Origin of the sequence: Clostridium sp. MCC328, assembly GCF_018785465.1 — a bacterium.
In the GTDB taxonomy this organism is placed as follows: Bacteria; Bacillota; Clostridia; order Lachnospirales; family Lachnospiraceae; genus Pilosibacter; species Pilosibacter fragilis.
This window is the reverse complement of the sequence record NZ_WQPW01000009.1, coordinates 1-50,961: the sequence shown is the minus strand read 5'-3', so window position 1 is coordinate 50,961 and position 50,961 is coordinate 1. Positions and strand designations below refer to the sequence as shown.

Here is a 50,961-nt window from a genome sequence, read left to right as displayed (position 1 = left end):
TACTACCAATCTCTGGGCCTGGCTGCATAGGAAATGATATCTTTGAGATAAATGTGTCAACCAATATTGACAATATCATATCAATACAACGGAAGTGATTTGCTGTTTCAATCACATCGTCCACATTCAGCACTTCTTTTTCTACACCAATGGTATTGGTTTCAAAGATGTATCTGGTCTGATCATGGGTCAAACGGCTGCCCTCGATATGATTGGAGTTATATGTTAAATCAATCTGTGTCTTATGGTAAATGCCTCCGGAATACTTACTTACCTTCTGCTCCTGCAAAATATCCAGCAAGGTAATCGGCTGTTCTTTCTTTTTATTGGAACGCTCCGGCTTCTCTGCATTTTCGGGAATATTCCAAGTCTTGCCGTTAAGAAACACACCGTCTACTCGTCCTTGAGCGCAGTAATTTCGAACGCTTCGTTCCGACACATTCCATTTTTTCGCTATTTCATTAACTGAACGATATTGCATCCATATCCCTCCACTTTTCTAACGCTAAATCAAGTTAATCCTTTGTGTCCGTCAAATTTTCCATCTTAAACACATAATAACCTTCATAGTAATAACTGTGATCAATACCCTTCATATAAATTTCTCGATCATTTACATGATCCGTAAGTGCATTTTTCAGAAGAAACTTTATTTCGATATCTTTGATAGGACTTCGCTCCATGGCAAGCAGATAATCTTCTTTATCCACCTTGCTCCAGTCAACCACATAGCCGATTTCTTTTTTCAACATCAAGTCAAGCCATATTCTTGTACTTCTCCCATTTCCCTCTCGGAACGGATGAGCCACGTTCATTTCAACATATTTTTCGACAATTTCATCAAAAGTTGACTGTGGCATTTTGTCTATATTCTGTAACGCTGTTTCCAAATACATCAGCGGAGCAAATCTAAAATTTCCTTTTGAAATATTAACCTTTCGTAATTTACCGGCAAAATCATAAATCTCATCAAAAAGACATTGATGGATCATCGCAAGACTTTTATAAGTTCCTGGTTCTAATGTCTCAAAAAAGCCACTTTCAAACATTTCAAGCGCTTTTTGCTTACTGATTCTTTCTTCCATTCTTGCTAATTCTGTAGAATCTGTAATACCTAATTTATTTTCAAGCATAGTTTCCCTCACATTCTTCATGCGATCACTTTTCCAGTCACAAATCTATTTTTATAAGTATACCATAATATCGGCAATAAATCTATTTTATTATGAAATATTCAACTTTTATTTTGCCGTATTTAATAGTTCTTCCTTCCTATTAACATAAAAAATGGCAAAGTGCTTATCGACAACATTTCACCGTTGGATGTTGGTAAATAAAATATCCTATAAATACGATTGGTGTGAAAATTCCCCTCATCCTGTTTTTATTTCTCACAAACTATGATACAATCATTAGAAATAGCCGACAAAATCCAAGGAGGAAATCAACGTGGAGAAAAAACGGATTCGGGACTTTGGAATCGTACCCGGAAGAGTGAAAACAGGAAAAAGAAATACGATTACGGATGTACCTGGTGTACTGGTAGGACACTGTACTGTGAACACAGAAGAAAATCATACCGGTGTGACCGTGATCATCCCTGGACCGGACAATGCATTTGCAAATCACTATACGGCGGCAGCCTATGTCCACAATGGATTTGGGAAAAGTGCCGGTCTGGTACAGGTAGAAGAGCTTGGGACCCTTGAAACGCCGATCGCCCTTACAAATACGTTAAATGTCGGAAAGGTTTGGGATGCACTTGCCGGTATCGTGATCGAGCAGTGCCAGAATGATGGGCTGGAACCCATGAGCATCAATCCGGTCGTTGGCGAGTGCAATGACTGCCGGATCAACCAGATCCAGAAACGTGCAGTTGGTGAAAAAGAAGTGCGGCAGGCTTTTGCGGTCGCTGCCGAGGAGTTCGAAGAAGGGGATGTCGGCGCCGGCGCCGGTACCATCTGCTACGGCATGAAGGGCGGAATCGGATCTGCGTCCCGCGTGATCTGTATTGGTGAAAAGGAATACACCATCGGCGTTCTGGTTCAGTCAAACTTTGGTGCAACCGAAGACTTTGTGCTGAACGGAGAAGCTGTTGGTCCAAAAATTCTGGAATGGAAGCAGGAAAAGAATGATATGGCTGCATCCGAAGAAGACAAAGGTTCGATCATGAGCATTCTGGCTACCGATCTCCCATTGACAAGCCGTCAGCTCAAACGGATTCTGAAAAGAACAGGGGTCGGCATCGCACGAACCGGCGGTTATACAGGACATGGAAGCGGAGAAGTCATGATCGGCTTTACAACCGCAAATCGGATCCCATCCGGTCGCGAGGAGGAGCTTCTCCAGTTATCAGCAATTCCGGAGCATGTGATCAACCGGGCTTTTCTCGCTGCGGCGGAAGCCGAACAGGAAGCGATCTTAAATTCCATGACGGCAGCAAAACAGACACGCGGAAGAGAGGGAGAGCTGTATTACAGTCTTGCAGAATATCTTAACGACAGGGAAGCCTGAACCTCAAAATAGACTTGAAGCACCATTTCCGGCAATATCACCGGTTCTGGTGCTTCTTTCATTCTAAATGCCCAGCGATAACCTCTGTTCAGAATCAGTCCATTGGGCGATATCTACACTCTTTCACAAGCAATCATACTTCGCCGACTTCCCCTTCGCCTTCTCCACCGGATACTTTCTCTCGTTCATCCCCATCTTCATATTCACGATCTCATCCGCGTCAAGTCCCAGCTTGTCCAAAAGGTTCTGGGAGTATACGATCACATCCGCCAGCTCCTCTTTTACATGCTGCAGGTCATACTCCTCATCGTTCCACTGGAAGCACTCCAGGAGTTCTGCTGCCTCGATGACGATGGATTTCGCAAGGTTCGCGGCAGAATGGAACTGCTCCCAGTCGCGGTCATCGGTGAATTTGCGGATTCTGTCTATGGTTTCCTGTTTCATAAAAATTTCCTCTTTTCCAGTAAATGATCTCATTTCAGTTGTGTTCTGAGCATGAGCAGATAAGCCACTCCCATCCTGCTCCTATCTGCCGCTTATTACTTCCATTCCTTCCACACCTCCGGCTGATACCCCAGTGTGGACTGTTTCCCGTTTCTTACAACCGGCGTCCTGATCACGGACGGATTTTCCAGAATCTTCTCTAACTTATCCTCATCCGCGATATACTTGATCAGTGCAAGCGTATCCTTATCTTTTCCATCCCAGTTGACCATATTTTCGATTCCGCCGTTGACCTCTGCAACTGAACGAAACTCGCCTTTGCTCATTCCCTTCTCTTTCATGTCAATAAACTGGTATTTGATACCGCGCTCTTTAAAAAAACGCTCCGCCTTCTTTGTATCATTGCACTTTTTTGTGCCAAAAATCTGTATGTTCAAAACATTCTTACTCCTTTTCTGTCCTGGAAATATGCCCTGGCTATTACTCCTCCATCATCTCAAACAAACTCATCTGCTCCATCTTAAACTCCGACAATACCATCCGTTTCGTCTCCTCACCCTTCATATGGGTCACATCCACTCTCTGTACCCCATTCCGAATACTGGATTCGACAAGCTTTAATACGTAGATATTGTCAAACCGGTTGTAAATGGAATCGCCGCCTAAGCCGGAAAGACAGATCAGCTGCGTGTTTGTCTTTTTTGCCATCTCGATCAGGGGTTTTAAGAGATGCTCCGCATTTGTCTGGGCAAACGGGTTGTCCATGATCAGGACTTTCCCTTCCTCACCGGAGGTAAAGAGATCCGTCTCATCGCGCCGCATGTAGCTTAAAAGGCAGGTCAATATAACAAAGGCAGACAAAAATCCTTCGCCGCCGGAGTTGGCGGATACCTCGGACCAGGAGATCGGCACTTCGCGCTCCGCCTCGATCTTGTACAGCCGGATCTTCACGTTCTGGATTCCTGCAACATCATCGTACAGCTTTCTGGTGGTGATCACTCTTCCCAGAAACTCTGTCAGGTTTCCATTTTTTTCGATCGTCTCGATTCCAAGCTTCACGATATTTTCAAAATAGTCATGCAGCTTCAGCCGGAAGTGCTCTTTCTCCGTCTCCCAGTCAGGCACCTGGATCCGAAGCATTTTCAGACTTCTTCCTCTCACAGAGATCGTAGAGTTCTTATCGATCATGCCGATATTCGCATTGATCTGCTCAACGTATTCCAGAAACATCATTTCCAGATTTTTCTGTTCGTCATCGATATGAGCGAGATCGATCTTCAGTTTTTCCAGCTGATTTTCATACGCCTGCCGGTTCATTTCAAACTGCCTGAACAGATTCCGCGGGCTGGCTGTCTGGGAGAGCAGGCTGTCGAAAGTCTTTTTAAAGTAATCATCCGCATACGTTTTTCCGGACGCGATCACGCGGATCAGCTCAGACACGTCACCCCTGCACCGGTCCAGTGCCTTGGAACTCTCCGTGATCTTCCTGCGGATCTCCTTCTGGTATCCTTTTATGACATCCATTTCCTCATTCCGCACATCCGGGACCCGCTCCTGAATGGACAAAAGAATTTTATTCTCTCCGGTTTCCGAATGCGCGTCAGCCCCACTCTCTGGAATCAGACTATCTGACGCGATCGAACTCTCCACAGACATCCGTTCATCTGCAGAACTCAGACCATCTCCAGAAATCAACTCTGCAGGAATCGGCTCATCCACATATTCCTCCACGCCTGCCTCCTGCGAAGCTATCTGTATATTTCTCTCCCGAAGCTGACTCAATTTCTTCTGATGTGCCGCAAGCTCATATTCCTTGAGATTCAGACGTTTTTCGAATTCCGTATCTGTGATCGTCTTTCTCTCTGCCGGCTGCTCATATCCGGTTTCCTTTTTCAGATTCTTCATATAGAGCGTGATCGTTGTTGTCAGCGCGCCTTCTTTTCTTCCAAGAGCAGTATTTTCTTCGTTCGCTTTATTAAGTTCCCTCTCCGTCTGCTTTTTCTGCCGCTTCCATGCGTCATACTGTTCTTCCGTACACACGAGACTCTGGTATTCTTTCTCCGGGATCTGACTGTCCTCATTTTTCTTTTTGAGCTCTGTCCTCTTCCCGCTGATTCTTCCGATCCAGTCCGTCTGTGACTTTCGAAGCTCTTCCACACTGTCCGATATCACCTTCGTCAGCGCATAGTATCTCGCTTCCAGCTCTTCCGAGGTCATCTGCGTCAAAGAAGACAGATCCCTGTTCTCCGCTGTTCTCGCGATCTCTTCAAATTCCGCCTGTTTCTTCTCCTCGCGGTCGATCTTCTCCGCAAATTCCTTCACCAGTGCCCTAAGTCCCATCTCCTGTTCCCGGAGTTCACCCAGACGCACGGAAAGCGCTGTCTGCTTCTCCGTAAGTTCACGATTCTCCTTTTTCAGACGTTCCAGACTTGTCCGGTCCGTCTCATACTGATCATATTTTTTGAGGAGGATCTCAAACTGTACGTCCATTCTCTTTAAGCCATCGATCTGTTCCTTTACCGTATCCGCAAGCGTTTCGATCTCTTTTTTCTCCTCTTCCAGCCTGCTCTGCTCCCGATAGATCTCTTCCAGACGTCCTTTTACGGCTGTCCTCTCATCCTTCAGACGATTGATCTCTTTTTCTGTCTGCTGACAGAGAGCCGTGCTGAACGTCTGATTTTCAACCACACTCCGGTAGCTTCTGTAGGTCTCAAGATCGGCGTCCTTGTCCTCCACCGCCTTTTTCAGATCTTCGATCTCCCGGCGGATCTTCCCCAGAATCTTTTCCAGCTCCTCCCGGTCAAGAAGATGTGTGTTGAACATGACATAAAAATGTACATTCCCATAAGCCGCAAATCTGGAATCTACATGTTCCTGCTCCTGTTCCAGCTCTTCCTTCACAATGATCGGAATCGGGAAGCTTGTATATAATTCCTCCCCGTTCTTTTGAAATCGCTCAAGGAACGACCGTTCCATCAGGATCGAGTAGGGAATAAACGGATTCTTCTTCACAAGTTCGGCATTTTCTTCGGCTGTCCTGCCATTTTTTGAGAGCCATTCCATTCCGTATACAAGGTCGATCCCGTTCTGCTCCATATAAGTCCTGATGTTTTCCGGAAGCTCCGTGATCTTTCCCTCTTTTAACTGTCTGAAATGTTTTTCCTGATCCCCCTTTTTCCGAATCAGTCTGCTTCTCGCGACATCTAATTCCCTGATCTTTCCGTCAAGCTGATCCAGGATCAGATCTCTTCTGTCAAGATGTTCTTCGTCCACATTGGCATATTTCATGATCCGCAGACGTTCCGTTTTTTGTCTTTCCAGATCTGCAAGTTTCTCAGAAACATGGTCGAACTTATGGGCAATGTCATTTAACGTCACAGTTCCGTCCGAAGCTTCCTGCGAAAGCTTTTTCCGGGTCTGTTCCTGTTCCATAAGTTTCCGGGCGTATTTCACCGACTTATTTTTCTTCTCCTGCAGTCCCGCATCGATCTCCTTCCGGAAAATCTCCAGCGCTCCATCTTCATAAAGCCCAAGGAGATTTCTCCTGAGGTCGGCGCCAAACTCCCTGTTAAAGGAGTCTTCCACCTCATCATAGCTCCTGACTCTGCTCTCTTTCGCTCCAATATCTCCGCTTAATTTCCGGATCTCCCGCTCCTTCTCGTCCCGCTCCCGTTGTGCATTTTCCCGGGCTCTTTCCGTTTCCGCAAGTGTTTCCTCCTCCGACTGTCTCTGATCCTTCAGCTTTTTGGCATTTTCCGAGTACAGTGCATATAACCGGCATCCGATCTTCTCGATCTCATCCTTCGATTCTTCCGTCTTCTGCAAGAGCACCTGAAGCTTCGCATCCACCTCCGCCTTCTGGCGTTCAAAGTCCTTTAATTCCAGATAGATCTTATGAAGATCATATGTATCGATCTTCCGCAGCAGATGATTTTTCAGAGAAGTGAGTCTTGTGATCTCGATCTCCTGCTGCGCTCTCTGTGAAAGGATCTCCGTTTTCTGGTCCTCACTGAGATAGATCTGGTAGGAGAGCTGTTCATAAACGATCTGTCTCTGCTCTCTCTCGATCTGTTCGAACTTCTCCTGACCGGCAGCAATCTCTGTCTGCAGCCGATCCAGTTCTTTCCGGAGCGATTTCGCATAGAGGATTATCTCTGTTCTTAGGTTCACAGCGTCCCGGTCTTTCTGCGCATAATCATCAATCATATTTTTCAGCGGTTTCGTGTCCTCAAAATACTGTTCAATGATCCCCTTGCGGCGGATCTTCGACTGATTGCTCCGGTACTGTTCAATAAACTGGAATGCCAGCTTCCGGAACTCGTCGATCTTATTCTTTTCCTGATTTAATTTATCCTCGATGGGACGCAGAAACCAGTTTTCCACCAGATCCTTTTCATCCTTTGCGTTCTGGAACAGTTCCGAAAGCCCGGACTCCTTCTGGTTTACCTTCCGGATAATGCTCTCCCATTCCTTATTGTTGATCTGATACTGGCGGAGTGTGGAAAAATACTGGCGTCTCCCGTACTGGCTCGCCATATCATACAGGCGGAAATTCCCCGGCTCACTCCTGCTGATCTCTTCCAGAAGATTTTTGCATTCTCCGAAGCCCTTCAGGATCTTTTTATTTCCATCCTGTCGAATGATCGGAAGATTGTCAAGGTCATATTTACAGCCATTCGAATAGCTCCCGGTAAATGTGTACATTTCCAACTCTTCCGTGTCATTATCTTCCTTCTGGTTTTTCCGCACCATCATCCCCGCCAGAAAACGATCGATTCCATTGTCAAGGATCCATTCCGTCATGAGGAACGTCGGACGGTTCGTCGTAAAATAACTCTTAAACGGCCGATCTCCGAAATCCCGATATGTCCGGTTCACAAAAAGACTCACGATCATCTGCACCAGTACGCTTTTCCCACCGCCGTTGCGCAGGGAGATCAGCGTATTCTGACCACCGAGATCAAAGGTTTCGTCGTCGATCTTTATGGTATTATTATTGTAATTCAGGTTTAAAATCCGGATCCGCGATATCTTACTCATGTGTCTCCCCCAATGTCTCCATGATCCTTGCGTAATTTTCCTTGTTCAGGATCTTGTATTCCATAATGTTGTCGAGTTTTGCTGTGGTCTTGATCATCTCATCTTCCGGGATAAAGATGATCAGCCCCTGCCGGTCCAAAAAATTACAGATAATGCTCACATATCCTTCCTTCGTATACTTTGACCGGCTGCCTGCCTCCACACTCTTTAACGATTCATAAGCTTCACTCATGCTCTTATAATCCAGAACAGTTTCGTACATCTCGGTGTAAAGATTTGTTCCATCCTGCTCTCTCTCCTGTTCAAGCGCGAGTCCCGCCTTCAACCGCTCCGACACGATATTCTGCAGCTCTCCGAGTTTCAGGAATTCTCTGGATTTGCTGGTGCTTCCCTGCCCGTCATAGAATTCTGCAAGCAGCGTCAGGATCACAAACTGAGCCAGATAGTAATCCCGGTCCGTGGCATTGGGTTTACATAATTCTTTTTTCAGATCTGCCTTCGTAAATCCAAGGTATTTATTGTCGATATCCGGCATCAGATAGATCGTGGTTCCATATCTCTCGATCTTACAATCCGCAATCTCCGCCTGATTTTTCACTAAATTCATGACCTCCTCGTGCTCCACATAGGCGCGGTACAGATCATTGACTCCCGCGTCCAGATCGCTTAACGCACCATGGCACAAAAGGTAGTAAAATATTTTCTGGCTGTATGTGATCATCTCTGCTTCGTATGCCATCTCTTATCTCTCCTCATAGCAAAATCCCACGTTGGAACATTTGAAATTTCTCCGGTTCCCGGCTTCGTCCATCACGTTTTTAAAATGTATATGTTTCCCGTCTTCCATTGGGAATATATGGATCTTCCCGATTTTCCGGTATCTCCGGTCTTCCAGAATAGCCAGAAGCATCTCATTCAGTACAAAGCCCTCTGAGGCATCCATGAGATAGTCGGTCTGTTCTTTCTGAAGTGTCCCGATATCGATCGTTCCGGCTGTCAGGAACTCGATGATGACTTCCCTGAATATTTCCGCAGTTGGAAGCAGCCGTTCCCGTTCTTCCTCTTTACAGCTGATATTTAATGTTTCCAGTGTCGTTTCCTTATGGATTACCAGCTGTTCCAGGATCACATTGACGCAGCCCTCATATTTTTTCATCCGTTCCTGCCTGCGCTGCTCCTTTTCCCGGTTGTATTTTTCCTCATCAAAATCCAGTTCCATAGACTCATCTTCCACATCTGATTTCTTTAGCTTTTTCTGATATTCCATCATTTTTTCCGGGTTGAAAATCTTATTGATCCGGCTGCTAAACAGGGGCGCAAATATTTTATCCGCGTTTTTCAGAAGTGACGCATCCTTCAAAATCTTGTCATAGACATCACTCCGGAACGGAAACCGCTGCACCAATGTCATATTGGAATAATTTTCCAACTCCTCATCGTACAGTTTCTTCAGGTCAAAGTGCTGTCCCAGAATCCGCTGATGCTCGTCCAGCGTCTGCGTCAGATACCGTCCGATCGTTCTGAGATTTCCCAGATTCGCTTTTTCTTTTTCCGTGAACTCTTCCGCATTCATCTGCTTTTCTTCGAATTCTTCAATTTTTTCTTCAATAAAATCGCGGTGGAGCCGGAACTTTTCCCTGGTCTCCACCACGGTGCTGATATTGTCCTCCACTAATTTTCCATACTCTTCCACGGAATAGGATAAAGCGTTTCTCCGGACGGCTAACATTGCCTCCTCGATCTTCTGGCTCTGTTTGCGCAGCTGACCGAAAATATTTTTGATGTCATCGACAGCCCGGTTATAATCTGCCTTTTCCAAATGCATTTTAAAAAGCATTTCGTGAACAGAAAGCTTCATATTATTTTCCATTTCCATTGTTGCCAGCAGCATGTTATATCCCTCGTCCGTCAGATAATAGGAGGTTCTCCTGACTCCATTCTCCAGATACACGACCTTATTATCAATATAGCGGATATTGATGTCCTGATAGGTCCGTTTTTCATAATCAAAGGCCTTAAAATACATGGAAGAACCGCTGTTCCCAAGGATATCTTCCACCATAAACCTTGCAAATTCCTGACTTTTCTCAAAGTTTAATTTCCGCCCGTAATATCCGTAGCTGATGTCCTCCACAAATGACGCGATCTCGTCCATCGTGCAGTTTTCTTCCCGCAGAGAATACTCCATAATGAAAAGGAGCAATGTAAACAGCATATTCATCTGCTCATCCCGTGTCTCGATCCCATATTCTTTCCAGAGCTTTTTATCAAAGCTGTTGCTGCAAAGCACCGAATATCGGCCGACGCACTTCATTCTCTGATCAAAATTTTTCAAAAAATCTTTATCGATCATCATTTATCACCAATCATGTTCATTTAAAATTTCCTGTGGAATGTATTTTCCCATATCAAGCAGCTCCCGGATCTGATGCCTCCGCTCCGCATCAAATGCCGACAAAAAGCTGGTTCCGATGTTGGCGTTCTGCTTTTCCTTCATATCCGGCAATCTGGAAAACCCAAGCTGCCATGCCTTATCTAACATCTTTTCATACGCCTCTTTAAAAATATGGATTCCGCTCTCCCGGTACTGCTTCTGCTCGATCAAATGTTCAAAGATCAGAATGCCCTCAAAATCAAGATCACCGAAATAAAACAATGCATTCTTTCCCAGGAAGTATCGTTCCGCACCATTGACATAATCCTCAAAGGTCTTCCAGATTCCTTTTCCGGCTCCGTAGATCACTGTACCGAACTCCCTTCCCATGATCCTGTCATTTCCGGAATTCATATATCTCCGAATATCAAAAAAGGGGTCCTTATTTTCTATGATCAGAATATTCTGCGGTGTCTGCTTGGAACAGGAATAATAAGAAAGCGGCTCTGATGTTTCATAAAAAGCCAGCGTTTCCGGAGTGATCGCAACTCTCTTACAAAGCTCAAGACCGCCCTCTCTCTGGAAATACTTCTCCCTGTGGAAAATCTCAAAACTGCGCTCATTCATTGTTTCCTGAACCAACAAAAGCTCCGAATGATCCTTTAGATAATCGCTCAAAAGCTGCAGCTTCTCCCTGTCCCTCTCGTAGCATTCCGGATGTTCTCGGTAATAGAACGTATTGATCCTGGGATGATACCGATATTTCAGTTCCTCATAAAGCTCCGTATAATCCGCTTCTTTTTCGTATTCCCAAAAGCATAGCGGCAGTGCCGGCTTCCTCCCGTTATTCTTTGCACTTTTCATCGGAACAAGCTCTCCGTTCTCGATCCGCCGCATGACAACTTCATAAAACTTTGAATAATCTGCCTCCGAAAACTCTGCTGACAGCTCCTGTAAGTAGACCTTGTGTTTCTTCATCTCCCTGACTCCGCTCCTTTTTCCGCGCTCGCTTTATATGTATCTTAGCATCAGGAGCCGGAAATGCCAAGGTGATTTCGCGATTCTCTCTGATTCAGAAAGAATATTTCCTGTTACACAAAAAGAACCAGAAAGAGTCATTCTCCCTCTGGTTCTTATCTTCATTCATGTTATGTTCCGGAATCAGAAATTTAATCTTCCAGTCTCGGTCCAACCTCTTTCGGGATCGGGCAATCGTACTCGCCGTTTGTCTCCGCCATCCACTCGTCATGAGCTTTTTTCAGGATCTCCGGGCTTTCCATGGTCTTTAATGCTGCTAACGCCATCGCCTCGCCGGCATTTAACATCGCCTTATGTGCGATCCCGGTATTTCCGTGAGCGGTCATCTGCCATGTATGTGCTGCAGTCCCAAGAGTTGCAGTCGCAGTCGTACACATCGCAGTCGGGATCACATAGCTTGCATCACCGACGTCTGTAGATCCGGCCTGGACCTTACCGTTCCAGACAAGCGGTGCGATTCCGGTATGAAGCGGATGCGCCTCGATCTCCTCGATATGATTTGCGCCAAACATTCTGCGCATATTGGCACGTTTTGCCTCCATCTCATCCGGAGTTGCTGTTTCATGGTAAAATTTAGAAGCAAGTGCAAAGTCCGCCTCGTCGTATTTCGGGGCACCGATCTCCTCCATGGACTCGTGGAGAACTTCTGAGAGGACATGGTTCGGGATATAGTCGGAAAGTCCGGCGTAAAGCTCGTATGTCATCTCGGTTCCCGTCATCTTTGCGGCGCCTTCCGCCACATCAACGACGCGCTTGTAGATCTCCTTCACCTGCCATGACTTTGGTGCGCGGATAAAGTAATGGACTCTGCTGTGTCCCTGTACCACGTTCGGAGCAATGCCGCCGACATCACGATATGCGTAATGAACTCTTGCTTCAGAAATAATATGCTCCCGCAGGTAGTTGACTCCGACGCTCATGAGCTCCGCAGCGTCCAGTGCGGAACGTCCAAGCTCCGGGGCTGCCGCCGCGTGGGAAGTCACACCCTTAAAGTTGAAGAACACGCTGACATTCGCCAGTGTAGACTCGGACCAGATCGCATTCTTATCGCCCGGATGCCATGTAAAAGCAGCATCCACACCGTCAAATACACCTTCTCGTGCCATGATTGCCTTTCCGTCTCCCTTTTCCTCACTCGGGCATCCAAAAAGGATCACAGTTCCCGCTTCCGGGTGCTCCTCGATATAAGCTTTTACAGCAAGCGCTGCCGCCATGGCACCCGCACCGAGGAGGTTATGTCCGCATCCATGTCCATCCGGGTTGTCCCCTGCGGCTTCCTTTCGCATCGTGCAGCCGCCTTCCTGGGACAGCTCCGGCAGGGCGTCATACTCGGCGAGGAAACCGATCACCGGCTTTCCGCTTCCGTATACAGCCTTGAACGCCGTCGGCATACCGCCGACTCCCATCTCCACCTGGAATCCCTCTTTTTTCAGGACTTCCTCGTAGAGCTTCGCGGTCTTGAATTCATGGAATCCGACCTCTGCGTAGTCGAAAATTTTGTCGCTGACATCAACGATCAGAGCTTTTTTATCTGAAACTGCTTTTAAGACAAATTCTTTTTTATCCATATTATTTGTCCGAATTTCCGGATCTTCCTTTCTTAAATTTATCAGGAAATTACGCCTGTGCCGCATGTTTTCATATTTTCCACCGACCAGGACGCTTATTTTCCCTTTACGCGCTGATCTTTCCCTTTTTATAAAGTGCTAGGGAGTAAATCACCGACAAAATAATCACACCGACCATAATATAGCTCTGGTTTGAAGAGAACACCTTGCGGCCGATCACTAAGATTGCGATGATCGGAAGCGCGATCGGAATGATGGCCTGCTTCGGGGCCTTTAAGATGAACGGGAACAACAGGGCACCCATAAGTGCCGGAACCATGTTCTGGAATGCCGGCTGTAAGAACGCGTTGTTGTAGATCGGTTCAAAGAGCGGGGCTAAGAACAGCATTCCCAGGAATACAATGGCTGTTGTCACGAATGTGGATGCCGCAACAGCGATGATCGCAACGACATCGGCGCGGTCGCTTCCGGCTGTGTAGCCTGCAACTTCCATAGCGTTGACCGCCGCCGGGACTTTCATATTGCTGACATTACCGGTAACGCAGGACATGTAGAGCGCGCCGCTTCCGATGATCGGCATGAAGGACAGGTTCTCACAGATACCGCTGATGCTGAATGTCAGGAGAAGTGGGATCGCATTTTTCAGAATTTCCGGAATATTCATGGAAATTCCATTTACTGCGGCAAGTCCGAAAGGAACCGCCATGAAACTGATCAGGGCACAGACGACGGTGATTCTTCCAAGTCTGTGGATCTTATTATAAAAGCTGTTATCTTTCATATCGTTTTTCCTCCTAAATAAGCAGATTCGCTACACATGCACCGAGCATTCCAACGATCATGCTGAGCGGGAATGCGAACTCTTTCAGCTTCTTGTGGTTCGCCGCAAACTTGTTTACGAAGATCGATGTGATACCGGCAACCAGGATCGCTGCAACCGCCGGGATGTTCGCGATATTTGTGAAATGCGGAGCTGCCATGGTTCCATAGAGACCGAGGAACATTGCTGTCGTGATGATCGGAACGAGCTTCGCGTTGCTGTTCTTGATGGACTCGACTTTCTTATCGTATGCCTTTAAGAAGAAAACATTGAAGATATTTCCGCCAAGAATTCCAATTGTTACAACAAACAGAATAAACACAAAAGTATCAGCCGGGATGTCCGGGACGGTGATGGATTCCAGGCCCAGCGCTTCTGCCGCCATGTTCGCGACCATGGTCTCATATGCCGCGGACCCTACAACGCTTAAGCGGAGCCACGGGAAATAGCGGCCCAGGGACGGAACTAAGAGCAGGTAACTCACAATGATCGGGAGTGACGGGATAATAGAGAAGATCGCGCTGCTTCGTGCGGCTTCCTTCATCTCCTGGTCTGTCATGTTCAGTTCTTTTCCGCGTTTGAATGCCACGATCATAAAGATCACCGGCTGGAGAAGAACGATCAGAATGGTGATTCCACAAAGAATTGCCATCGTCGTACTGTTTGCTAACTGCAGATGCGTACTCATAGTGATTCCTCCTTATGTATAGCCCGGAATGCAATAGTTACAGATCACTCGCCAGTTTCTATATCTGTTTGGTTTGACATATCCGGTTGATTGGTATACACTTGATTATACCATTTCTACAGAGTTTTACAAATTTCCCGTTTTCATCACGTTATAACTGAAACGTTATAAGTCAGTATTCATCCGGGCTGTGATATATCCGTGATATTATAGATCATGTTCCCGGATTACATCCACAGGGCGGCTGGCTTTTATTTCAGAAAGGAGACCATCCCTATGAATCTTCAGAACATGGAATACCTCATCGAGATCTCAAACTGCGGTTCCATCTCCGCCGCCGCGAAGCACCTCTTCGTGACCCAGCCCTATCTCAGCAAGGTCCTCAGGGAGACGGAAAAAGAGTACGGGCTCACAATCTTTACCCGCGGAAAAAACGGAATTATCCCGACGGAATCCGGACGGCTCTTTCTCGACATGAGTCGGGATCTCATCGAGCACGCGAAACATTTTAAGACCACCTTTAAGGAACACTCGGAAGCTTACCGCCTGCGGGTCTCCTCCAGCAGCTGTTCCCACGCCAGCGATGCCTTTATCCGCATGGTGAACTCTCTTGCGGACACGCCGTTCCGTTTTTTCTACCGGGAAATGACCGGAAATGAAGTCATCGAAGATGTCTACACGAACCGCGCCGACATCGGATTTATCATGTATCCGGCCCATAAAGCAGACAAGATCCAGGAAATTCTCACCTTCCGCCATCTGGAAGCGCGCCCGCTGTTCCAGTCCCCGACACAGTTTTTCTGCCGGGTAGGACATCCGATTCTAAAGGAACTGGATAACCTGACACCGGAAAAGCTGTACCAGTACAACTTCGTCCTCTATCCAAGCGAGAGCACAAAGACCCGGGCCGCGGAGAGCGTTTACAATGACAAGACGCTGCAGCTCATCAACTGGAACAGGATCTCCCAGGTCATCTATGTCAACAGCCGCGCCCTTCTCCACAACGTGATCCAGCGCTCCGACTATCTCGGAATCGGATTGATCCCGATGCGGGAGCAGGTGGAAAACTATAATATCGTCTCATTCCCGCTTCCGGACTGGATGCAGCCGGAAGCCGACCGGTACGGCGATTATATCAGTGCCTATATTTTCCAGAAAGGTATCCAGCTGCCGAAGGCCGCCAGGGCGTATATCACGTTTCTGGAGCAGTTTTATGGTCCGGATTCGGGGTATGAGGAAGAATGCTCTGAGAACAAAAACCTGTAGAATTGTTTCGTTGAAATCTGCGGGATCGCCGTTACTGCACACGGGTAGGAATTTTCTGAACTGAAAATTCCGTACAGTACAGTGGTGGAAGTGGATTTTGCCGATTTGGAATGCAAAGCATCGGCAAAATCAGTTACTGTTTGCGCAAGGCGTGAACAGTAACTGATCGCCCTTTAGGCGAGTTTCTAAAAAATACCCGGAAGCTAAAAAGCTCTCAGAAAAACTGCTTTTGATCTGCAGTCTCTCCGGGAGCTTTTCTATGTCCGCCCAGACGGCTGTTTTTACACAGCCAGTCCAGACAATGATTCATTTCATATCTTTCACAGCGTTCTGATATCCGCTGCCTTTATCCCCACATCCGGGAATCTCACATCATCTTATCCACCATGCCCATCAGCTCATCACCGACGGCTTTGGACTTCGCCTCAGCATCATCAAGGGAGGTTCCCTTAACGCCATAGTAGAATTTGATCTTCGGCTCAGTTCCGGACGGACGGATGCAGAGCCATGCGCCGTCATTCATATCATAGTAGAGAACATTGGACTCCGGAAGACCTGTCTCTTTTACTTCGCCCGTCGCAACCTCTGTGATCGTGTTCTTCTTGTAATCACGGATAGAAGTTACCTCGTAGCCGCCAAGCGCCTTCGGCGGATTCTTGCGGAAGTTCTCCATGATCTCCTGGATCTTCGCAAGTCCCTCAATTCCCTTTAAGCCGATGGATTTTACGGTATCTTTGTAGTAGCCGTACTTCTCATACATGGCAACCATCGCATCCCATAAGGTCATTCCTTTTTCCTTATAGTAAGCGGCAGCCTCACAGAGGGCAGCAGTCGCAGAGATCGCATCCTTATCACGGGCATATGTACCGATCAGGCAGCCGTAACTCTCCTCCATACCGAACATGTAGGTTCCCTTGCCGGTTGTCTCTTCTTTTAAGATCTGCTGACCGATATATTTGAATCCTGTCAGGACCTCGACAAGCTTGCAGCCATAGTGTTTCGCAACGGCGTCAACCAGATTTGTGGTAACGATGGACTTTACGACCTCGCCGTCAGCCGGGATCTTTCCTGCTGCCTGCTTCTGGCTCAGTACATAGTCACATAACAGGGAGCCGGACATGTTTCCGGTCAGCGGGATATATTCGCCGGACTTTGTATCTTTTACATAGACGCCGAGACGGTCTGCATCCGGATCCGTTGCAAGAACAAGGTCCGCGTTCTTCTCCTTCGCAAGCTTTAAGCCAAGCTCAAACGCCTCGGCGGCTTCCGGGTTCGGGTAGCTTACGGTCGGGAAATCGCCGTTCGGGAGTTCCTGCTCCGGAACCACATAGACATTCTCAAAACCGATCTCCTTCATCACGCGGTGAGCCGGGATATTTCCGGTTCCGTGAAGCGGGGTGTAGACGATCGTGATGTCCTTCTGCATACGATTGATCGCTTCCTGATTTACGACCTGGGCTTTTACCTGGGCAATATATTTGTCATCGATCTCTTTTCCGATGACCTGGAATTTTCCGCTCTTTAATGCCTCTTCCTCCGTCGTTGTCTTAACGGTAGAAAGATCTTCGATTGCAAGAACTTCGGCTGTCACACCTTTGTCGTGCGGCGGTGTGAACTGCGCGCCGTCCTCCCAGTATACTTTGTATCCGTTATATTCCGGCGGGTTATGGCTCGCGGTGATGTTGATACCGGCGATACAGCCTAATTCACGGACTGCGAAGGACAGCTCCGGTGTCGGGCGAAGGGATTCAAATTTATACGCCTTAATGCCGTTTGCAGCCAGAGTCATTGCCGCCTCCATGGCAAATTCCGGGGACATATGGCGGGAATCGAAAGCGATCGCAACGCCCTTGTCGGCTCCACCCTGTTTGATAATATAGTTCGCAAGTCCCTGAGTCGCGCGGCGGACTGTATAGATATTCATACGGTTGATTCCGGCACCGATGATCCCGCGGAGTCCCGCAGTACCAAATTCCAGATCCATATAGAAACGTTCCTTGATTTCGTTTTCATCGTTCGCAATTGCCCGAAGCTCTTCTTTCGTCTTATCGTCAAAGTACGGATTGGCAAGCCATTCCTGGTAGATCTTCATGTAATCCTTCATGTTTTGACTCCCCTCATGCATTATTTTCCGGGGCGGAAAATATAATTCCAGCCACCTGTAAGATAGGTTCATTATATTACATTTCTAATGAAAAATAAAGTTATTTCCTCTTGAACACCTATTTTGTTCCCTCACATGCATATTGACAATTTTGACTAAATAGAATATGATGTAATCAGCTAAGGAATGTGAGAAGATTCCATGCGACAAAACGAAAACCCCAGAGGCCGTTATCCTCTGGGGTTTTCTCGCTCTTTACGGTGAGCTAGTCCGTTTAGGCTGTTGCTGCCTAATTATCCCTGTCCAGCCATTTGCATATGTAGCAGCTAACTACACCTGCTAAAACAGAGACAAGAAATGTGAGAAGAAGATCTGCCATGCAACTCACCTCCTTTCTGCTGGAGGTTCGGCAGCAATTTCAGTATAACATATACTAATTTCTGATACAATCTATATCGATTCCATATCTCAACTCCTGATAATCTTCTTGTTTTAACCCCAAAAACCTTTTATAATAAGCATGTGTGGTGCAATCGAAAAATTTTCGCGTAAAAAATATTATATTGAGTGAGGATTACATATGGAAAATTACAAGAGCAAGATCGTAACTGCGGAGGCTGCCGTTGCGGCAGCCGTAAAAGACGGCGACTGGGTCGATTATGGATTCGGCGGCGGATTCCCGGAACTTCTTGATAAGGCACTTGCTGCAAGAAAAGGTCATTTAAAGGACGTCAAGATCCGCGGCGGTCTCGTGATCCGTCCGCGCATCGAGGTTGTTGAGGCTGACCCGGAACAGGAAAGCTTCTCCTACTACAGCTGGCATATCGGTGACTACGAACGGAAACTCCAAACCCGCGGCCTTGTAAAATTCATGCCGGTGGTCCTTCGTCTTCTCCCGACACTCTACCGCCAGCGCTATATCCGGACAGACGTTGCTTTCGTCCCGGTATCCGCTCCGGATGAGAACGGCTACTGCGGTCTCGGTATCTCAAACTTCGCATGGAGAACCATGTTTGAGAGCGCAGGAACTGTGATCTTTGAGATCAATGAGCATTACCCGAAGCTTCAGGGTGTGGACGGCTCCCACCGTGTCCATCTCTCCGAAGCCGATTATATCGTAGAGGGCGAACATGAACCGCTTCCGGTAAGAACCTACAAAGCTCCGTCTGAGACAGATATCCAGATTGCGAAGCTCGTCGTAAACGAGATTCCGGACGGCGCTGTCCTTTCTCTCGGTGTCGGCGGCGTTCCGTTCACCGTTGCAAATATGTTGGCAGAGTCTGACCTAAAAGACCTTGGCTGTCATACCGGAACCATCAGTGACGCTTACTTAAACCTCTGGAAAGCCGGAAAGCTCACAAATGCGAAGAAAGAATTCGATACCGGTCTCTCCACATGGAACCTCGCGATGGGCTCCCAGGAGTTCTATGACTGGATCGCGGAAAATCCGAAACTTTTCCACCCGGCTGATCTCGATTATGTCCATGATCCGCAGCGCATCGGAACCATGAAGAATGTCATCAGCATCAATGGCGGCGTGCAGCTTGACCTGATGGGTCAGGAGAATGCTGAGTCCGCGGGAACCCGCCAGCTCTCCGGCATCGGTGGACAAATGGATTTCCTTGAGGGCGCTTACCGTTCCGTCGGAGGAAAGGGATACATCTGCATCAACTCTGCGAGAAAAACAAAGGACGGAACCTTAAAGTCCAACATCATCCCGTTCATCCCGGGCGGCTCCACCGTATCCGCTCCGCGTACCTTGATCCAGAGCGTTGCGACCGAGTACGGCATCGCGAACCTCTCCGGAAAAACCTTAAGAGAGCGCGCTGAGTCCATGATCGCGATTGCGCACCCGGATTTCAGGGATGAGCTGGAGCAGTATGCGAAAGAGGCGTTCCACTAATAAATTAAACGTTCCATATTGAAAAAATCTGCGGCAGAATCCGATGATATTCCACTCACCGGATTTCTGCCGCAGATTTTATCTCATCCATATAAGACTCCTGCCTCATTGACAAGGATCTGCCTGATCCATTACAGACGTTTTTTCTGTGTATCCTAAAACTTCTCATCCCTGCACAAGATGTCAAAATTCTGCATGAGTTGTACTTTCCGGACAGTAAAACTTTGTTATAATGGACCATATAGAAACGAGAGGAGAATGTTGAGTATGAACAGCCCATTCTGGTCCCTTGTCATGCGGTATTTTCTGGAGTTTTTTTCCATGGTGCCCTGCGCGGTTCTCTGCTTTCTTCCGGTCCAGGACCGGCTTCGTAGAAAACCACTGAACCTTTTTCTCACCGGTATCCCGCTCTCGCTCCTCTGGGCTTTCGCCGGAGGCCTCGTCTGCGCAGATTTCGGGATTCCGAGAGACTTCTGGATCCTGCCGTCCTTTATCCTGTTTGCAGTATTCTTCCATCGGGTCTGTGATCTTGCCCTCTGGAAGCCGTTCAGTATCCTGCTCTCCGTCTGCGCGGTCTTCTCCTGCATCACAAACCTGACGCTCTTCGCGGATGCCCTCATTGACCGGACGAACACCTCCGGTCTGTTCACGCTTCCGGGCTCGGGGATTCACCTGCTGCTCTCCGTTCTCATCGTGGCCATCGTATGGTATCCGGCAACCCATGCCGCAAAATGGCTGGTGGACGATATCGAAATGGCGAAGACCTGGTATATATTCTGGGTATTCCCGGCGGCATTCTTTCTGCTGAACCGCCTGATTCGTCCGCGCTACTATGAGACGCTCTACACGAACCGGGTCATGAAGTTTTACCCGATTTTAATTCTGGCGCTCCTGACATTCCTCCTGCTCTTCTATTTTATGTTCTACCTGATGGCATCGGAGATGAATCAGAATACGAGACTTTTGAGGGAAAATGAGCTCCTGCAGCTCCAGAGCGCCCAGTACCGCAATCTCCAGCGCTCCATCGACGAGACACGGATCGCCCGCCATGACCTCCGGCAGCATCTCACGGTGCTCTCGGGATACGCGGCGAACAAAGATCTTGACGCGATCTCAGACTATCTCGCGTCCTTCCGGAAACATATGATGCCGGAATGGCTGCCTGCTTACTGTGAAAATCATGCCATCAACGCGATCCTTAGCTACTACGCGCAGATTGCAGAAAACGCCGGTACTACTCTGGAGATTCAGGCTCAGATGGAAAAAGAAATACCGGTCCCGGAGCCGGAATTCTGCGTGCTTTTAGGAAATTTACTGGAAAACGCGGTGGACGCATGTCGGGAAAACAAAGAAAGCGGCGCGATCAAGGTCCATATCCGCCAGACCGGCACGTCCCTCATAGCCATCACGGTGGACAATCCTTGCAGAAAGCCGCCAGTTCTTGAAGGAAAGCGTTTTCTCTCCACAAAGCACAGTGGCCCCGGCATAGGCACCCAGTCCATCCGGCTCATCGCTGAACGACACCGTGGAGATGCGCGTTTTGAATGGAAGAACGGAATGTTCTACGCATCAGTGATCTTAATTCCGTCTGCGGAGTCATGATCAGCGTCGTCAATACCTGCGGTGTCATCGTCGGAACAAACGGCGTCATCATCAGTCCTCCGTCCACGGTCGGCGGCATCTGTGTCGGCTGTGCGCCGGAGTCTGTTGACAAAGATAAGCTTTACAACCAGCTGCTGCTTGCGGCTGTCAGCTTTATCGTGATGAGCGTTGTTCTTTCCTTTATCGGAGTTTTCCGGATCTTTGGTTAAAGCTTCCACGTTCCGTTTTACGTATTATCCGTATAAACATGAAGATCCGCAGGTTCCCATTTTTAGGATCCTGCGGATTTTTTTGTTCATGTCTTATTTTTCTTTTGCTTCAAGTCCATCCCATGCACCGTCTTTGTCGACATAATATCCATCTGGTGTCCTGATCTCTCTGTACATGGAGCCAAGCGGCACAGCTCCGGATGTCTTTGACAAGTAGTACCATTTTCCATTGATGAACTGCCAACCTGTGAGCATCGCTCCGCTCGCCGGATCGAGATAATACCAATGCTGGTCTGACTCATCGCAATGCCAGCTTGTCTGCATTCCGGTGTTCTCGTCGATCAGATACCACTTTCCGCTGGCGTTATCCTGTGCCCATCCGCTCTTCAGATAGCCGTCAGAACCGAAAGCCCACCATTTTCCGTCTTTCTGGATCCATCCCAGCTTGTCACCGTTCTGATCACTGGTCTTTTCTCCTGCCGGATAGGTGCCGTCCTTGAATTCGAACCACCAGCCCTTTTCATCGCGTTTCCAGGTTCCCTGTGCGTCATTTTCAGAAGAGCTGCTGTTAGAAACATTCTTTCCAAAGTTCGTTGCCGCCGGGTTCTTTGTGCTGCCGGAACCGCCGGAATTGTCGGAATCATCGGATCCACTGCTTGCCCTGCGGACTGCATGAAGTGTTCCGTTCTCAAAGTGGATCTCGTAATTTCCAGATGTCAGACCGGACGGCAGGATCGAGTAATCGCCCGCCGCGCTGTCTGGCGCATATTCACAGGTAAACTGCAGGCTCCCGTTCAGTACATCCGCGGTATCTGTTCCTGCAAATCCTTCGTAGAGAACTGTGTACTCCGGAATCGCATCTCCAACTGTGACATTCTGATCCACTGCTTTTACGCTGAGCGGAGCTTTTTTGATCTCAAAGGAGAATGTCTGGCTTCCAGCCTCGTAGTTCTTTCCGGCTTCCGTATGAACTTCCACCGTGTAGATTCCGGCATTCATCGGCGCTTCCGTTAAGATCTCGCTGCCCTTTTTGAGCGTCACGGTCACGTTTCCATCGCTGTCCGTCCATGTCTCCGGCGCGGTGTTCTTCGCGTCATAGGCGCGGTTTAACTCATCCGGATTTCGAAGTTCAAATTTCGGTTTTGCCTGAACTACAGTCAGTCTGCCCGGCAGATATGTAATCTCATAATTTCCATTTTCCGCTGTGAGACCAGACGGGATGATCTCGTACTCATCCACATCGCTGCCGACCGCATACGCGCACTCGTAGGAAAGTGTTCCGCCGAGGATTTCTGTGTTTTCTCCGTTTACGAAACCTTCGAACGTGCTGCTGTATACTGGCGGTTCGTCCTTATAGGTTACATTTCTTGATTCTGCCGTCACTGTGAGCTGTGCCGGGGTGATCGCAACGGTTGCGGAGCCGCTTATGGTGTCAAAGTTTTTCTTTGTCACCGTGTAGTAGACGGTATAGCTGCCTGTGTTCTTGTATACAGGGCTTTCTGTGAGCGTGCAGTTATCTTCGGACTCACCATAAAAGATCTCACCGTTTTCAGCTTTTCCGGTAAGGGTGATTTTGATTCCGTGAGAGTGCCCGTCGTAGATTCCTGTATATCCGGCTGCGTCAACGCCTGTGATCGAGGCATTTTTGATCTCGATTTCAAAACTGCCGGATACGGAATCATGGTTTGCTGCGGATGCAGTGTAATATACCATATAGCTGCCGGCGTCGGTGAAGGCAGGAGCAGTTTTTAATGCCTGCGTTTCGTCTGCGGCCTGTTCTGCTGTGAGACCGTAGCGGAAGGTGATAGCCGTGCCACCGATCGTACTTCCTGTTGCCGTGACTTCCGGCAGCTGTTCCTGTCCATTGTAGATCAATTCCGTCAGCTGCCGTACAGAAACATTCTTAATTTGGGCATTTTCGATCTTTGCACCGCTGCAGGAGACATTGGAAAGCTCACTCGTTGTAAGTTCATAGCGATCCTCAAATTTGGAATCCAACGCAATGTCTGTAACATTCACAGTGTTTGTTCCAGCGTCCTTGGATATCCATGTGAAGGTTCCCTTTGCCTCTAATGCCGCCGCATCCTCTGAGAGGATCGGGTTTCCGTCAGTGGAGCTGAGCGTGAGTGTTCCCTCTGCATCTGTATTGCCGTCATAGATCTTTGATTTAACCGCACTTACAGAAGGAACAAGCTTTGCTTTGGATACCTCAAATTCAACCGAATCACTTGTTGCCTCATTGTAGTTTTGGCTCTGGTTTACGATTGCCTTTACATACCATTTTCCAGGTTTGTTCGTATTTTTCCACTCTTCAAATGTACCATTAGGATCCTGGCTGTAAACAAATTTGACCGGGTTACCATCTGCTATGTATTCATTTGTACTATCAATGTTTTTCAGTGATGCGTTCGGACTCGGAGTCTCACCATATCGAATATTATCACAGGTAGCATCCACACTGGTATACTGTGCGCGAGAGACATTTATCTCAGACAGAAGTACTGGATCTGTCTGTGCCTTAATATTTTCGCCTTCCGTGCAGGTGATTCCAATATAATAGATACTCTGACCATTCTCGGCTGCTTCCGGCACATCATAATGGCCAAAGATATTTCGTGAAACAACTTCTGTCAAATTTTTGTCTTTATAAAACTCAAATTCTATTTTTCCGTAACCGGTAATGATTGTATTACTGCCTGCGGTACTGTACTCAGTTTTTATAATCGGACTTAATGTTTCATTATCGTCCTCACCATACTTAATACTTGACTTTGTGATAAACCACTTCGGATTAAAATCTGCTTTTTCGATTGTAATATCATCAATCCATAATTGTTCAGCACGCTTGATACCTGGATATTCTGAATTGGTGGACACATATACCCCATATGTTCCCGCCCAATGCGGCTGAACGAACTCATCAGTGTACACCTCGCCTTTTTTCTTTTTGTATTGAGCAACACCACCATCAATTCCAAATAATCCTGTATTCTCCGATGTCGGTATTACTTCCACACTATGTACAGTGCCGTCATATGTAAATTTTTTATCACCTACAATCTGAAAATCAGCTGCCGTCAGAACACGGGCTTTTGTGGTGAATGTTACTGCACGGCTATCAGAAACATCCATATTGGAATTTTCTGCGACTAAATAATAGGTATATTTCTTCAGCGGATCGAGGCCTGTGAGTGGAATTGAAAATGTACCATCTTCCCCTACTTTAACCTGCGTGAAATCACTCCGTTTTTCTGTACTTTTGGCTGCGTTTCTGAGTTCTTCACCTGTATATATATGGTAGTCAGATTTATTTGTGTAATATACAGTTGTTCCGGCTGTATTTCCTTTTATGATAGCTGAGTCCTTAGTAATATCTTCTTCGGATACTGACGCATCGATAGAAACACTATAACCTGCGTAAAGTTCAATTTCAGGGACCGTACCCGTTGGATACATTTCTCCATTAACAAGTTCATGAACTGTTTTTGTAACATCTGTCGCAGTGCCATTCCTGTTTGAATTTTCTTTATATCTCCACACCGCAGCGCCATTCGGTAAACTGATATTGCCTAAGTAGCTCCGATTGCCATCATTGAGATTCAGAAGATATTCCTCGTAAAATGGATCCTTTTCATCTTTTCCAGTATAATACTTCACATGAACTGTATAAAGATTTGGTGCGCTGAATGCATAAATCTCAGTGGTTGTCGGATCTGCAGAGACCGGATTTGCGTTATAAACTACGCAGATTGGATTAGATCCGCCAGTCAGCTCAATATGTTTGATGAGATTCTGATAATTTGAGGTCGATGCCTTAAAAAGCTTCACATACGACTCTTTGGTATTGGCATCCAGTGGAGAACTGATCAGAATCTTTTTATCTTCTGTTACTGTTGCCTTTGTAAAATCGATTTCATTTTTTAAAGATGCACTTTCGATCTGCATAGATGAGAACGGGAAATTTCCCTTGACCGTGAAGTTTGCAGTTTCGCTGACATTTATTTCTCGTGCCATATAAACATCGGGCTGATCAGCCCCACCTGTAATCGTTCCGCCTGACAAGTTGATTTCATTAGGATGAGCGTGTCTTAAACCATACACGCCACCTGTAATCGTTCCACCTTCCATCGTGAACGTTGCATGGTCTTTCTTTTGCCCGCTACTTCTATATATATACACAGCCGTATTATTATCTGATTTGATTTCACCGCCCTTAATTATTACTGATACACCACCTATTGCCTGGATTGCATAGTGATCACCTCCAGACGCTGATTTATCCCAAATTTTTGTGTTTTCACCCTCTACTGTAAGGTCCGCAGCCTCCAATACAATTACAGCATCTTCTGCATTTTCCTTTCCAGTGATCTGTCCATCCGTAATGTGGATCTCACTGTTAGTTCGTCCATAAAATCCACTGCAGTTAATCTCTGACTGCAAGGTTCCGCTTCCTGTTACATTAACTTTTCCAGTAATTGCACCCTTTAAAGTTGTTGTCTTATTTTCATCCATACTTCCAGTATCAATCGTTATGTCTTCTCCAATTGGTGTTTCTATACTTCCGATTGTAATCTCTGGACCTGTAGTACCTGTATTTACTGAAACAATATCGTTTAAAATATCGGATACCTTCTGATTTTGAGCAGAATATGTAACTGTTCCGTTATACTCTTCTTCGTCTGTTGTTACCTCATAATAGACTTCATAGCTTGTTCTATCTGAAGACAATGTAATTTTCGCGAGTTTAATCGCCCCAGATTTAAGCGGACTTGCAGATGCATTTTTATCAACAAAGCGAATATAATTACCTACTGCTTTCAGAGTATAATTTGTATACTTATCTGCACTACCACCTGTATCATACGCATTAACAACCTTTAATTTTATTTTATTACACAAATATTCAATATTGGTTTTCGATCCCTTAATCCAGTTAGACACAGGATTCACTTTCATAGTTGTATCACTTGGAACTACTAAAAAATTTTCTCCAATGCTTTGTACCTTTTCCGCATTGATAACTGGATATGTCGAAGCCCCTCCGTAATAAATAGAAGCACTTGTTGTTCCTGATGCGGATACATCAATATTTCCAGCTAAAGTCAGCTGCGTATTTTTTATCATATAAATTGCAAAAGCTTTTCCTTTTGTATTTTTTGCGAAAACACTTCCTCCTCTGATAGAGACCTCTTCACATTCTTGAATTGCAGCAATCGTATTCGTATCCTCTTTTTTATTGTTGAGTTGTCCCCCCTGTATATCTATATCTTTTATATGTGCCAGTTTTCCATTCCATGTACCGTCTTTTATTTTAATACTGCCTGTTCCACCGTTTCCTCTGGCATTTCCATTAATTGTTCCTCCGTTTAAAAAATCACATCATTTTCATACATATAAAAGCCATCTACAGACTCAACAGTACCGCCATTTTGTTCAAAAATAACTGTAGAATTCGGAGCAGAAGACCTGCCAATAACGTACGAACCTGTCTTTACTGTTTTTATATCAGCCTCATTGTGTATAATAAATGTGTCATCTGAGCCAATAATAAATGCTTCAACTTCACTCGTATATGTGCCTTTCAAAGTCAATTCGCAGCCTTGCGTAAGTTTCGGCGCTCCGCTCCTAATATTGACATTATCAAAATTAATATTTATATTCGTATCTGTACCGAAACTCAAAATCTTGTTGAACGCATCTGTCAGACTATTTAAGTTTTCTCCATCTTCTGTCAAGCTTCCGCCAACAACCTTAAACTTCCCATCTGTCTGGCTGATCGAATACGTCTCTTCCGTAACTGTCTCCGCATTCATCGCACGCTTAGCCATTTTCCTCTTCGTCTCCAGAGTCTCTTTCCCATTTGATGCTGTCGCGGTCTCCTTCTCAAGGTCGGACTCGGTCGTCTCGTTTGAATCCACAGTTGTATCCCGCTTCTCGTCCGCATTGGACGCGCTGGCTGTCTCGGCCTCGATTTTTTTATTCTCTTCTTCCAGATTTTCTTCCAGCGCAGTTATTGTCTCCGCCTTCGCCATAATTCCCATATCACCATGATTGACCAGAAGGACTGCAATCAGGACTGCTGCTGACATGCGTTCATACCATTTTCTCTTTCTCATATTCATTTCCCCCTTTATGACAGGTTTTTTTCGGATTATACTTGCAAAATTTCAGATCATTCCACAGTTCATAGTTGATTTTATTATACGTTTTTTCTGTTCCACCCGCAATTCTTTCTGCACAAGATGTCAAAATTCCGCATAAGATGTCAAAATCAGGAATGATTCTCAGGAAATAACTCCCGTTTTTTTCATGTATAAACTGCCCTGTTTTCGTGAATCATTTTTCTATGAAAACAAATTGCGGAGGTTCTTATCATGGCAGGATATAAGGTTGAAATCTGCGGGGTAAATACTTCTAAACTCCCGCTTCTGACGAATGAGGAAAAAACCGACCTTTTCAGACGGATCCAGAATGGAGATACGGACGCAAGAGAAATATATATTAAAGGAAATCTGAGACTTGTCCTGAGTGTGATCCAGCGGTTTTCAGGCAGCAGTGAGAATATCGATGATCTGTTCCAGATCGGGTGCATCGGACTTATCAAGGCCATCGACAATTTTGATCTGTCACAGAATGTGAAATTTTCAACTTATGCGGTTCCGATGATCTTAGGTGAGGTACGGCGGTATCTGAGGGACAATAATTCGATCCGGGTGAGCCGGTCCCTCAGGGACACGGCTTACAAAGCCCTCTCCGCAAGGGAGTTTCTCACGAAGAGAAATCTCCGGGAACCTACGATCATGGAAATTGCGGATGAGGTTGGGATCTCAAAGGAGGAAATCACCTACGCGATGGACGCGATCCAGAGTCCGGTGAGTCTTTATGAGCCGGTTTACACGGACGGCGGGGATCCGCTCTGTGTGATGGATCAAATCAGTGACAAGAAGAACCGGGAAGAAAACTGGGTGGAACAGCTTTCTCTGAGTGAGGCAATGAAACGGCTGCCGGCAAGGGAGCGGAAGATCATTGATATGAGATTTTTCGAGGGAAAGACGCAGACGGAAGTAGCGGGGGAAGTCGGGATCAGCCAGGCGCAGGTATCCCGGTTGGAGAAGAACGCACTGAAGAGTATGAGGAATTATCTGAATTAAAAAAGACGTTTTCACGTGGATATCCAACGATACTCCGCTGTGAAAACGTCTTTTATTTACATGATTTTCTTAATTTTCAGCTATTCTGTGTCTTACCGGCACACGCTCTTTCCTATTTCGCTGTCTCCCCATATCTGGTCAGCAGTTCCATATAGAAGTCGATGCTGTCCGCCAGCTCTTCCACTCCGGTAAACTCGTCAACGGCATGAACATGGTGGTCTCCCTTCGCGTAGATCGTGGAGAAACGGTATACACGGTCACTCATGTCATAGACAAATCTTGCGTCTGTTCCGCCGAGCATCATCTCCGGACACGGGATCACATCGCCGTAGATCCTGCTGCTGATCTCGACGAGAAGATCCTTGATTGCTCCGTCATACAGAGATGTCGGGGACGCGTTGCTGCCCTTGAGGACACGGACTTCCACCTCATCCGGCACGATGTCTTCCAGATGTTTCTTTACACTCTCAACGGTATCCCCGGTGAGGATGCGGCTGTTTACGACAGCTGTGACCTTCGCCGGAAGAATATTCGCCTGCGCGGAACCTAAGAGCATCGTCGGAACGACCGTCGTGTGGAACATTGCATCGAGAGCCGGATCTTTCCTGAAATACGGAACCAGCTTCTCAAGATTTTCATCCGGATTCTTGAGAAGCTCTGCAAGCTCCGGATTTTCTTTTGCCATATACGGAGCAAGGACTTCAAAGCGGCGGCGGATCGTATCCGTCACACGGTACGGCATTGGATTCTCCTGAATCGCGATCAGTGCTTTTGCGATCATGGTCGTCGCGAACTTCTCGCCCGGACGGCTGGAATGTCCGCCTTTTGCCGTGTAGGAAAGTTCAAAATCCACATATCCTTTTTCGCAGAGTCCGATGGTGCAGAGTCCTTTCCCATCGATCCCGTAATCGCTTCCCGGGCGGACTCCGCCGCCTTCATCTAAAACAGCTCCGAAGCGGATCCCTGTCCCACGGAGCGTCTCCGCCGGAATCTTTCCGCCGGCTACCTCCTCCAAATATCCATAGGAGAGATACAGCTCATAGTCCGGTTCATAACCCTTTTCGAGAAGTGCCTCAACAGCCTCCAGCTGTCCGATGAGGTTGCTCTTGCAGTCGCTGGAGCCGCGTCCCCAGATCTTTCCATCTGCAATGGTTCCGGAGTATGGCGGATACGTCCACTTTTCAAGGTCACCTTCCGGGACAACATCCTGATGCGCCATCAGAAGAAGCGGCGCAGCGCCGGATTTTCCGGTTCCCTTCCAGTGATAGAGAAGTCCGGCCTGATCGGTATGTTCCAGAGTCAGATGTTTATGTACCAACGGGTAGGTTTCCTTTAAGTACTCATGAAATGCGTCAAATTTTGTATAGTCTGTCAGTGAATGATCCGCGTTTGATACGGTTGCGAAGCGGACCGCACCTGCAAGGTGTTCCGCGCTGATCTGTGGATCGATTGTATGTTTTCCCATGTATCTTCTCTCCTTTGCTGTCGGATTCCTGTTGTCCTGTAACTTTACTTCAGCTCTTATTCTGCTTTCTTCTCCGCCTTCTCGCTCATCGCCTTGGAATTTACGATAATACGCAGATGGGAACCTTCTCCACATTTGCCTTTTTCATCATGTACTTCGATATCGAACCAGAGCTTTCTTCTCTCGATGCTGCGAAGCTTCGCTGTAGCTGTCACTTTCATGCCAACTGGTGTCGGTGCTAAATGGCGGCAGTGGATCTCCGCTCCGACTGTCGTCTGTCCCTCTTCGAGGTAAGATTTTGCAAGCTCCAACGCCGCGTCCTCCATCAGCGCCACCATATTTGGTGTGGAGAGGATTTTCGAACCGGCGCTGCCGATGCGTTTTGCGGTCATCTCATCTGTGACCGTCCAGGTCAGGCTGTATGTCGGTGCATAGAGATCTGCTTTATCTGTCAGGATCGCAGCAACCGCTGTGCATGCCGGGCAGTCACAGAATCTTGCGCCTTCTGCTTTGATCTTCTTCGCATGCGCCTCGATTCCGGCTGCCTTCTCCGCGCCGAAGATCTTCTTTCCATCCTCAGATCCTGCAAAAGCAATCAGACCGTCGATCGGGATAATATCTGCTGCGATCTCCTCGATCAGCGCCTTTGCCGCCTCATCCTGTTTTTTCGTATTGACAGCCGCAAGCCAGTTGTTTGCAGCTTCCTTTGCCTCAGCACAGCAGGACGACGCATCTGCAAGTGCTTTTACCTTCTCGATCATTGCCTCTGTTTTGTTCATCATTTATTCCTCCGTTCATCTTTTCAGACTACCGCTTGTGCCGCCAAACCAATTTTTCGGCCGGGTGCTTCTCTGAATTTCACCTTCAGGAACAGTCCTGTCCCCATTCTATCGCAGATATTTTAAAAATTCAATCAGCTTTTTTATCTGTTTTCAGACCTTTTCCCGGTATTTGGATCGTTTCTCTCAAATTTTCACCGGATTATTTCCAGATTCATAGATTCTCCCTGCTGCACGCCTGCAGCTGGTGTTCATGCTCGTACTTCTCCTTCGTCGCAAGCCCTCCGCGGATATGCCGTTCCGCCTTGTTGATATCCAGAACCACTCTCGCCTGTGCCGCCAGGGACGGATCGATATGGATCAGACGATCCGTCACATCCTTGTGTACCGTGCTCTTTGAGATTCCAAACCGTTTCGCCGTCTGTCTTACCGTCGCATTCTCGTCAATAATATAGTTCGCGATCTGGATCGCCCGTTCTTCAATATATTCCTTCATAGGGTTGCCCCTCGATGATATTTTTACCATCTTATTACAGAATTTGAGAATTTATGCGGGCAAGATTCCTATCCTATATCTCAACGCATTCCCGCGCCGCAGCAGGCTGTATTTTCGCGCAGATGCGTATTCCTGATACGTTATCGTCCTCTGGCATAGCAATGTATTCCTCGAATTTTCCTATATACAAAAATGTACAGATATAGGTCCCCTCCATAAAAGGATCTCCATATCTGCACATCATTTCACTCTAAATCTTTAATTTTCTTACTTCACCACGATCTGACAGCTTCTCATGGTCTCTAAAGCCGCCTCATGTCTTTCCCTCGTCACGCCTGCCGCACATGCGGAATCCACGAAGACCGGGGTCTCCGGGAGGAACGCTTTGATGAGGAGTGCGTTTGAAACCACACAGATATCCGTACAGAGTCCCACAAGCTCGATGGACTCGATCGGTGTCTTCTTATTTCTCTCAAGAAGGTCTTCCGCTAACTCCGGACATCCGAAGGTGATCTTCTCATACATCGCCGCGTCGCGCTCCACGAAAATCTTCTCAAGCTCCGGGATCAGGTTCCATCCGTCGGTTCCTTTCATACAGTGGGGAACCGGAAGGAAATGTCCCTCCTGGGTGTCCATATAATTCTCGAAATGTGTGTCCTTCGTAAAGATCAGGTCCCCATCAAACTCTTTTGCCTTCTTTACAACAGCCGGGACGATCGCCTCCGCGTCCTTGCTGCCGAGACTTCCGTTCACAAAATCCTTCTGCATATCCACAACGATCAAAATCTTCTCTGCCATAGCTCATCTTCCTTTCTCCGAATCCGGATCTGTCTTAGGTCGAGGATACCCCAGACCACCTGCCCTGTCAAGCGCTTTTCCGGATCAGCGGAAAAATGCCCCTGAGTTTCCACCCAGAAGGCATTTTTCTTCTCCCTGTCCTGCACGGCCCGCATTCCATTGATCGCGGACCTGCGCGATAGCAGCTTATATTTACGGCTCCGCAACCCGTCTCGCCGCCACCACAAACCGTCCATTTTTCGTATGGTAGCTGCATGTGGACAGCATCAGGATCTGGTCCTCGTACTCCGGGACGATCTCCGTGTCGTAGTCGGAATGTCCTCTGAGCCAGGTCACCAGCTCATCGTATTCCTCCTCCGGGATATCCCCGTCGTAGCGGTAATACCGGAATCCATCCTCATCTTCATAGAGCACCTGCGTCTCCACCGCCGCAAAGACCTCATAAGTCCGCGGTTCTCCGTCGACGTAAAAACGGACGATCGGATGTTCTTTCCAGTAATCAGCCTTTTTGTAGGAATCAAGGGTTCCGAATATGGACCCGTTTTTCATGTTGTGCCCATAGATGATCAGACACTTCGTGTCCACGCCGGATGCCTCGCCGAGAAACGGGGTTCCGCCAAATGACTTGGAACCATCAAAGGCCCTGTGGAGGTAATACTCCGGATCAGACTCCCGGTCCACCACCGGGTAATCGATCCTTGTATCCGGGATCCTGATCCAGCCGACGTAATCGGGGTTCTCATTCTTAAGCGCCGCGTATCCGGCAGCCTCCTTTAAGAGTTCTGCCCACTCCGCCGCTTTCTCCTGATCCGTTGTCTCCCCGGCACTCTCCGTCAGATCTGCCGGAGCTTTTTCCTCCGCGTAATCCGCCGCCAGCTTACTCAGGCTGTCGAACGCGTCCGCCTCCTTTTTTGCCGCCAGGTAATCCCGGCCCGCCATAAAGGCGGAGACGCAGAACACTGCGCCGAACACCAGGATTCCTAATTTGTACCACCATGGGCTTTTTTTCTGTTTCTTCTTTCCTTCTGCCATCAGCTCTTTCTCCTTCTGTCAGAGTGCTCCTTTCCGAGTATCCGTGCAAGAAGACCAGTGAGGGAAATTCCCGCAAGTAAAAACCACAGATAGCCATGTGTCACATCACCAGTCTCAGGAACCTAAGTTGTCTTTTCCTTAAGCTCTCTCCCGATCTTTTTTATCACAAAGAGATACGAGACACCCGTAAATACCGCCGCTGCGATCCATGCCGCCGGATCGGCGAAACAGGCGAGCGGATAGCTCAAAAGCTTCATCGCCGCCATGGAGACAATCAGTCTCGCGATGAGCTCCGATACACCTCCCATCATCGGCAGAAAGCCATATCCGCAGCCCTGCATGATATTGCGGAAAATAAAGATCGTGCAGAGCGGCAGGAAAAACATCGCAGTCATATAGCAGTAAGTCTCTGCCCACGGCATCATCGCTGAAATATCCACGTCCCCGGTAAAGAAAAGTCCGAGACATGGTCTGAGCAGCGCACACATGAGTAATGCTACTGTGACGGAATACACAAACTCCGCAAGAAGCGCTGCCTTTACCCCTGCCTTGATCCGCTTTACATCCCCGCATCCGTAGTTCTGTCCGCCGTAGGTCGCCATCGTCTGTCCCATGGCGATCATGCCCTGGATCACGAGACTCTGGAGCTTCGCCGCAGCTGTGTAAGCCGCAACTGCCACGGAACCGAAGAGGTTGATAGCGGACTGCATGATCATGGTTCCCGACGCTGTGATCGCGAACTGAAACGCCATGGGAATCCCGGCCGCAAGCTGGTTTCTCGTGTCGCTTCCGTGGATCTTCCAGTGTTCTCTCTCCGGCTTTAAGGATGGAACCTTCACCCAGATATATCCCGCGCAGAGCACCGCCGAGATCGCCTGGGACAGATTCGTCGCCCAGGCGGCCCCCGCTACGCCCATACCGCCGCGGATGATAAAAAGCAGATCCAGCCCCACGTTCAGGCAGGCGGAAAATATCAGGAAAAACAGCGGGACCTGGCTGTTTCCCACCGCCCGCAGATATGCGGAAAACAGGTTGTAGAAGATGTTTGCCGTAAGTCCGATGCTGATCCCCATAATGTACGTGTAAGCGTCCTGGAAGATATCCGATGGCGTATTCATCAGGTGCAAAAGCGGGTTCATGATCGACACACAGACCAGTGTCAGGATGGCCGCTGCGATCATCGCCAAAATTATTCCGTTTGCCACGCTGCGTTTCACGCCCTTTTTATCCCCCGCCCCATACCGTTGGGCGGTAAGGATCGAAAAACCGGCAGTGATTCCCTGAGCAAAGCCGGTCACCAGAAACATGATCGTTCCGGTGGAGCCGACCGCCGCCAGCGCCCCGGCACCGACGTAGCGGCCGACGATGATCGTGTCCGCCATATTATAAAGCTGCTGAAAGATATTTCCGATCACCAATGGAATCGTAAATTGCAAAATCACCGGCAGCGGTTTTCCTTTTGTCATATCGAGCTGCATGCTGTTGATCCTTTCTTTTTACATAAAAATGCCTGACTGATATCAGCCAGGCATCAAAATCATAATTTGTCATGTCCGGCAAACAGGCCGGCAGCACATTTCATTTGGGGATCATTCCGATTTTTTCTTATCCCTATCGCGACCGATCATTCTCAGAATAAAATCGACAGTACCGTCAATTCCGTAGCTTGCGCTGTTGATGCATAGATCGTAGTTATTCGCATTTCCCCAGCTTCTTCCGGTATAAAAATTGTAATAATGCGCATGTTTTTTGTCAAGTTTTTTCAGGAAATGGCGCGCTTTTTTCCGGTCTAATCCGGAGTTTACCTCGATCGCGCGCTGGATCCTCTGCTCGATCGGTGCAGTGATATAGATACTGATATGCGGAATACCGTTGTTCGTTAAGATCGCATCGGCACAGCGGCCCATGATAATAAAGTCTTCCTTTTTCGCCATATCACAGATCAGGTCGCTCTGGTTGAAGAAGACGGCATCCTGACGGTTCAGGCCGTGGTAACGGCTGAAATATTTGATATGATCCTTCAGGGACATATGGGTCACTGCCTCAAACTCGCTCGCCGGACTCTGCTGCAGTTCCTCAGAGACGTGGGCATATCCCGCCGCGTCACGGATCGTCTTATCTTTCTCCGCGTCGAGGCGTTTTAATACTGCCGCGAAAATATCGGCATCGTAGTAGTTAATATGAAGCTTATCCGCAAGCTTGAAGCCGACATCGATTCCGCCGCTTCCGTATGTCCAGCTGATGCAGATAATCAGATGGTCGTCGTTGGAGAAACGGTTCGCTACGTTGAAGCTGTTTAACTTCGCGAGGATCGGGTCGATCACATCGCCGCTGGCGAAGCTTGTCGGAAGACTCATGACCTCATTGAGGATGCGGTTGTACTCGGTCATACACATCGCGCGTTCTTCTTTATCCTCGATGGTACGGGCCATGTTCGCGATCAGCCCAAGCTCGCTGCGGACTAAATGTCCCTGCGGTCTTGTTGTGAGCAGCTCTGTAAGTTCATTGACGCAGCGCTCTCTGTCACGGTTGAATACACGTCCCAGGGAGGAACCAAGGTGGACATAGACCTCCGCGTCCAGATCGTAGATATGTTCTGCCAGTTCTTTGATTTCTTCTTTCGTTGCAGCCATATTTCCTCCCCCTTCCTATAAAAAGAATACCAGAGTATCCACAATGAATACCGGAACAAGAATTCCAAAGGACCAGATCAGATATCCGAAGAACGAAGGCATCCGGATACCGTTCTCATCCGCAATGGATTTGACCATAAAGTTCGGCGCGTTGCCGATATATGTATTCGCGCCCATAAATACGGCACCGCAGGAGATCGCTTCCAGCATCTTGACCGGAACGGTTCCGAGGGCCGTCACCATGCCCTGTGACAATCCTAATGCGCCTGCTGTTGTCAGGAATACCAGATAGGTCGGCGTATTGTCGAGGAAGCTGGATAACAGACCGGTCGCCCAGAACATCTCAAACGGTTCTGTGATCCCAAGCTCCGCTCCGTTCGCCTTTAAGATCATAAGAGCCGGCTGCATTGTAATAAAGATACCGACGAAGAGAACTGCAACCTCGTGGATCGCGCCCCAGGTAAAGTGGTTCTCTCGGCGGATGGAAACATTCGTCGTCTTAAAGGACAGGAATGCGGATACAAGGATGATCACGCACTCAATGATCGCCGGATAGGATAATGTAACTTCTCCGAACACATGAATCCCGAGGACATTTCCTGCGGCATCCTGAAACATCGGCATGGACGGCAGGGTACCGCTTAAGATAACGGCGATCACGATCATAATGATAAAGATCAGGTTGTGGCCGCCGCGGATCTTCACTTCAGTACCCGGTTTGCTGATATCCGGTTTTAAGCCTGCCGCGATATCTTTTCTGTATGCCTTCATATCAAAATGATAGAAGATAAACAGCAGGATGATCATATTAAAGAGCAGGATCGGTAAAAGCTTTAAGCTCCAGAAAAACGGGACACCCCGCATGAATCCCATGAGCAGAGGCGGATCTCCGATCGGAGTCAGGCAGCCGCCCATATTGGACACCATAAAGATAAAGAAGATCACGATGTGGCGTCTTCTCTTTCTCCACGCGTTCATCTTGATGATCGGACGGATCATTAACATACTGGCTCCGGTGGTTCCGATCCAGCTGGATAACAGGGTTCCGAGTGCCAGAAGTCCCACATTGATCCTCGGGGAACCAGCGAGATCACCTGACAGGGTAATATTACCGGACACACAGAACAATCCGAAAAGAAGGACGATGAATGTCAGGTAGTCGTTTATGATACATTCCAGTGTCGTCTCCGCCGCCTTCGGCACACCGTACTTCACGGCGAACGGGATCAGGAAAAGCAGGGACCAGAACACGACCGCGTGCGGCTGGTGCGCCTCCCACCACTCTGCTTTCACAAGCGGAAGGACCGCGATGCAGAGCAGGAGTCCTGCAAATGGAATACAAAGCCATAACGGCGTCTGTGCTGCCGCCCCGGCAGCCTCTGGTTCTGCCGCAAGCGCTGTAACTGCAGTCTGGTTTAAGACCGCCAGAAGTCCTGCGCAGAATGCAAATAATTTCTTCATGGGTAAACCTCCATGTAATCAGCTTTTATGAGCCATTACTCTTTTTTTTCGCTCAACACGGCTACTGATTATAACAACTTTCCCGCACAAATACAAGTACGATTCTTCCAAATAATTGCCAAATTTCCGCTTAGAAAATCGGCACTTTTGCTAAAATGGAATATATTTCGTATTGTGAAATTTCAGACAATGGGATTTTATCTCATTTATTTTACGACGTTAAAGCATTGGTCTGGCAGACCGCCGCATTCCGTTTTTCTTCGCCATGTACTGCTTTTTTTCGTGGTTTTTCACGCCCTGCGAGAACGCCGTAAGCGGTCTTCTATAAAGTAAAAAGCAGCACGGTCATCTGATTGATGGATGATCAGATGCCGAAACTGCTTTTGTTTTACTAAATATATGTGTTTTATGTATTTTTACTACACTAAGAAAAATTCTGTGACGAATACCACCGCACAGCAGATCACCGCAACGGACAGGAGACTTCTTCCGCACCACGCCGCGATGATTCCGATGACCAGCGCCAGCGCCGCCGACACCGTACTGTTTGTGGCGGAGAGGATCGCCGGGAACGTCATAACAGCTAACGTCACATATGGGACGTAATATAAGAATGACTGGATAAACTGATTTTTAATCGGTTTCCGGATCAATGTGAGCGGCAGGACACGGATCAGATATGAAACGCCCGCCATCACCGCAATATAGAGATAAATATTCTTTTCCATGTTTTTTATGTATTTCCTCTTAATTTAACGATACAGTTTTCGTAAATACTTCTTTTTCTTACAAATAGAACTGTTTTCTACTATATATACAGTTAAGCTCCCTGTTTTGCTGCACCTGCAGAAGAATTATTTTTTCCTTTCTGGTTTTCTTCTTGAACCTCGATCTCACTGTCCTCTGCCGGATGCGGGAAGAGAATCGCTGCTGCGGATGAGAGCACAACAGTCAGAATGATCGTTCTCGTGCCGCTGGAGATCGATGAGATACCCGGCAGATGCTCCGCAAGGTAGCTCGCCGCGAAGCTGATGGCGATAAGCCCCGCAAGGATCCGGCTCTTTCGCGCCGGCGGAATAATAATTGCCAGAAACATTCCATAAAGTGCCACACTGAAGGCGCTCACGAGACGCCACGGCATCAGGTTTCCTGCCAGTGCTCCAAGTGCTGTTCCCACTGCCCAGCCCGGAAGTGCCAGGGCGATTGCCCCGTACATGTACCATGGATTCAAGTACCCCGGTCTTGCGATCGTAATTCCAAACAGCTCATCGGTAATATCAAAGGCCATGAGAAGCCTGTGGAAAAACGGCATATCCGGATCCATTCTCTGGCTCATGGCACAGCTCATCAGTAAATATCTCGCATTCGCGATCAGTGTCACGATCGCCATCTCAATATACGCTGCCCCCGCGGCGATCATCGTAAAGCCCGCGTATTCCCCTGCGGACGCGTTGCAGAGTGCGCTTGTGATCATTCCCTGAATCGGTGTCATCCCGACATTCCGCGCCACGATTCCCAGTGAAAAAGATACCGCAAAATACCCGAGCGCGATCGGCACCCCGTCCCGGGCTCCATCCCGGAATGCCCGCCGGTTTCCAACACTGGCGATTGAAAACTTGTTGTTCCCCATAATATTCCTCCCTCAAACAGAAACAGCAGACATCCTGTCCTTTTTATGCGCTGCTGTTCCGCGTAAATTAGCGGCACCCAGGAATTTTCATCCAGAGCTGCCGCTTTCCATTATTCTGACATCATTGTCTATACGGGCATGAAAGAAGCCCAAACAGTAACTGATTTTGCCGATGCTTTGCATTCCAAATCGGCAAAATCCACTGCCACCACTGTATTGTACGGAATTTTCAGGTCAGAAAATTCCTACCTGTGTGCAATGACCAAACATGTACAGTATACTCTTCTTCTTTACATTCGTAAAGCCACTGTTTATAATAATTACAGAAGTTTTGCAGTTGGTTACTGTTCACGCCTTGCGCAAACAGTAACTGATTTTGCCGATGCTTCGCATTCCAAATCGGCAAAATCCACTACCACCACTGTATTGTACGGAATTTTCAGTTCAGAAAATTCCTACCCGTGTACAGTAACACGGTTGTTCCTATCCCGCGAGGATACGCAGTGACTCTGATAGGATTTGTCAGCTTCGCTGACCAGAATCACGCGCCAAGTCTCTCGGATGTTCGACTTGAATTGCAGGGCGGCACTTTGTATACATGTTTTCTGTCTTCTGCCGCATGCACAATATTTATATAAGGAAGGAAATCGATCCATGTCATTCATAAAAAAAGAACCAGTCCTTTCCGCGGCAGCGGTTCTGGCGTTCCTCTCCATGTTTTTTGTCGCTCCGTCACCGGAGTATCTGTCTTACATTGACTTCCGCACTCTGGCACTCCTCTTCTCCCTGATGACAGTGGTCGCCGGGCTGAAGGAGATCGGTCTGTTCCGTTATCTCGGATCATCCCTGCTCGCCGGAATGCATTCCACACGCCAGCTTGCCTTCACCCTGACAGCACTCTGCTTTTTCTCCAGCATGCTGATCACGAACGACGTGTCCCTGATCACATTTGTCCCGTTTTCCATCCTGATCCTCAATATGGCTGGACTTCCGGAACTCATGATCCCCGTGATCGTCCTGCAGACTATCGCCGCGAACCTCGGCAGTATGGCAACACCCATCGGGAATCCACAGAACCTGTATCTCTACTCTTCCTTTGGCCTCTCGGCCGGTGAGCTTGTGGGATACATGCTGCCGTTAACGATACTCTCTGCCCTGCTGCTTGTAGCTGCCGTTTTCCTGATGAAAAATAAAGCCATCACCCTCAGCCGGGCCTCCCTTCACCAGGACGGCTGTCCCACGAAGACTTCTCTGATCTTCTATCTGGCGCTTTTTCTCGTCTGTCTGGGCTGCGTCGTTCGGATCTATTCCTGGCCGGTCATGTTTTTCATCATCTTGGCCGCTGTTCTCATAAAGGACCGCTCGTTGTTTATCCGGGTCGACTACTTTCTGCTCCTGACATTCGTCTGCTTCTTTATCTTTATCGGCAATATGGAACGGATCCCTGCGATCTCCGGACTCCTCACGAAGCTGATCTCCGGTCATGAATTTCCGGCAGGTGTTCTCTTAAGCCAGTGCATCAGCAATGTCCCCGCGGCAATCCTACTCTCCGGCTTTACCGACGCAGTGCGTCCTCTGCTTTTTGGTGTGAATGTCGGCGGTCTTGGGACCCTGATCGCATCCATGGCAAGCGTGATCTCCTACCGGGCCTACGCTGAGATTCCGGAAGCAAAGTCCGGAACGTACATGATGGTATTCACCCTTTACAATCTCATATTTCTCATAATTATGTGCGCGGCGGGGTGGATGCTGCTCTCTCTGTAAATCAAGTGTGCGGATGGTTAAATCATTACGTCTGTAACAGAATTTCATATTGTGGTATAAAATATAATATTTTTTCGCTTCGTGATATTGTTCAGGATTTTTTGATTCTGGACAATATTTTTTTGCAAATTTCACGTTAAAACTGGCGGCAAAGTCTTGACAGTACGCATATAATTCCATATAATGAAATCAGTTCCACAATATGGTATATTGAGAGAGTAAATAGGGGAGGAGATATTCTATGGCAGACTTGATCTACGAAGTACACAACCACCTTGCACGCATCACACTGAATCGTCCGAAGCAGCTCAACTGTTTCAGCGAGGAGATGATCCGTCTCTGGACAGAAGCACTGGAAGATGTCCGTGACAACGATGATGTATATGCGCTTCTGCTTTCCGGAAACGGAAAAGCGTTCTGCGCAGGCGGTGACGTCAAGGCAATGGCAGCCGGTGACGGATTCTTCGAAAGTCATGAAGATATCTCCTCCACAGCCCTCGCAAGAAAGAATTCACTCTGGAAGGGAATCCAAAGAATTCCGCTTCTTTTAGAAGAAATCGATAAACCGGTGGTTGCCAAAATCCATGGTGCCGCAGTCGGTGCCGGTCTTGACATGGCTCTCATGTGCGATGTGCGGATCGCCGGGGAGAATGCTTCCATGTCGGAAAGCTATTTTAATGCCGGAATTGTACCTGGTGACGGCGGAGCATATTTCCTGCCCCGTCTCGTCGGCCGGGACAAAGCTTTAGACCTGTTCTGGACAGCCCGCACATTAAAGGGAAAAGAGGCCGCAGATATGGGTCTCGTTACCCACTGCGTCCCGGATGCAGAGCTTGACGCATTTGTGGAGCAGTATATGGAGAAGCTTCTGGCAGCGCCGCAGCAGGCTATGCGCCTCACAAAACGCGCAGTCGTACAGGGTGAGCAGAGTTCTCTGCGCGCCTCCTTAGATCTTATCTCCTCTTTCATGGGAATCGTCACCGAACTCGACGACTACCGTCAGAGGACCAGCGCCCTCGTTGCGAAAATGCAGCGGAAAGCGCAGTAAAACAGCCCATCAACAATCCTTAATTTCAGATAGAAACCCATCACACAAAAAGCGGCTCGTCCCATTGCGGGAAGAACCGCTTTTTGTATTTATGTATTAACTACTTCTCTTCTCCATAATACTTCTCTGTATGTTTCGTATTGACTGCCTCGCAGATCCTCTTTAAACCTTCCTCAAGAGTTGCGCGTGGGCATGCAAGGTTCAGGCGGATAAATCCATCTGAATGCTGTACAAACATATTTCCGCCTTCGAGAAGAACGCCTGCCTTGTATGCAAAGAACAGCGGAAGAACTTCATCCGGTTCAAAATATTTGCTGAGATCTACCCAGGCAAGATACGTTGCCTCAGAAATACGGAAGGTTGCTTTTGGAAGATGCTCTTTTAAGTATTCCTGCGTAAATTCAAAGTTTCCATCAAGATAAGCACGTAACTCCTGAAGCCATGCATCTCCGCCCTCGTATGCGGCCTGGGCAGCTGCAATGCTCAATGGGTTATCAAAGTTATAATGTTTGGAAAGCCAAATGTTTTTTAATCCCTCATCACGGATCATGACATTGGAGATCATGAGACCTGCAAGGTTGAATGTCTTACTCGGCGCCATGCATGTTACAAGCTTTTTATAGTCCGGCATAACCTTTCCCAGCGGAATATGCTTCTGATCAAGCCGGAGCAGATCGCAGTGGATCTCATCAGAAATCACCCACATATTGTTCTTTTCAATGATCTCACCGATTTTCTTTAACTCCTCTTCCTTCCATACACGTCCACTTGGGTTGTGAGGATTGCAGAGGATAAAGAGCGTTGTTTTCTCATCTGCCGCTTTCTTTTCAAGATCCTCATAGTCAATGGTATAGTATCCATCTGTGTTGATCAGATCGGAGCAAACAGACTCGCGGTGGCTGGCATCTGCCGCATATTTAAAATATGCATAGGATGGGGTCAGGAAAAGAACCTTTTCATCCGGTTTGCAGATATACTCAACCATCTCAAACAGAGCCGGGATAATACCGTTGGACATTACCAGTTCTTTGCGGTCGAATGTCCAGTCGTATTTGCTCTTGCACCATGCCGCGAATGCGTCATAATAGCTCTTCTCAAAAACTCTTGTGTAACCGAAAATACGCTTTTCCAGTCTCTTTTTAATTCCGTCGATGACAACATCCGGTGTGGCAAACTCCATATCCGCCACCCACATACGGATAAACTCTTCATCCTGATACGGAAATTTCATTGTCTCATCCGCATGGAAGATATAGTCACGGAAACCATCCGTGTTCATTGCATTCGTATGACGTCTGTCAATGATCTCATCAAAATTATACATATCGTTTTCCTCGCAATTTCATTATTTTTACTGTAATGATTCCTATTTATCTACTGGATTGTTACAGCCTGTCTGATCTTTTTATACTCTTCAAACTCACTGTCTGAGCAGTAGATCATGTGACCCGGGCTTACTTCGTGGTAAGATGGTCTGTTCTCATCACTGTAATTGTGAATCGACGGGTCATAATGGATTTTTACCCTTTTCTTCTCCTTGATCGGATCCGGTTCCGGGATCGCTGATAAAAGTGACCGTGTATACGGATGCAGCGGGTAGCGGAACAGCTCATCCGCATCTGCCATCTCTACAAGCTTTCCAAAGTACATAACTCCGATCCGGTCGTGGGAAAATATCATCCAGATCATACCAATACAGACTCCTGTGATCATATGGAAACGTATCGTTTTCATGGAAAGCTTTGTCATTCGTTTTCTCCTTTCCTCTTGTCGTTTTTTGCACAAAAAAGAGGGGATGCTGATATCTTTTTGTGCAATATGCTTTGCTATGAACACATTGTACCAATCAGCATCCCCTCTGTCAAAACGCCTCTTGTTTCCTCAGAGTGGATTTTTATATTTATTTTTTGAATGAAAATAAACTTTTTTGACCGATCCTCCAAAATTATATCCTTCTCACCAAAAAATCCCCTAATTCTTTTTAGAATATGATTTTTAGGAAACCTGCCAGTTACATTTTTCATACTATCCGGCATTGTTTTTTCCGTCAGGTGATCGCCATCATATTGTAAAGTTTCATCACCCGGATGTCCTCTTTTGATATTTTTAAAGAGGATAAAAGTGCATCATCCTCTTTCAGTTTTTCTTTTGAGAACAGCATCTTTGCTGCGATCGGCATCATAGGTCTGGATGAAAACCCATTAAACAGTCCCCATTTTGTATCTGAATCAAGATATGACGCCAGTAACTGGGCGCTTGCCTTCTCCATCGGAGAGTCCTGATTTACAAGGTGGATATTAGTAACTGCGTTATAATGTTCCATGTATCCCCAGTATGTATTTTCACATTTCTGGTAGTGCGCGTAATCCTTAAAATTCATATACATCATAACTTTATCACGGTTTCTTTCGTCTTTTGAGAGAAGGTCAAATACACAGCGTATTAACTGATTGCTCCTTCCATCAAATATATATCCATAAAAACGGTTTCTTCCCCGAAAGAATGCCGGACAAAACTCGTTCTGCATTTCCTTTCGTTCAAATGATCGCTGTGAGAGAAGCTGCTCTACATGGACACCGATCGCGTCCGCGATCTCGTAGAGCGTTTCAATGTCCACGGCAATCTCTCCTTTTTCATATTTCGAGATCGTTGATTTACTTTTGCAGATCTTTTCCGAAAGTTCGTCCTGCGTAAGATTCTTCGCTTTTCTGTAGTTTCTTATAAGTCCTCCGATCTCCCGGTTTAATTCCGACATTGTTTTCCCTTCCTTTCCCGTAATAGTACCGCCAGCGGTCCCTGCTCTTCATCTCTTTCTGTGTTATTGCAAGTGTCGTTAAAATCCAGATTTTGATAAAATATGACTGTTTTCTTTCCTTTTCCCTTTATTTTAGCACAATACTACTTTAAATTCTATTCCAAATGTAAAATTTTTGCAAAAAGTTTCTTTTAAAGAAACTATTGGGATTTTGACTTTCTTCTCTGAAATCATTAAACTGGAGATATCTTAAACGAAAAGGAGATTCGCCATGCTGTGTATTAAAAATGGTACCCTTCATACCGCAGTTTCAAAAGAACCGGTTTTGGCTGATATTCTTATTGATGCCGGTAAAATTGTAGAAATCGCACCGCAGATCAATGGCAGCTTTGAAAAGGTGATCGATGCGTCCGGGCTTGACGTATGACCGGGATTTGTGGAGGCGCACTGCCATATTGGTCTCGATGGATACGGCTCCGGAAATGCTGGTGCCGATTACAATGAAACAAATGACCCTGTCACTCCGCAGCTCCGGGCTATTGACGGAATTAACGCGATGGATCCGTGCCTTAATATGGCCGCAAAAGCCGGTATCACCTGCTTTGCAACAGGTCCAGGCAGCACCAACGCTCTTGGCGGAACATTTACCGCTATCAAACCGAACGGAAAGCGTGTTGACAATATGATCGTCAAGGAAGCGATTGCCATGAAATGTGCTTTCGGTGAGAATCCCAAGCGACGTTATGGTGATAAAAAAATTGCGACCCGTATGACAAATGTTGCACTGATCCGTGAGGCATTCCGCAAAGCAATCCAGTACAAAGCAAAAGTTGATGCTGCTGATGGTGACATTACAAAGATGCCGGTCTATGACGCAAAATGTGAGGCTCTGATCCCGGTCCTTGAGCATAAAATCCCATTAAAAGCTCATGCACACCAGGCAAACGATATCTTCAACGCGATCCGTGTTGCAAAAGAATTTGGTCTTGATATCACTCTGGAGCATGTCACTGAAGGTCATCTCATTGTAGATGAGCTTGTAAAAGAAAATCTTCCTCTTGCCGTTGGTCCATCCTTTGGACATGCGTCAAAATTCGAAATGCACAATAAATGCTGGGAAACCGCCGGTATCTTAGCCAACGCTGGCTGCCATGTTTCCATCATCACAGACGCTCCTGTTGTTCCTCTACATTATCTTCCGCTCTTAGCAGGTTTTGCAATCAAGGCCGGAATGGGCGAATACGATGCTCTCCGCGCAATTACGATCTGCGCAGCCGAGCATATCGGAATTGCTGACCGGGTTGGTTCTCTTGAAGTCGGCAAGGACGCTGACGTTGTGATCACCAATGGATCCCCGTTTGAAATAAGCGGTCAGATCCATCATGTTTTGATAGACGGCAATGAAATCAGATAATACCCATACCTTTTAACCCTCCTAAACCTCCTTTTATTCACTTCGTTGCCTCTCTTTTTTTATAGTACTGCCGCTGCATCTATTTGCTGCGGCAGTACGCATTCTATATAAGGAAAGGATTGTCATATGAATTCTCATCTTATCGTTGATCTCCACTGTGATACTTTGCTGGAGCTTCGATTCCAGAACAAGCATTTATCGGAATATGAGGGACATATTACCCCGGAAAAGCTCTGTATCGGCAACTCTCTTCTCCAAAGCTTTGCCGTGTTTACACCGACAAACGGAATTGCGGAACGCCACCAGATCACTGATTCTCCTCTGAAATGGTTTCATGATACCGTAGATCTCTTTGATCGCGAGATTACTTCCATGCCGGAACTTTTTATGCCGGTCCGTAACTCCTACGATATTCGGAAAGCACCTTCTCAGAATAAAATTTCTGCGCTGCTCACCATGGAAGACTGTACAGCCGCTGACGGAAATCTTTCCAATCTTCAGACATTCTATGACCGTGGTGTCCGCATGATCGGTCTGATCTGGAATTATGAAAACTGTATGGGATATCCCAGCAGCAATTCCCCCGTTGAGCATGCCCGTAGATTAAAGTCGTTTGGTCTTGAATCTGTTGCCGAAATGAACAGATCGTCCATCATATGAGGTACATCGCCGATGTTGCCGGAATCGATACCGTTGCCATCGGATCTGATTTTGACGGAATTGAGTGTGGTCTGGAAATGAAGGATTATTCGGGATTTCCGGGACTGATCGCCGCTATGGAAAAAGAATTTTCCCCGTCTGAGATCGATAAGATATGTTATCAGAATGCGCTCCGCGTCTTTGCGGATGTACTGCATGACTAAATTTGCTGATTTCTTTATAATTTTGCTTCCTCCAATATTCATTATATAGCCCCCGCCTTATTTTTCCCAAGGTGGGGGCTGGTTTATCGTATTTAGCGAGTCCGCTCCTCTTCCATCACCTCATGGACCTTCTTACGGATCATCGCCGCCTGATGCGGCGTAAGTGTTCCGCCTCCCATTCCCCAGGTGTGGGAGACAGGCACAAAGTCTGCTTTCGGCATCTCTCCGAAAACGATTTCAAAGCAGACGCAGGCAGCGATATAATTTCCAAGATTATTCTGGTGTCCAAAATCTCCTGTTTTCTCTTCTGCGAGATATGGATCTCCGATTCCACACTTCACGACTTCATGATATGCCCTCACCACCGGTGCCAGCAGGATTCCCTTATTTTCCGGTTCTTCACAGAGATGTCGGTACCACTCCATATTTCTCTCCACCATCTCCTGCTCCGACAGGGTCAGCTGATATCTCCATCCATCCCGTTCATACCAGTCTCCCACGTTTCCTGCCTTCCATGGTTTCGCTGTCTTATCCCGGAAAAATCCATACTGATAAGCATGAGGTGCCCACAGAACCATCTTCGCGTGTTTTTCTTCTGCCCTTTTCTTCAGGATTCTGACTGCCTTCTCCATATTTTCCCGCAGCGAATAGTCCTCTGCTCCCGGCTTTCCGCTATGGGTTGACAAAGCCTCATCGCTGTTTCCCGCAAAAAAGCAAAAATCATATTCCTCATTCGCGTCTAATACCTTTTGGCACTGCTCAGCACGTTCCATGCTCTCCGGGATCAGTCCCGCATACTGGGCAAGTCCCGTTCCTCCCCAGTAGCTGTATGCCACCTGCGCATGGTATCCGTCCGCCTCCGCCATCTGACGGAAATATTCATAAGTACTGTCCCAGAGTCCCGTAAAGCTGTTTCCGGTGAAAGCCACTCTCGGTCCGTCCGCAAAATAACTTAATGTTACTTCTGCTGCCGGATCCTCAGACACCCAGGTACGGGACCGCTGCCATGTTTTCCTTTTTTCTTCATCTCTCCATACAAGCGCATGAAAGGGTTCTCCGCGATAAACTCCCGATTTTTCATCATACAGTCCCGGATCTATGATCTGTTCTTTTCCTTCATAAAAGGAAGCCGCATGAAACGGAGGGATATTTTCTGTACGATCTCCACTCTTCCATGTTTCATGCGCCTCGATCCTCCCAATAAACTCTGTCCGTTTTTTTCCTGCGTATTCTGTTGTCACCGTAATATTCCCGACACGGAACGTGTTATGATTTGCGACCCGGATTTCTATTTCTTTATCTTTTCTATATGTTACTGTCATTTCCAGATTATCATAACTATACTTCATAGATGATCTCCTTCCTGTAATTGCCCTTTGTGGCTGATTGATTCCCCGCTCCCCTGTCTCTGTGTATTAGAATAAGACAACAGCCGCCTCTGAGATCAGGGGCGGCTGTCGATCGCAACCGCCTACAATTCTAAGCAGTTACTGAAAATAAGGGGTATATGAAAAATTATATAATGAGGGGGCTAAATCACATATCTTTGACAGAACCGTCAAAGTACCGTTTTGCGGAGTTGCTTCCACGCTCATGAAGCGGATAAAGCTCCGATGCATTCTCCGAAAGTTCCACACCGATACCAGGTTTGGATGGGATTTCCAGATAACCGTCCTTGAATTTTAACGGTTCCTTCACCATTGCATCTTCCTGACCATTCAGGCAGAATCCCGGGAGCTCCTGAATTCCAAGGTTCGGAATGCTTGCGCAGATCTGCAGGCAGGCTGCGGTGGATACCGGACCTAACGGATTGTGCGGGATCACGAGAACATCGTGTGCCTCCGCGATCGCTGCTACCTTCTTTGCGGTGGTGATTCCACCGATGGCGCATACGTCCGGGCGGACATACTGAGCAGCATGGCGGCTCATCAGGACCTCAAATTCTCTAAGACTTGTGAATCGCTCACCGGTAGCAATCGGCACGCCGATTTTCGAAGCAACCTCTGCCATGGTATCGTAATTGTCCGGTGTCACCGGATCTTCCAGAACCATCGGGCGGTATGGCTCGACTGCGCGTCCGAACGCAACTGCTTCCGGAAGTGTCATTCCGCGGTGTGCCTCTAATATGAAATCGAAATCATATCCCACGGCTTCTCTGCAGATCTTCACTTTTTCAAGTTCCATCTCGATACGACCGGAGAAATATTCGTCATGGCCTTCTTTTAAGGACTTGTCATTCCCGTTGACAAAGATCTTCGCTGCTGTAAATCCCTGCTTCTTCAGGTCAATATAGCGCTTCGCCAACTGTTCCGGATCCTTATCCCGCACCATCGGAGATGCATAAACACGGACCTTATCTCTTGTGAGACCGCCAAGCAGCTCGTAGACCGGTACGCCGAGAGCTTTTCCCTTGATGTCCCAGAGTGCGATATCGATGGCGGAAATTGCACTCATGACTACGGATCCGCGGAAATATACGGAACGGTAAAAATTCTGGTTAAAATCCTCGATCTTAAACGGATCTTTTCCTATCAAATATTCCTTGAATTTCTCAATAGCCGCAGCTGTCGCCATCAGATAACCCCAGTTGCCCGCCTCTCCGAGTCCGACGATGCCCTCGTCCGTGTAAACATGGACGAACAGGTAATGTTTCGCAAAAACAAGTTTTACATCTGTGATCTTCATGGTAGTTCCTCCTATAAAAATTTATCCGCGAGGGAGATCGCATCCAGATCTCCCCCGTAAAATCAGAATGCAGGATATACAGTCATGGTATAAACAACATTGACGATTGAAAGCAGAATACAGATCAGCCAGCCACTCTTAAAGAGCGCTTTCAGATCATATCCGCCTTCTCCCATACACATTGCTACTGCCGGTGTCGCCATCGGTGTCATAAATGCAGTCTGGCATGCAGATGCCACGCACATAACAAGTCCCATCGGGGCTGCCCCTAATGACTGGCAGGTCAGAAGACAGATCGGAACAAATACTGCCTGCACGGAACGGTTCAGCATGAACTGGGTCATGAAGAACGGAATGACGAAGAATAAAGCGCCTAAGAGGTAGTTGTTATGGGTACCACCGACTGCTGTCGCGAGCCAGCCACCGATCGCGTCACCGGCACCTGTATTTACAAGTCCGTTTCCAAGTGCAAGAGCACCTGCATAGAGGATCAGCATTTCCCACGGGATCTCAGCCAGAGCCTTTTTCTGATCCACAACTCCGAACATCGCCATCAGGATACTGCCTGCAAGGGCGATCCACCAGGATGCGATGTGGAGCTGTGTGGAGAAAATCAGACCAATCATGGTTACTACAAAGATCACCATACCAATTTTATCAACCATCGGAGACAATTTACTGGAAATATCCTTCTGTTCTTCTGCTGCCGCAAGTTCAACTGCCGCCTTGCTCGGACACATTTTCGGTCCGATCGTCATAGCCCATACCAGACAGAGAATAATAACCGGAAATCTTGCAAAGAAGAAATCGAGCGGAGCAAATTCCAGTCCGGTAAACTGGTAAGTCTCCAAATAACCGTTGAACTCACCAGCTTTCTGGATAGAGGTCGGAAGAGGAAGTGCGAAACAGCAGGCAACCACGATAACCATTAACGGGAAAATGTACTTGGAACGGCTGTTTCCGGTTCTGTCGCAGAGTGCGCAGAGTAACGGTCCAATAATAGCATAAACAACCATCGGGCTTCCCATGAAGTTTGTCAACAATACGCCAAGCAACAGATATCCGAAATAAACTTTCATGAATGAACCATTTGTGAGCTTCAAAAGCCAGTCACACATAATCTTTACGAGCGATGTGCGGCGGAATCCCGATGCTACCATAAAGCATGCACCCATGAGGATCGTATTGACATTTGCGAATCCACCGAGAGCACCGTTTGCGTCCACGCAGCCGGTAATGTAGAGCGCAGCGAGTGATAAAAGTGCAGTGACCCACATCGGGATCTTATTGATAATGTAGCTTAAAAGCGTCAATGCAAATATGACAATGCAGATGACTAATTTAACCTATTGTGCTATTTCAAATAAAACGTTTAAAAACTTGTAAAAACCGCAAAGAATCCCTGTTTTTTTGATAA

Annotated in this window: 42 protein-coding genes and 1 pseudogene; 12 read left to right on the top strand and 31 right to left on the bottom strand. The window is 47.4% G+C overall.

All coding sequences use genetic code 11. The annotated features are described in order from the left end of the window. A pseudogene (locus GPK83_RS01900) lies at positions 1–481 on the bottom strand (cell filamentation protein Fic); the annotation flags it as partial. A 34-nt stretch (positions 482–515) separates the two neighbouring features. After that, on the bottom strand, positions 516–1,133 hold the full coding sequence (locus tag GPK83_RS01895) for a Fic family protein (RefSeq protein WP_117470131.1): 618 nt from the start codon (positions 1,131–1,133) through the stop codon (positions 516–518). A gap of 316 nt (positions 1,134–1,449) precedes the next feature. On the opposite strand from GPK83_RS01895, the gene GPK83_RS01890 reads away from it, so the two are divergent. Then, positions 1,450–2,514 (top strand): P1 family peptidase, encoded by a 1,065-nt coding sequence (locus tag GPK83_RS01890; RefSeq protein WP_117553152.1) that lies wholly within the window; start codon positions 1,450–1,452, stop codon positions 2,512–2,514. Between the two features lie 123 nt (positions 2,515–2,637). Here GPK83_RS01890 and GPK83_RS01885 read toward each other — a convergent pair whose 3' ends face one another. From GPK83_RS01885 to GPK83_RS01845, 9 genes are all read right to left on the bottom strand, one after another. Beyond that, a complete protein-coding gene (locus GPK83_RS01885) occupies positions 2,638–2,958 on the bottom strand; it encodes a nucleotide pyrophosphohydrolase (RefSeq protein WP_015552630.1) in 321 nt (106 codons plus the stop codon). Positions 2,959–3,053: 95 nt separating this feature from the next. After that, the gene (locus GPK83_RS01880) at positions 3,054–3,395 is read right to left on the bottom strand and encodes an arsenate reductase family protein (RefSeq protein WP_117470060.1); all 342 of its coding nucleotides are present in this window, start codon (positions 3,393–3,395) and stop codon (positions 3,054–3,056) included. Positions 3,396–3,438: 43 nt separating this feature from the next. Next, positions 3,439–7,998 carry a hypothetical protein gene (locus GPK83_RS01875; protein WP_215703868.1) on the bottom strand — a complete coding sequence of 1,520 codons (4,560 nt, stop codon included), beginning with the start codon at positions 7,996–7,998 and terminating at the stop codon, positions 3,439–3,441. Further along, a complete protein-coding gene (locus GPK83_RS01870; RefSeq protein WP_015552632.1) occupies positions 7,991–8,737 on the bottom strand; it encodes a DUF6063 family protein in 747 nt (248 codons plus the stop codon). The genes GPK83_RS01875 and GPK83_RS01870 overlap by 8 nt, the downstream gene beginning before the upstream one ends. A gap of 3 nt (positions 8,738–8,740) precedes the next feature. Further along, positions 8,741–10,351 (bottom strand): hypothetical protein, encoded by a 1,611-nt coding sequence (locus GPK83_RS01865; RefSeq protein ID WP_215703867.1) that lies wholly within the window; start codon positions 10,349–10,351, stop codon positions 8,741–8,743. Positions 10,352–10,357: 6 nt separating this feature from the next. Beyond that, entirely contained in the window at positions 10,358–11,350 is a 993-nt protein-coding gene (locus GPK83_RS01860) for a Wadjet anti-phage system protein JetD domain-containing protein (RefSeq protein WP_215703866.1), read from the bottom strand. A 191-nt stretch (positions 11,351–11,541) separates the two neighbouring features. Further along, complete coding sequence (locus GPK83_RS01855; protein WP_215703865.1) at positions 11,542–12,978, bottom strand: amidohydrolase; 1,437 nt, start codon at positions 12,976–12,978, stop codon at positions 11,542–11,544. Positions 12,979–13,084: 106 nt separating this feature from the next. Beyond that, positions 13,085–13,759, bottom strand: coding sequence for a hypothetical protein (locus GPK83_RS01850; protein WP_215703864.1), 675 nt, complete (start codon positions 13,757–13,759; stop codon positions 13,085–13,087). Between the two features lie 13 nt (positions 13,760–13,772). Further along, the gene (locus tag GPK83_RS01845; protein ID WP_015552637.1) at positions 13,773–14,486 is read right to left on the bottom strand and encodes a DUF5058 family protein; all 714 of its coding nucleotides are present in this window, start codon (positions 14,484–14,486) and stop codon (positions 13,773–13,775) included. Between the two features lie 276 nt (positions 14,487–14,762). Here GPK83_RS01845 and GPK83_RS01840 point away from each other — a divergent pair, with 276 nt between their 5' ends. After that, positions 14,763–15,752 (top strand): LysR family transcriptional regulator, encoded by a 990-nt coding sequence (locus GPK83_RS01840; protein ID WP_015552638.1) that lies wholly within the window; start codon positions 14,763–14,765, stop codon positions 15,750–15,752. 367 nt (positions 15,753–16,119) lie between these two features. On the opposite strand, the gene GPK83_RS01835 is transcribed toward GPK83_RS01840, so the two are convergent. Continuing rightward, the gene (locus GPK83_RS01835; RefSeq protein WP_215703863.1) at positions 16,120–17,856 is read right to left on the bottom strand and encodes a phospho-sugar mutase; all 1,737 of its coding nucleotides are present in this window, start codon (positions 17,854–17,856) and stop codon (positions 16,120–16,122) included. A 580-nt stretch (positions 17,857–18,436) separates the two neighbouring features. On the opposite strand from GPK83_RS01835, the gene GPK83_RS01830 reads away from it, so the two are divergent. The 3 genes from GPK83_RS01830 (at position 18,437) to GPK83_RS01820 (ending at position 21,570) form a co-directional block, all read left to right on the top strand. Further along, positions 18,437–19,759, top strand: a complete 1,323-nt coding sequence (locus GPK83_RS01830; RefSeq protein WP_215703862.1) for an acetyl-CoA hydrolase/transferase C-terminal domain-containing protein — start codon at positions 18,437–18,439, stop codon at positions 19,757–19,759. 267 nt (positions 19,760–20,026) lie between these two features. Then, the gene (locus GPK83_RS01825; RefSeq protein WP_215703861.1) at positions 20,027–21,361 is read left to right on the top strand and encodes a sensor histidine kinase; all 1,335 of its coding nucleotides are present in this window, start codon (positions 20,027–20,029) and stop codon (positions 21,359–21,361) included. After that, entirely contained in the window at positions 21,304–21,570 is a 267-nt protein-coding gene (locus tag GPK83_RS01820; protein ID WP_215703860.1) for a hypothetical protein, read from the top strand. Before GPK83_RS01825 ends, GPK83_RS01820 begins: the two co-directional genes overlap by 58 nt. 93 nt (positions 21,571–21,663) lie before the next feature. Here the strand turns inward: GPK83_RS01820 and GPK83_RS01815 are convergent, their stop codons facing one another. Continuing rightward, a complete protein-coding gene (locus GPK83_RS01815) occupies positions 21,664–26,298 on the bottom strand; it encodes an MBG domain-containing protein (RefSeq protein ID WP_215703859.1) in 4,635 nt (1,544 codons plus the stop codon). A 638-nt stretch (positions 26,299–26,936) separates the two neighbouring features. Further along, positions 26,937–27,686, bottom strand: a complete 750-nt coding sequence (locus GPK83_RS01810; RefSeq protein WP_215703858.1) for a hypothetical protein — start codon at positions 27,684–27,686, stop codon at positions 26,937–26,939. Between the two features lie 258 nt (positions 27,687–27,944). On the opposite strand from GPK83_RS01810, the gene sigG reads away from it, so the two are divergent. Continuing rightward, positions 27,945–28,721 (top strand): RNA polymerase sporulation sigma factor SigG, encoded by a 777-nt coding sequence (sigG, locus tag GPK83_RS01805; protein ID WP_215703857.1) that lies wholly within the window; start codon positions 27,945–27,947, stop codon positions 28,719–28,721. Positions 28,722–28,833: 112 nt separating this feature from the next. On the opposite strand, the gene GPK83_RS01800 is transcribed toward sigG, so the two are convergent. From GPK83_RS01800 to GPK83_RS01750, 10 genes are all read right to left on the bottom strand, one after another. Further along, positions 28,834–30,186 (bottom strand): M20/M25/M40 family metallo-hydrolase, encoded by a 1,353-nt coding sequence (locus GPK83_RS01800; protein ID WP_215703856.1) that lies wholly within the window; start codon positions 30,184–30,186, stop codon positions 28,834–28,836. Positions 30,187–30,242: 56 nt separating this feature from the next. Further along, positions 30,243–30,968, bottom strand: a complete 726-nt coding sequence (locus GPK83_RS17270; protein WP_345941756.1) for a thioesterase family protein — start codon at positions 30,966–30,968, stop codon at positions 30,243–30,245. 211 nt (positions 30,969–31,179) lie between these two features. Continuing rightward, positions 31,180–31,461, bottom strand: coding sequence for a sporulation transcriptional regulator SpoIIID (gene spoIIID, locus GPK83_RS01785; protein WP_117484718.1), 282 nt, complete (start codon positions 31,459–31,461; stop codon positions 31,180–31,182). 267 nt (positions 31,462–31,728) lie between these two features. After that, a complete protein-coding gene (locus tag GPK83_RS01780; protein ID WP_015552652.1) occupies positions 31,729–32,259 on the bottom strand; it encodes an isochorismatase family cysteine hydrolase in 531 nt (176 codons plus the stop codon). 192 nt (positions 32,260–32,451) lie between these two features. After that, a complete protein-coding gene (locus GPK83_RS01775) occupies positions 32,452–33,291 on the bottom strand; it encodes a class B sortase (protein ID WP_117484720.1) in 840 nt (279 codons plus the stop codon). Positions 33,292–33,413: 122 nt separating this feature from the next. Continuing rightward, the gene (locus GPK83_RS01770; protein WP_345941755.1) at positions 33,414–34,757 is read right to left on the bottom strand and encodes an MATE family efflux transporter; all 1,344 of its coding nucleotides are present in this window, start codon (positions 34,755–34,757) and stop codon (positions 33,414–33,416) included. Between the two features lie 123 nt (positions 34,758–34,880). Beyond that, entirely contained in the window at positions 34,881–35,924 is a 1,044-nt protein-coding gene (locus GPK83_RS01765; RefSeq protein WP_015552656.1) for a cytidylate kinase-like family protein, read from the bottom strand. A gap of 15 nt (positions 35,925–35,939) precedes the next feature. After that, positions 35,940–37,385 (bottom strand): sodium:proton antiporter, encoded by a 1,446-nt coding sequence (locus tag GPK83_RS01760; RefSeq protein WP_215703854.1) that lies wholly within the window; start codon positions 37,383–37,385, stop codon positions 35,940–35,942. A gap of 419 nt (positions 37,386–37,804) precedes the next feature. Then, positions 37,805–38,113: an AzlD domain-containing protein gene (locus GPK83_RS01755; protein WP_117484723.1), complete on the bottom strand. Its 309-nt coding sequence runs from the start codon at positions 38,111–38,113 to the stop codon at positions 37,805–37,807. Positions 38,114–38,205: 92 nt separating this feature from the next. Further along, entirely contained in the window at positions 38,206–39,015 is an 810-nt protein-coding gene (locus tag GPK83_RS01750) for an AzlC family ABC transporter permease (RefSeq protein ID WP_117484724.1), read from the bottom strand. A gap of 654 nt (positions 39,016–39,669) precedes the next feature. Here GPK83_RS01750 and GPK83_RS01745 point away from each other — a divergent pair. Then, the gene (locus tag GPK83_RS01745) at positions 39,670–40,779 is read left to right on the top strand and encodes an SLC13 family permease (RefSeq protein ID WP_215703853.1); all 1,110 of its coding nucleotides are present in this window, start codon (positions 39,670–39,672) and stop codon (positions 40,777–40,779) included. Between the two features lie 241 nt (positions 40,780–41,020). Next, complete coding sequence (locus tag GPK83_RS01740; protein WP_117552777.1) at positions 41,021–41,827, top strand: enoyl-CoA hydratase/isomerase family protein; 807 nt, start codon at positions 41,021–41,023, stop codon at positions 41,825–41,827. 100 nt (positions 41,828–41,927) lie between these two features. Here GPK83_RS01740 and GPK83_RS01735 read toward each other — a convergent pair whose 3' ends face one another. From GPK83_RS01735 to GPK83_RS01720, 4 genes are all read right to left on the bottom strand, one after another. After that, positions 41,928–43,151, bottom strand: a complete 1,224-nt coding sequence (locus tag GPK83_RS01735; RefSeq protein ID WP_215703852.1) for a PatB family C-S lyase — start codon at positions 43,149–43,151, stop codon at positions 41,928–41,930. A 50-nt stretch (positions 43,152–43,201) separates the two neighbouring features. Continuing rightward, the gene (locus GPK83_RS01730) at positions 43,202–43,576 is read right to left on the bottom strand and encodes a hypothetical protein (RefSeq protein ID WP_215703851.1); all 375 of its coding nucleotides are present in this window, start codon (positions 43,574–43,576) and stop codon (positions 43,202–43,204) included. A 77-nt stretch (positions 43,577–43,653) separates the two neighbouring features. Then, the gene (locus GPK83_RS01725; RefSeq protein ID WP_147327147.1) at positions 43,654–43,851 is read right to left on the bottom strand and encodes a hypothetical protein; all 198 of its coding nucleotides are present in this window, start codon (positions 43,849–43,851) and stop codon (positions 43,654–43,656) included. 23 nt (positions 43,852–43,874) lie between these two features. Beyond that, complete coding sequence (locus GPK83_RS01720) at positions 43,875–44,582, bottom strand: helix-turn-helix transcriptional regulator (RefSeq protein ID WP_117552781.1); 708 nt, start codon at positions 44,580–44,582, stop codon at positions 43,875–43,877. A gap of 271 nt (positions 44,583–44,853) precedes the next feature. On the opposite strand from GPK83_RS01720, the gene GPK83_RS17265 reads away from it, so the two are divergent. From GPK83_RS17265 to GPK83_RS01705, 4 genes are all read left to right on the top strand, one after another. Next, the gene (locus GPK83_RS17265; RefSeq protein WP_345941754.1) at positions 44,854–45,009 is read left to right on the top strand and encodes a hypothetical protein; all 156 of its coding nucleotides are present in this window, start codon (positions 44,854–44,856) and stop codon (positions 45,007–45,009) included. A 9-nt stretch (positions 45,010–45,018) separates the two neighbouring features. Further along, on the top strand, positions 45,019–45,996 hold the full coding sequence (locus tag GPK83_RS01715) for an amidohydrolase family protein (RefSeq protein ID WP_345941753.1): 978 nt from the start codon (positions 45,019–45,021) through the stop codon (positions 45,994–45,996). Between the two features lie 126 nt (positions 45,997–46,122). Then, a complete protein-coding gene (locus GPK83_RS01710) occupies positions 46,123–46,656 on the top strand; it encodes a membrane dipeptidase (protein WP_215703850.1) in 534 nt (177 codons plus the stop codon). After that, positions 46,653–46,859 carry a membrane dipeptidase gene (locus GPK83_RS01705; RefSeq protein WP_117552783.1) on the top strand — a complete coding sequence of 69 codons (207 nt, stop codon included), beginning with the start codon at positions 46,653–46,655 and terminating at the stop codon, positions 46,857–46,859. Before GPK83_RS01710 ends, GPK83_RS01705 begins: the two co-directional genes overlap by 4 nt. Positions 46,860–46,951: 92 nt before the next feature. Here GPK83_RS01705 and GPK83_RS01700 read toward each other — a convergent pair whose 3' ends face one another. The 3 genes from GPK83_RS01700 to GPK83_RS01690 form a co-directional block, all read right to left on the bottom strand. Beyond that, a complete protein-coding gene (locus GPK83_RS01700) occupies positions 46,952–48,208 on the bottom strand; it encodes a DUF4886 domain-containing protein (RefSeq protein WP_215703849.1) in 1,257 nt (418 codons plus the stop codon). Between the two features lie 187 nt (positions 48,209–48,395). After that, positions 48,396–49,544: a mandelate racemase/muconate lactonizing enzyme family protein gene (locus GPK83_RS01695; protein WP_117552786.1), complete on the bottom strand. Its 1,149-nt coding sequence runs from the start codon at positions 49,542–49,544 to the stop codon at positions 48,396–48,398. 62 nt (positions 49,545–49,606) lie between these two features. Then, positions 49,607–50,872, bottom strand: a complete 1,266-nt coding sequence (locus GPK83_RS01690) for an SLC13 family permease (RefSeq protein WP_345941757.1) — start codon at positions 50,870–50,872, stop codon at positions 49,607–49,609. Positions 50,873–50,961: the final 89 nt, after the last annotated feature.

What these genes read in the sequence shown, in the direction of transcription:
- GPK83_RS01895 (WP_117470131.1), bottom strand. Translation starts at nt 1,133, where the DNA reads ATGCTTGAAAATAAATTAGGTATTACAGATTCTACAGAATTAGCAAGA.
- GPK83_RS01885 (WP_015552630.1), bottom strand. Translation starts at nt 2,958, where the DNA reads ATGAAACAGGAAACCATAGACAGAATCCGCAAATTCACCGATGACCGC.
- GPK83_RS01875 (WP_215703868.1), bottom strand. Translation starts at nt 7,998, where the DNA reads ATGAGTAAGATATCGCGGATCCGGATTTTAAACCTGAATTACAATAAT.
- GPK83_RS01870 (WP_015552632.1), bottom strand. Translation starts at nt 8,737, where the DNA reads ATGGCATACGAAGCAGAGATGATCACATACAGCCAGAAAATATTTTAC.
- GPK83_RS01865 (WP_215703867.1), bottom strand. Translation starts at nt 10,351, where the DNA reads ATGATCGATAAAGATTTTTTGAAAAATTTTGATCAGAGAATGAAGTGC.
- GPK83_RS01860 (WP_215703866.1), bottom strand. Translation starts at nt 11,350, where the DNA reads ATGAAGAAACACAAGGTCTACTTACAGGAGCTGTCAGCAGAGTTTTCG.
- GPK83_RS01855 (WP_215703865.1), bottom strand. Translation starts at nt 12,978, where the DNA reads ATGGATAAAAAAGAATTTGTCTTAAAAGCAGTTTCAGATAAAAAAGCT.
- GPK83_RS01850 (WP_215703864.1), bottom strand. Translation starts at nt 13,759, where the DNA reads ATGAAAGATAACAGCTTTTATAATAAGATCCACAGACTTGGAAGAATC.
- GPK83_RS01845 (WP_015552637.1), bottom strand. Translation starts at nt 14,486, where the DNA reads ATGAGTACGCATCTGCAGTTAGCAAACAGTACGACGATGGCAATTCTT.
- GPK83_RS01840 (WP_015552638.1), top strand. Translation starts at nt 14,763, where the DNA reads ATGAATCTTCAGAACATGGAATACCTCATCGAGATCTCAAACTGCGGT.
- GPK83_RS01835 (WP_215703863.1), bottom strand. Translation starts at nt 17,856, where the DNA reads ATGAAGGATTACATGAAGATCTACCAGGAATGGCTTGCCAATCCGTAC.
- GPK83_RS01830 (WP_215703862.1), top strand. Translation starts at nt 18,437, where the DNA reads ATGGAAAATTACAAGAGCAAGATCGTAACTGCGGAGGCTGCCGTTGCG.
- GPK83_RS01825 (WP_215703861.1), top strand. Translation starts at nt 20,027, where the DNA reads ATGAACAGCCCATTCTGGTCCCTTGTCATGCGGTATTTTCTGGAGTTT.
- GPK83_RS01820 (WP_215703860.1), top strand. Translation starts at nt 21,304, where the DNA reads ATGGAAGAACGGAATGTTCTACGCATCAGTGATCTTAATTCCGTCTGC.
- GPK83_RS01810 (WP_215703858.1), bottom strand. Translation starts at nt 27,686, where the DNA reads ATGAGAAAGAGAAAATGGTATGAACGCATGTCAGCAGCAGTCCTGATT.
- sigG (WP_215703857.1), top strand. Translation starts at nt 27,945, where the DNA reads ATGGCAGGATATAAGGTTGAAATCTGCGGGGTAAATACTTCTAAACTC.
- GPK83_RS01800 (WP_215703856.1), bottom strand. Translation starts at nt 30,186, where the DNA reads ATGGGAAAACATACAATCGATCCACAGATCAGCGCGGAACACCTTGCA.
- GPK83_RS17270 (WP_345941756.1), bottom strand. Translation starts at nt 30,968, where the DNA reads ATGATGAACAAAACAGAGGCAATGATCGAGAAGGTAAAAGCACTTGCA.
- spoIIID (WP_117484718.1), bottom strand. Translation starts at nt 31,461, where the DNA reads ATGAAGGAATATATTGAAGAACGGGCGATCCAGATCGCGAACTATATT.
- GPK83_RS01780 (WP_015552652.1), bottom strand. Translation starts at nt 32,259, where the DNA reads ATGGCAGAGAAGATTTTGATCGTTGTGGATATGCAGAAGGATTTTGTG.
- GPK83_RS01775 (WP_117484720.1), bottom strand. Translation starts at nt 33,291, where the DNA reads ATGGCAGAAGGAAAGAAGAAACAGAAAAAAAGCCCATGGTGGTACAAA.
- GPK83_RS01770 (WP_345941755.1), bottom strand. Translation starts at nt 34,757, where the DNA reads ATGACAAAAGGAAAACCGCTGCCGGTGATTTTGCAATTTACGATTCCA.
- GPK83_RS01765 (WP_015552656.1), bottom strand. Translation starts at nt 35,924, where the DNA reads ATGGCTGCAACGAAAGAAGAAATCAAAGAACTGGCAGAACATATCTAC.
- GPK83_RS01760 (WP_215703854.1), bottom strand. Translation starts at nt 37,385, where the DNA reads ATGAAGAAATTATTTGCATTCTGCGCAGGACTTCTGGCGGTCTTAAAC.
- GPK83_RS01755 (WP_117484723.1), bottom strand. Translation starts at nt 38,113, where the DNA reads ATGGAAAAGAATATTTATCTCTATATTGCGGTGATGGCGGGCGTTTCA.
- GPK83_RS01750 (WP_117484724.1), bottom strand. Translation starts at nt 39,015, where the DNA reads ATGGGGAACAACAAGTTTTCAATCGCCAGTGTTGGAAACCGGCGGGCA.
- GPK83_RS01745 (WP_215703853.1), top strand. Translation starts at nt 39,670, where the DNA reads ATGTCATTCATAAAAAAAGAACCAGTCCTTTCCGCGGCAGCGGTTCTG.
- GPK83_RS01740 (WP_117552777.1), top strand. Translation starts at nt 41,021, where the DNA reads ATGGCAGACTTGATCTACGAAGTACACAACCACCTTGCACGCATCACA.
- GPK83_RS01735 (WP_215703852.1), bottom strand. Translation starts at nt 43,151, where the DNA reads ATGTATAATTTTGATGAGATCATTGACAGACGTCATACGAATGCAATG.
- GPK83_RS01730 (WP_215703851.1), bottom strand. Translation starts at nt 43,576, where the DNA reads ATGACAAAGCTTTCCATGAAAACGATACGTTTCCATATGATCACAGGA.
- GPK83_RS01725 (WP_147327147.1), bottom strand. Translation starts at nt 43,851, where the DNA reads ATGAAAAATGTAACTGGCAGGTTTCCTAAAAATCATATTCTAAAAAGA.
- GPK83_RS01720 (WP_117552781.1), bottom strand. Translation starts at nt 44,582, where the DNA reads ATGTCGGAATTAAACCGGGAGATCGGAGGACTTATAAGAAACTACAGA.
- GPK83_RS17265 (WP_345941754.1), top strand. Translation starts at nt 44,854, where the DNA reads ATGCTGTGTATTAAAAATGGTACCCTTCATACCGCAGTTTCAAAAGAA.
- GPK83_RS01710 (WP_215703850.1), top strand. Translation starts at nt 46,123, where the DNA reads ATGAATTCTCATCTTATCGTTGATCTCCACTGTGATACTTTGCTGGAG.
- GPK83_RS01705 (WP_117552783.1), top strand. Translation starts at nt 46,653, where the DNA reads ATGAGGTACATCGCCGATGTTGCCGGAATCGATACCGTTGCCATCGGA.
- GPK83_RS01700 (WP_215703849.1), bottom strand. Translation starts at nt 48,208, where the DNA reads ATGAAGTATAGTTATGATAATCTGGAAATGACAGTAACATATAGAAAA.
- GPK83_RS01695 (WP_117552786.1), bottom strand. Translation starts at nt 49,544, where the DNA reads ATGAAGATCACAGATGTAAAACTTGTTTTTGCGAAACATTACCTGTTC.